Source organism: Virgibacillus alimentarius (assembly GCF_017874635.1).
Lineage (GTDB): Bacteria > Bacillota > Bacilli > Bacillales > Amphibacillaceae > Virgibacillus_B > Virgibacillus_B alimentarius.
The window spans coordinates 1-49928 of record NZ_JAGIKX010000023.1; the positions used below are offsets into that span (position 1 = coordinate 1).

The following is a 49928-nucleotide window of genomic DNA, read 5'->3' on the forward strand; positions in this document are numbered from 1 at the left end:
GGAGCCGGAGAAAATCAACCGGAGCCGGAGAAAATCAACCGGAGCCGGAGAAAATCAACCGGAGCCGGAGAAAATCAACCGGAGCCGGAGAAAATACTTAAATGAAAAGACGGCCAATGACGGCCGTCTTTTTATTACGCTTTTTGTTTCATTTGTTCTTCTCTTTCAATAATGTCCAGTCTGCGTTGAATTTCTTCTTCAGCTAAGTCATGTTCTTTTATATACAGGCTGCGTGGGCTTGTGCGGCATTCATGCGTACAACCGCGCATATATTTATGTTCGTTTTCTTCCGAACAGAGAATTTGTTTGTTGCAATCTGGATCTGCACAGTTCACGTAACGTTCACATGGTTTGCCGTCAAAATAATCAACCCCGACAGTAACATGTTCTTTTCTGTTTATTGGTACGGAAATGCGCTCATCAAAAACATAACATCTGCCATCCCATAGTTCACCTTGAACCTCAGGATCCTTTCCGTATGTTATAATACCACCGTGAAGTTGCGAAACATCCTCGAAGCCTTCTCTTAATAACCAGCCGGAAAATTTCTCACAACGAATACCACCTGTACAATATGCTAGGATACGTTTGCCTTCAAGAAGATGACTATTTTCTTGTACCCATCCCGGTAATTCACGGAATGTTTCAATGTCAGGCCGGATCGCACCGCGAAAGTGCCCAAGGTCATATTCATAATCATTTCTAGCATCAAGAATGACAGTATCTTCTTCCTGCATCGCTTGTAGAAATTCCTTTGGCTCTAAATAATTTCCTGTTGTTCTCTTCGGATTTATATCATCTTCTAAGCGAAGTGTGACTAATTCTTTACGAGGGCGTACATGCATTTTCTTAAAAGCGTGCCCGTCATGCGGATCAACCTTAAAAGCCATATTAGCAAATTGTGGATCATTATGCATCGTTTCCATATATTTGTTGGTTTGTTCAACTGTTCCAGAAACCGTCCCGTTGATTCCTTCGTGGGCAACTAAAATGCGGCCCTTTAGTTCTAAGTCATTACAAAATTGAAGATGTTCTTTGGCAAATGCCTCAGGATCTTCAATTCGGACATAGTTATAATACAATAAAACCTGATAATTTTTATTGCCTTCCATTTGTGAATACCACCTATCATTTATATTTGCAAGATACAAATGTTTGGGGTTTTTTATTAATTTATATTCTTGCACAAAAGTTATTATAACAGTGTTTTGCCTAATTTAAAAGTAAAATAATTTTCCGACTACCTTTAATGAAACTTACTAAAATAATTAACGCTTTAGAGAAAATATGTTTTAGTCGGTGATTTCATTTCATGAATAACTCAATTTGAATAAAACAATTATCTTTAAAATATCTTCTAATCATTTTTGTTCTAAGTAAATTATTATTTTACCAAAGAATCTATTGTTTATTAGACTTCTAATTATATTTCACATTTGTTCACCGGAATAAGATCCAAGTTCCTAATCTGGTACCTAAAAAAGTTCATAACTGGTACTTTTTATTATATCAGATAATTGTCATACTTATTACTATATTCGAATAAGGGGCATGACGCTGAAGTATAATAGGGAACTAAACTAGAAGAAAGTTGGCTATTGTCATTCTGTCGAAAAAACTCACAGATTGTAAGCGATTTCTGCGATTTTATACGATGATATCAAACTGGTGTTGGACAAAGAAGGTAATGATGTGTATTGTCAAATATTACTGTAAGCAGACGTTAAATGGTGTTATCTACAGAACTCAAAGGTAGATGTTGCTGAATCAGAAAAATAGAAATCACGTAGATAAGTCACAAGGAGTGAAGTATTTATATGAATAAGAATTTCTCGAAATCAATGTCGATGACAGACGTTTTATTTTTAGCCATGGGGGCTATGCTTGGTTGGGGATGGGTTGTTCTATCAGGTGAATGGGTAGTAACAGCTGGCTTCTTGGGCAGTGTGATAGCCTTTATTATTGGCGGTTTGCTGGTTGTTTTTATTGGTTTAACATATGCTGAACTGGCTTCAGCTATACCGGAAACAGGCGGCGGTTTGGTTTTTGTTTTAAGAGCGTTTGGAAAGAAAAGTTCCTTTGTTGCTGCCTGGGCTGTTTTATTCGGATATGTTTCTGTAATCACTTTTGAGGCGGTTGCTTTGCCAACAGTTATAGATTATGTTGTTCCAGTTAAACATCAAATGTATTTATGGACATTAGGAGGATGGGATGTTTATCTAACATGGGTGCTAATTGGATCGGTTGGTGCAATTTTATTAACTGCGTTGAATTATTTCGGAATTAAGCCGGCCACTATTTTTCAGTCCATTTTCACTGTCGCTATTGTGCTTGTGGGACTTCTTTTAGTGTTTGGGGCAGTTAAAAATGGAAGTACATCAAATATCCAACCCCTTTTTAAAGGCGGAGTGGGTGGCACAATGTCTGTTTTAATTATGATCCCATTTTTGTTTGTTGGTTTTGATGTTATTCCTCAGGTTGCTTCAGAAATAAAAGCACCACAAAAAATCATAGGAAAAATTTTGATTGCTTCTATTATTACTTCAGTTATTTTTTACTTATTAATCGTTTTTGGAGTTACAGTTGGATTAACAGAGTCACAACTTGCTATTACAGAGCTGGCAACTGCTGATGCAATGGTGAATCTATTTGGAAGCGAGTGGTTTGGTACGATCTTAGTGATCGGCGGAGTAGCAGGGATTATTACAAGTTGGAATGCATTTATTATTGGTGGAAGTCGAATTTTGTATGCTATGGCTATTCGTGGGATGATTCCAAAATGGTTTAGTCATATCCATCCAAAATATAAAACACCGTCGAATGCTATCGTATTTTTAGGGTTACTCGCTTTTATTGCTCCTTTTTTAGGTAGACCGGCACTTGTATGGATTGTCAACGCTGGCGGAGTAGGGATTGTGGTCGGTTATTTAATTGTCTCTCTTTCTTTTATGCAACTAAGAAAAATGGAACCAGAGTTAGTACGTCCATATAAAGTGAAATACTGGAGAGTAACAGGGGTGCTCGCAATCATATTAAGTATAGCTTTTATTAGCTTTTATTTACCAGGGATGCCTTCTTCTTTGAGTTGGCCTAGTGAGTGGTTGATATTAGGAGTTTGGTGTCTTATTGGATTTGCTTTATATATCACGCAATCCAAAAAAACTACAGTTAAAAGCACTGATAGAAAGATACAAACTAGCTAAAGTTATAGACAAGAGAGTCGTTGATATAATGGCTCTCTGTTTATGCTTAGAGTATTTTTCAAGACAGAACAACAAAAATATAGAAATACTGTTAACGTTTTTTAAAATGTTGGGCTATCTTCTCTGGAAAATCAATAAATGGGTTGCGATTGCCTTGAATTCTTGAATAGCTTGATTACGGTGCTTCTCATATAAATCTGGTGGGAACTGTTGGTGCCATGCTAATAACAATTCTGTATCGATTTCTTCTCTGTATGATTTTTCAATTTCATCTGGATATCTTATCAAAAAATATTGTGATAATAGTTATTTTTACCGTGAACAGCCTTTTTGTTTGAAAAGAGAAATGATAATGTGCTGTCCTACGGTAATGATTTTCTGGCAAATGCCTGGCGAAGATATATTTTCTTCATTTGGTCCATCATTACCAGCAGCTGCACATACAATAATTCCTTCTGCCCACGCTTGATTAACTGCTTGCACCATCGGACCCTCATCCTCTGATGCTGCGCTTCCTAATGATAAGGATAAAATATGAATGTCGTATTTACATTTGTTTTCAATGCACCAATCCACACCAGCAGTAATATCAGACAAAGAACCAGAACCCATTTGGTTTAGCACATTCCCATGGTGAGGAACAGGTTTTAATTTTACTAGTAGAGGGGGGACTAGAACGGTATTGAAGTAATTATTTCCTTTTTCATTATTTTGAAGAGAGAGGAAATAGAAGAACATCAAAGAGGTATAGCGACTTTAAGGTTCGGTTAGAAGATAGATTTAGAAATGAAAAGAATCAGTAAACATAATTAGAGGGTGGACGCTAGGTGCGCTCACCCTCACCATATTATGCAGCATCTATATCTGTTTTGATATTTTCTTCTTTATTCATTCTGGCTTTCTTGAAGAACAATACAGTCAGGATAACAGTTAAAATGAACCCTATAATAAACGATACATTTAAGTTTAAATTAAATCCTATTTTCTCACTCAGAATATAGACAAATACCATATAGGTAATAAAGAAAGCAGGTACAAATGCAACAAGGTAATTTTTCCCTTTAATGATCAGGTACATCGTTGCTATCCATAATGCAATAGCAGCTGTTGTCTGGTTGGCCCAAGAAAAATATCTCCACAGAATATTAAAGTCAATTTGAGTAAGCAAAGCAGATAAACCAAACAAAGGAATAGCAATCAACAAACGTTTGCCTAATTTTTTTTGACCAATATTTACATAATCAGCAATAATGGATCGGGCAGCACGGAATGCTGTGTCACCCGACGTGATCGGGAGTACGATAGCTCCAAGCACCGCAACTGTTCCGCCAACTGCACCCAGAAGGGTCATTGATACCTCATTTACAACGGCAGAAGGGGTACCTGTGTTAATCAATTCATTTAATGTTTGTCCATCAAGAAGACTCATTGCTGCAGCAGCCCATATCATTGCTATAATTCCTTCTGCAATCATCATTCCGTAAAATACATAGCGTCCTTGTGACTCTTTTTCCACTGTCCTGGATATGATTGGTGATTGCGTTGCATGAAATCCAGATAGGGCTCCACATGTTATTGTAAAGAACAAGATTGGGAAAATAGGTACGTTATCTGGATGCATATTTGTAAAATGCAATTCCGGGATTTTGTAATCCGAGAATATTAAGGCAACACCCACACCCAACGTTCCAAGTAAAAGAATCGCTCCGAAATAAGGATAAAATCTACCAATGATTTTATCGATTGGAAGAATGGTGGACATAAGGTAATAAACAAATATTATCGTAATGATTACTCCTAAAGTAAGTTTGCCATCCAATAAAATTTCTAATAAAGATGCTGGAGTCGTGACAAATACAGTACCTACTAAAAGAAGAAGCAAAAGAGAAAATATGTTGACAATATGTTTTGAAAAATTGCCTAGAAATTTACCTGCCAACGCCGGAATATGTGCTCCTTTATTCCGAATGGATATCATGCCAGTTAAATAGTCATGTACTGCACCGGCAAAAATAGACCCCAGAACGATCCACAAAAATGCTACAGGACCGAATAACGCGCCCATAATCGGTCCAAATATAGGACCAGTTCCAGCTATATTTAGTAATTGTATCAAAGCATTTCTATGCCTGTTCATTGGAACATAATCTACTCCATCATTATTCGCATAGGCAGGAGTTTTGCGTGAACTGTCTGGATCAAATTGTCTTTCTATATATTTTCCATACGTAAAATAGCCAGTAATCAGTAGTATGATTGAAACAATAAAGGTTATCACTCATCTTCCCCCCTGTACTTTATTTAAACGTTACCATTTCGCATCTGAAGGGTAACTATATCTAAAAAATATGAAATCGTTTACATTATAACAAATTTGATATAATATGACAATGTAATGTCAGAATAAATCAAAATTATTAATTAAATAGCGTTAATGGAACTTATTAGGAAAAAAGTTTTATTTTCTCATAGGGATTATGCCTGGGGGATGGAGGGGTTTTTGGTTCTTTTATTATTATCTTAAAGGACAAAAAAATAGAAGAAATCCTTACTCATAAATGGGACTTCTTCTTATATATTAATTATCCAAGGTGTAAGGAAGAATTCTCTTGTATTTGCGTATCTTCGATAACCCTTTTCTTTCCTGATTCGATACCGACAATTAATATTACTACGGAGATGCCGATTAGCATTAGAAGAGGGACTTGCCAGCCACTCGTGATATCATGCAAAGCTCCAAATAGAACTGGACCTGCAGCGGCTAAAAGATAACCGAATGATTGTGCCATCCCCGACATTTCAGAAGCTTGCTGACCATTGGTTGTGCGAAGTGTAAAAAACATCATAGATAAACTAAACGCACTTCCTGCACCCATTCCTATGAGGATAGCTGATGGGATCATTAGTGATTGAACACTTGATAATAATCCGCCAATACCAGCGATAAATAAAATTGCAGTTATTCCGGCTAACAATTTCTGGTTTTTCATTTTCTCTGCAACAACAGGAATAATAAACGTCAATGGAATAAGAGCAAATTGCATAAGAAATAGCATCCAGCCAGCCGTACTTGAACTATATCCATGGGATTGCAGAATCTCAGGCATCCATGTAATTAAGGTATAAAATATCAATGATTGTAGTCCCATAAACAATGTAATATTCCATGCTAATGGAGAACGCCATATGCTTTTTCCTTTTTGGGATGGGCTATCCTCTTTTGCCTTTGGTGATTTCTGTTCTCTAAACAATTGCGGCATCCAAACAAGCAAGGCAATCATAGCAGGGATACCCCAAAATGCAAGCGCCCCTTGCCATCCCATGTTTCCGATAGTGGAAATAGGAACACTTAAGCCGGATGCTAAAGCACCAAACAGATTCATGAAAACTGCATATATTCCTGTCATTACTCCAACTTTAAAAGGGAAGTTCATTTTTATGAATCCAGGTAATAACACGTTTCCAAATGCAATGGCTAAGCCAATGAGAATGGTTCCGGCAAACAACGATACAGAACCGAAAAATGATCGTACAATGATTCCTATGGCTAATAGTAATAAAGAAATAAATATTGTACGTTCCATCCCAAACCGATTTGCTATTTTCGGAGCAAATGGGGAAAGGAATGCAAACGCAAGTAAAGGTAGCGTAGTAATGCTGCCAGCTAATGCATTACTAATTTCTAAATCGTCACGTATGAATGAAATTAAGGAGCCAACGGATGTTAAAGGTGCTCTTAGGTTCGCACCAATTAAAATAATTCCGATTAATAAGATCCAAGTTGGGCCATGCCCGCGATTTTTTTCTAAAGTTGAAATATTTTTTTCCAAAATGATGCCTCCGTATCTATGATTTCTATTTCAAAAGATTATAATAAAATAGTGGTTCAGTCTTGAATATGGCTAACTACCTACTTAATCTTTTTTTAAATTCATTAATATATTCGTTGACATACTTTGTTGCGTCTTCTACATTTTTTTGACAAATTGCTTCTAACAGTTCGCTATGTATCTCTTTTTCATAGTCAAATTCAGAATCCATGACCATTACATCCTGTATGGAGAAGTATAAAGGATCTGTCATGTGTTCATATAAATCCTGGAGCAGTTGATTATTTGCAGCTTTTACTAATGATTTGTGGAATTTAATATCTGCTGAAATGAATTCCTCTAGTTCACCTTTGTCAGCCGCATTTCGGCATTGTTTAATGCATGTTTTTAGTATATCTATATCTTCTTCACCTCTGCGTTTTGCAGCAAGCTGAGCTGCTTCCCTTTCCAACGCTAGTCGGACTTCTAAAGTTTCTACCAAATTGGATTTTGCGATATGACGATGCATAGTAGCCTCTAAAGCACTTGAAGAGCGCACAATCGTGCCGCTTCCTTGCTTTGTTTCTAATAATCCTGCATGAACTAAAGCATGTATTGCTTCCCTTAATGTATTTCGGCTAACTTCAAATTTCTCCATCAATTCCATTTCCGGTGGAAGTTTACTTCCAACGGTCCAATGACCGCTTTCAATAAGATTCTCTATTTGGGAAATAACTTGTTCTACTAAGGACATGCGATTTGCTTTTTTTAACATTTTCTACGCCCCTTAAAAGTTGTAGGATGATTGGTTTATAGGATATATTAACATGATTGGAATCGAATGTAAATCAAGTAGCATGATTGCCTCACTGTAGAAATGATTTATGATTTTTAAAAATAGGGTAAAGAGATGTTGAATGGATAAAATAACAATGTCATCAATATGTTTAAGGAAGGAGAAAGGAAATGCTTGATGCAAAAACAATAGAAGTCGTTAAGGAAACTGCTCCTATATTAAAAGAGCACAGTCAAGAAATTGGAGAAAGATTTTATGAGTTGTTATTCTCTCGTGTACCTGAGTTATATAACATGTTTAACCAAACAAACCAAAAGCGCGGCATTCAGCAAGGTGCATTAGCATATGGCGTTTATTTAGCGGGAGCTAATATTGATAATTTAAAGGCGGTTCAGTCAATGGTGAAGAGGGTTACGGAAAAACACCGTGCCTTAGGCGTTCAGCCTAGCCAATATCCAATTGTGGGGGAAGCTTTGATTGATGCTGTGAAAGATGTATTAGGTAATGCGGCAACCAATAATATTATTGAAGCGTGGGAAAAGGCTTATCAAGCTATTGCAGATATTTTTATTAAAATTGAAAGTAAACTTTATCAACAAACGGAACAACAACCAGGTGGTTGGATCGGGAACCGTTCTTTCTATGTGGATAAAAAAGTAAAAGAGAGTGAAGTCATTACCTCTTTTTATTTAAAGCCTAAAGATGGTAAAACTCTTCCTGCTTACAAAGCGGGGCAATATCTAACCATACAAGCAGATATTGACGGTGAAAAATATTCGCATATCCGACATTACAGCTTGTCAGATGCTCCTAATAAGGAGTATTATCGTATCAGTGTGAAACGTGAAGATGCAAAGGAAGGTGTACCAGCTGGAATCGTATCAAACTATCTCCATAATGATGTTTCAGAAGGGGATACTTTACCCATTACAGCTCCAGCTGGTGATTTCACCTATTCATCAGACAAGCAGCCGATTGTTCTGCTAAGTGGAGGAGTGGGTATAACTCCAATGATGAGCATGCTCAATACATTGATAAAGACACATGCAGAACGTGAAATCACATTTATTCACGCAGCTCAAAATAGTAAGGTTCATGCGATGAAGGAACATGTGAAGAAGTTGGCGGAGGAACTTCCGAATGTAACATCATATGTATGTTACTCGCATCCTACAGATCGTGATCGAGCCGAAAAATTTTATGACAAAGAAGGCTTTGTTGATTTAGACTGGCTAAAAGAGGTGTTATCAGATAACCAAAAAGATTTTTATTATTGTGGGCCTCTTCCCTTTTTGAAAGCAATAGACAGTGCGCTTCAGGAATGGGATGTCCCAAAAGAAAATCGTAATTATGAATTATTTAGTCCGATGAGTACGATAGAGGAGGCTTAAATTTTAAACACTTCGTTAACAGTGAAAATCAAAAAGGTTTTGTGAAAGGTGTACCAGCATATTTCTATTGTTTTAAAAGGTAAATATAATTTTTTGCTAAATTTGTATAGAAATACTTGCATTCTTCGCTCAAAACAAGTAAAGTAATAAATAGCAAAAGGAAATTGAAGTTTCACTAATACTTTACGATCTCTTTATCAAAGTGGTGTAAAGGTATTTGATTCAATTATACTTTGCACGATATTTGTATAAGGAGGTCATTTTAATGACTGGTAAAGTAAAATGGTTTAACGCAGAAAAAGGATTCGGTTTCATCGAGCGTGAAGACGGAGACGATGTATTCGTACACTTCTCAGCTATCCAAGCAGAAGGTTTCAAAACACTTGAAGAAGGTCAAGAAGTTGAATTTGAAATCGTTGAAGGTAACCGTGGACCACAAGCAGCTAACGTTGTTGCTCAATAATATAAAATGAAAAAAAGGCTTATCTCATGCGAGATAAGCCTTTTTTACGTTATAATGACTCAAAGATACAGAATCTGGGGGGATTACATGAAAAGCACTTTTGATTGGCAAAAAGAATCCCAAACACAATGGGATAATCAAGCAATATCCTGGAGTGAAAGAAGCAGCAGCTTGTGGAAGAGCGGAAACCGGAAGGACATTATAGCTTTCATTGAAAAGCATTTTGAAAAAGGAAGTAAAATGTATGATATTGGTTGTGGGGATGGGTACGCCTCTTATCAATTACATCATGCTGGTTTTGACGTAACTGGAATAGATATCTCTCGTAAAATGATTGCTCTTGCAAAAGAAAAATATGCTCAAGAAAAAATACCTTTTTTGCAGGGTGATCTGATTGAGTTACCATTAGAAAATAATAGTTGTGATGGATTGATGGCAATCAATGCACTTGAATGGATTGAAGTACCTGCTAAGGGGATATCAGAACTGGAGCGTGTGGTTAAAAAAGGAGGTTTCATGTGTATCGCTGTTTTAGGACCTACTGCTGGCCCAAGAGCCAAGAGTTTTCCGCGTCTTCATGGGCATAAAGCAGTTTGTAATACAATGATGCCATGGGAATTCCAACAACTTGTAGCAGAATATAATTTGGAATATGTAGATGGCTTCGGTGTTTACAAAAAAGGTGTCGAAATGAAACAAATTCAACATTTGCCATTAGAATTAAAGCAAGCACTATCCTTTATGTGGGTGTTTATGCTTAGAAAAGCGGGTGATGCATCGTGAATAACCATAAGGAGATGGAGGATAAAGTAATTGAAAGCTACAAAAATGATGAAAAGATGATGATTTTAGTTTATGCCCAGTGGTGTATTAATAATGATTTTGACCCAAAAGAAATGTATAAGAAGGCTTATCCTGATCAAATGAAAAATCATGCATTAAGGGAAGCATTGGAAATGACTGTTGCCAAGCAGGAATCCGAGTATATCCCGGATGCCACTGTGCTGAATGTTCTTCAGCTTTTTGGAAATGATGATTTAGCTTTTATTGTTCAGGAAGCAATCGAAAAACGCGGAAAATAGACTTTATATTCCGCGTTTTCCTCAGGTTTATTTTTGTTCAAATAACTTGATTAAAGCTTGTGTACCACTGTCTGCTTCACCATTCTCTGCAAGCTCCTGATAAAGCTCCAGAGATAGAGCAAGTCCGGGGGTGAATAGTTCCATTTCACGTGCAGATTCAAGGGCGATTGTCATATCTTTAATGAAGTGTTTTACAAAAAATCCAGGAGCAAAATCTCCTTTAATCATGCGTGGCGCTAAGTTTGATAAGGACCAGCTTCCTGCAGCTCCCGTTGTAATACTGTCCAGTACCCTAACAGGATCTAAACCAGCTTTCTTCGCGTATATAATTGCTTCAGTTACACCAATCATATTTGTTGCAATGGTAATTTGATTGCATAATTTAGTATGCTGCCCTGCACCAGCCGGACCTTGTAAAATAATATTTTCACCAAGAATTTCAAATAAGGGAGCAAGATAATCAAAATCTTTTTGCTCACCTCCGATCATGATGGCTAATTTGCCATTTTTAGCTCCAACATCTCCACCGGAGACAGGCGCATCTAATGCATAAAGTTTATTTTCCTTCGCTTTTTGAAAAATATCTTGAGCCAAAGCAGGCTTTGAAGTGGTCATGTCAACAACATAGGTACCAGCTTTAGCATTAGCAAGAATGCCAGCAGCTCCGAAATAAACTTCTTCCACGTCAGTCGGATATCCGACCATGGTAATGATCACATCTGCAGAATAACTAATATCAGCGACACTTTCTTTCCATACAGCGCCTTGATCCAATAAATCCTTTGCTTTCCCTTTTGTTCGTGTATGTACTGTAATAGGATATCCAGCGTTTAGTAAGTTAGACGCCATACTTTTTCCCATAACTCCTGTACCAATAAAGCCAATTGTATTATCTTTTGATAACATTTTCCTCATCCCTCCATCCTTATTTTTCAATGCTAGTAAAACACAATAATAAGAACGTTTCTCTCCTTTATCAGTATAACAATAATTATTTTAAAGAACCAAGGAAAATTATAAAAATTCAAATTAGATATAAAAATCAAATTTCCATAATTGTGATCGTATTCCATGTATTCCCAGAATCATCTTGAAGCTTTTACACATAGTATAAATAGTAATCATTTTTATGAGAATGGAGGCTTTCGCTGTGATAACACAAGAACAAAAAAAACAATGTAAAGATCAGCTTATGAAACGTCAAGCAGAGCTCATCCGCCAAGTGCAAGATCACTTTGGAATGGCATATGAATTTTCACAGGAATCCATTGGCGAGCTTTCCAATTATGATAACCATCCTGCGGATCATGGGACAGAATTGTATGAGAGGGGAAAGGATCTAGCTTTAAATGAACATGCAGAAACAGAATTGGAGGAAATTAATGAAGCACTTCACGCCATTGATGAAGGAACGTATGGTATTTGTAGTAAGTGTGGAGCAGATATTCCTTTTGAACGTTTAAAAGCGGTACCAACTACAGAATTTTGTATCGAACATGCGGAACAGGTTGGATTTGAGCGATCCCGTCCAGTCGAGGAAAAGGTGTTTAGTCCGAACATCAATCCAAATGAAGGAACAGAAGAAGAACAAGTAGGTTATGACGCTGAGGATGCTTGGCAAGAAGTGAGTCGTTATGGTACTTCCGAAACTGCCTCAGATTTTTATGGCGATCGAGATAATTATGATGAAATGTATCCAAATAGTGATGAACGCGTTGGATCCGCTGAAGATGTAGAGGAATTTCTATCTGCTGATATAGATGGGAAATATAATGGCAAGACACCAAATCATGAAAAATATGAAGAAGATTTATAAAAAGATTGCCTCATCATCTGCTGAGGCAATCTACTCTTACTCTTCACGTTTTGCTAAGTTTAAATTTGCGGTTTGAGGTTCGCCATCACGGTAAAACTCTAATTTAACAGTATCACCTATTTCTGTTTGAGAATACATATATTTTCTTAGCTCTAAAATAGATGTGACTGCATGATCATTGATTTTTGTAATGATATCGAATTGCTTTAACCCTGCTTCTTCAGCTGGTGAATCTGTTTGAACATCCGCTACAACCATACCTCCTTCAATGTCTTCGGGTAATTGAATTTCACTTCTATATTGCGGTGGCACTTGATTTAATGAAGCTGTACTAATTCCAATAACAGGACGAGCAACCTTTCCTTTTGATTCCAGTTGTTCCATGATAGATAAGGCGGAATCGATAGGAATCGAAAACCCTATTCCTTCAACAGTTTGCTTAGCTATTTTCATGGAGTTAATTCCAATTACCTCTCCATCTTCATTTACTAAAGCTCCTCCACTATTTCCAGGGTTAATCGCAGCATCGGTTTGAATTACTTCCGTTATCCAGTCAGGCTGCCTATCTCCATTTGTATCAAGACGAACGGAACGGTTTAATCCACTTATAATTCCTTTTGTAAGAGAGTTTGCAAATTCCATGCCTAGTGGATTTCCAATGGCAACAACTGTTTCTCCAGCTTTTAAGTCCTTGGATGTACCGAGCTTAGCTACAGTATCTATTTTTTCTCCGTCAATTTGCAAAACAGCTAAGTCCGTTAATTCATCGGACCCTAAAACCTTTGCCTTGATCCGTTCGTCATCATTCAAAGCAACTTCTACTTCTTTTGCATTTTCTACGACGTGATGATTTGTTACAATGTATGCTTTTCCGTTTTCTTTCTTATAAATAATCCCAGACCCAGTCCCTGCTTCTTGATTCGGTGTCCATATATCTTGTCGTTGAAGATTAATCACACCTACTACTGCATCCGAAACTTGTTCAAGATTACTGGAAACATTTGCATCTTCCGAACTTAATGTTTTTGTGACTTCAGCAGTTTCCTTATCCGAATGCGAACTTGTTTCAGGTGTATTTGTATCCTTATTCGAACTAATTGGAGAGCTAATATTGGTTGAAAATAATAAAACTACGATAACAGCAGAAATGATTCCACCCACAATTCCCCCAAATAAGGTGTTTTTCCAAGCTCCTTTTTGTTTCTTCGAGACGGGTGATAATGGACTTTTTCCTTCTGATTGAAGGTTTTGGTTGTTTATATCAGAGTAATTTTGTTCCGTTTGATTGTTATCATTATGATCCATATTTTATCTCCCTTCATTTCTAATCTTTATTTATGTTACTATTTCATCTGAGTATAGCATTGGTAAAATTGTGGAAAAAATGTGTAAAAATTCATTTTCATGTTCAGGATGAATAACTTATGTAAAAATAGATGTAACCTAACCATAACGAATAGGAGGACGCTAATGAGTAACCATATAGGTATAGTCGAAGATGATCCAAATATCCAAAATATTGTAGCTGCCTACTTGAAAAAAGATGGATTTACGGTAACAGTTCTTGGTTCTGCAGAGCAAGCTTGGGATCTATGGGAAGGCAACCCTCCTGATATGTGGGTATTAGACATCATGCTCCCTGGGATGGATGGATATGAGTTCTGTAAAAAGATACGCAGAGAAAGTGAAGTGCCAATTATTATTATTTCTGCTAAAGATGAGGAAATCGACAAGATACTTGGTCTTGAATTAGGTGGAGATGACTATTTGACAAAGCCATTCAGCCCGCGGGAATTAGTAGCACGCGTGAAACGTTTATTCAAGCGGACACATTATAAGGCTGATCATGACGATTCACTAACCCAAAAGGTAAAAGCAGAGAACTTATTAATTTATAAAGATGATCGCCGACTATTTTGGAGGGGGGAGGAAAGAGATGTAACTACAAAAGAGTTTGATATGCTTCTATTGTTTGCTGAAAATCCTAATCGAGCTTTTTCACGAGAAGAACTTTTAATTAGAGTGTGGGGAAATGACTATTTTGGAAGTGACCGAGCAGTAGATGACTTGATAAAGCGGATTCGAAAAAAACTGGTGGATATCCCTCTAGAAACAGTATGGGGTTTTGGATATCGTTTGAGAAATGAAGGTTCATAGGCATGAAACTGCAATTTCAGCTTAATGCTGCTTTTACTGCATTATTAATTGTTATCATGACAGTAACCGGTTTTGTAATTTATTCTTTAATCTTAGAGTTATTAATACAAGACGAACACCGGCAATTAGAACAAAAAGGAGAATTACTCGTAAATATCCTAAATAAGGAATATCGTTCGGATCCAAGTATTCAAGAAATAAGTGCATTTTTACGAGAACAAGATTTGCAGATGTTCATGTATGATCATCATAATCAACATGTGCTATTTTCAACTATGCCTAGTGAAGTGATTCAAGGTTTTCTTTCAAATAATCATATAGAGAATAGTGATGAGTTATGGGAATACGGAAAAAACAAATATGTATCATCAAAAATATTATTTTATCCGCCAAATAGTGGTCTAGAACTAATCTTATTAACACCACTTAAGGATTTACAGGCTGTACAGCAAAATTTCTTCGTAAGGTTGCTGATTGTTTTCTTAATTGGAGCCATGGCAGCTGTCATCCTGAGCTACTTTTTAACGAATAAATTAGTTACGCCGCTTACTCGGTTGAAAAGACAATTAAAAAAAATAGAAAAGCGACAGTTTGATGATATTGAAAGAATAAAAGCCTCAGGAGAAATAAAAGAAGTAGAGCAAAGTGTTTTTGAGATGGCCAGTGAACTGCAAAGATATATGAGATCTCAGCAAACCTTTTTTCAAAATGCCAGTCATGAACTAAAAACACCATTAATGACAATACAGGGTTATGCTGAAGGGATTCGGGATGGCATTTTTGATAAGGAGGACAGGGAAAGAGGCCTAGAGATTATGGTTTCTGAAGTGAATAGATTGAAAAAAATTATTAATGAAATGATCTTACTGGCTAAATTAGATAGCGAACAAACCATTTACCAAAAAAATGAAATAAGTGCCAAGAACCTCATTAATCAAGTAATGGATCGTACGCTTCCACTTGTGAATGAACGGGAAATAACACTGCACCACGATGTGGATGATACGATCACATTTGTTGGAGACGAAGAAAAGCTGCTTAGAGCATTATTAAATCTAACGATTAATGGGATCCGCCATGCAAATACACAAGTTTATATTACCGTAAAAACCGAAAATAAAAGAAAAGTGATTATGATTGAAGATGATGGTAAAGGTATTTCTGAGGATGTACTGCCACATCTATTTCACCGATTTGTAAAAGGTAAAGGTGGAGAAACTGGTTTAGGACTGGCAATTGCACGTGCTATTGTTGAACAGTCTGGCGGAAGTATAACAGTAGGTGATTCAAGCCTAGGTGGAGCTAAATTTATAGTTACATTTTTTATGTAAAGTTACACTATGATTTTTATTTCATCTTTTTTTATGATATAATAGTTCAGTTGAAAAACAGTCGGTTTTTAAGAGGAGCGTACGTTTATGCAATTAAGAGAAGATATTCGCAATATTGCTATTATAGCCCATGTTGATCATGGAAAAACAACACTTGTGGACCAGCTATTAAAATATTCTGGTACATTCCATAAACATGAGCAGGTAGATGACCGTGCAATGGACTCAGGTGATATTGAAAAAGAACGTGGAATCACGATTTTGGCAAAAAATACAGCAATTAACTATAAAGATACATCTATAAATATTTTAGATACGCCTGGTCATGCTGACTTTGGTGGAGAAGTAGAACGAATTATGAAAATGGTTGATGGTGTTCTTTTGGTAGTTGATGCATATGAAGGTACAATGCCGCAGACACGCTTTGTATTAAAAAAGGCATTAGATCAAGACTTAACGCCAATTGTTGTGTTAAATAAAATAGATCGGCCAAATGCTCGGCCGGAAGAAGTTGTTGATGAAGTGCTTGACCTCTTTATCGAATTAGGCGCAAACGATGAGCAAATTGAATTTCCGGTTATTTATGCATCAGCGCTAAATGGTACTTCTGGGGAAGAACCGGATGAGCAGGAAGAAACAATGGATCCAATTTTTAAAACGATTTTGGAATACATTCCGGCACCAGCAGATACGAAAGAAGAGCCGCTTCAATTTCAAGTTACTTTGCTTGATTATAATGAATATGTAGGACGGGTAGGTATTGGCCGCATATTTCGCGGTAGTTTAAGAGTCGGACAGCAAGTCGTAGTTCTAAAGAAAGATGGTACAAAGAAGGCATTTCGGGTTAGTAAATTATTCGGCTTCAAAGGTTTAAAACGGGTGGATATCAAAGAAGCTCAAGCTGGAGATATCGTTGCAGTTGCAGGAATGGAAGATATTAATGTAGGAGAAACGATTTGCCCGCAGGACCATCCGGAAGCTTTGCCAATGTTGCGGATAGATGAACCAACATTACAAATGACTTTTGTTGTAAATAATAGCCCGTTTGCAGGAAAAGAAGGAAAGTATATTACATCTAGAAAAATAGAAGAGCGGTTAATGACACAATTGGAGACGGACGTAAGTTTGCGTGTCGATCCAACTGAATCACCAGATGCCTGGATTGTCTCGGGCAGGGGAGAATTGCACTTATCCATTCTGATAGAAAATATGCGCAGAGAGGGCTTTGAATTACAATTATCTAAACCACAAGTTATTATCAAAGAGATTGATGGTGTGAAATGTGAGCCATTTGAACGTGTGCAAGTCGATGTTCCTGAAGAATATACAGGTCCCGTTATGGAATCATTAGGTGCACGAAAAGGTGAAATGCTCGATATGGTAAACCATGGAAATGGACAAGTCCGTATCGAATTTAAAGTACCTTCACGCGGGCTTATCGGTTACACAACAGAATTTATGTCACAAACACATGGCTACGGTATAATCAATCATACATTTGAAGACTATCAACCTGTAGTCAAAGGAAATATAGGTGGAAGAATTCAGGGAGTTCTTGTTGGTTTAGAAAATGGAAAAGCCTCAACTTATGGCATCATGCAGCTGGAAGATCGAGGGGTAATCTTTGTCGAACCAGGGACTGAGATCTATGCAGGTATGATTGTTGGAGAACACAATCGCGAAAATGACTTAACGGTTAATATTACTCGTGAGAAACATTTAACAAATATTCGCTCAGCAACAAAGGATCAAACAGCAACGATTAAAAAGACGCGAGAAATGACTTTGGAAGAGGCGCTGGAATATTTGAATGAAGATGAGTACTGTGAAGTAACACCTGAATCCATTCGTTTACGGAAAAAAATCTTAAACAAAAGTGAACGTGAAAAGGCAGCTAAACGAAATAAATAAAGCAAATAAGCCGGCTAGCTCAAAGCTATGTGCTCGCCGGCTTATTTAAATACTAGTTGGCATGTAGAGTGTGACTATATAAAAATCTAAATTACTTTAAAACAGGGTGTTTACGTTTTGCATGTTTACGAAATCCTCCAGCAATATCAGCTTGTTTAAATGCTCTTCCGTAGTGTACCTCTTGTGCATCTGTTAACTGCAGATTCTTTGTTGGTTGATATTGCGTTTGTTTCATTATGGTTGATATCCTTTCTTAATAGGGAATTTTTGATACATAAATATGTACCCTGTATAAAAATTTACAAAACATTTAAGGAGTATCCTGGCTATGATCTCATGCTTCAATGGTTTCAAGGGCAGTAGTTACTAATGATAGGTACAATCGAGGATCAGGAGAGTGACTAGAAGATAGCTTATGGCGGTGAAATTGTAGAAGCACTTCCCAAGTAACTCGTGGTGTTTCGTTAACAGAAATATGAAACAGATCCATTGGTGAAGTATATATACCATTTCCAATAGGAAAGAGGTATCCAGTTAACAATTCTCCGTTTTTTAGAGGTTCGAAAAGATGGTTCCAGACTGCAACTGTATATTGTTTCGATCCAACAATGTTAATAAGAGTTCCATTTCGCTGGTTCTCTTCTACTGATTTTGTTATATAAAAACCAGGTGAAATAAATTTCCAGTTGGATACAGTATCATGGAAAACAGCACATCTGTCTTTCCATTTGAATTGATTTAACTTTATATACCGTTCTAAAATGGTAGTTCTATCTTTATGAAAAGGTTCATGAAGAATCATCCACCAGACAAGTTGAGGAGAAATACGTTTTATCAAACGTTTTGGTACTTCAATTTCCTTCCCGATTTCATTTATTTTATTTCTTAACGTATTACGAAAATGGACCCATGAGTAGTCATATAATTCTTGGAGAACCCTATATAAATCAATTTGGAGTTTGTCGTAAAGATAAGCAATCGTATTGTTATTTATCTTTCTTTCATCTTCCATAATTATACGCTTTCCCATAAAGTAAATATCCCTCCTGTTACAGTTTTTTCCATACTACCATGTTGCATAAATTACTGCTCAAATTAAATTTGCCTTTGTTAAAAAAATGATTGTTTATATTGCTATTATGATTTACCCTATTTCAAAATTAATGATGTAAATTAGATTTATGCAGTAACATAATACAATTTTATGTGTGAGATGATTTGAATCTGCCTGATGGCGAAGTAGTTACAAGCAATTATCAGATTCATCATTCTACAATGAAGATTTTTAAACATTAAAATGTAATTTTAAACATAATTAAACTATGATATAGTGAAGGAGTTGTAAATAGGAAGCGATTACATACAGTAGTGAGAAAATAGAACAATAAACTTGTATGAAATCATGCATTGAGAAATGCAGTATGTTCAATAAACGAGTACATATTCAAAAGGATATAAAATGCAAGAAAGAAGATGACAACATATTCAAATACACCAAGAGGAGAGAGCATAATGGAAATTGTCAAAGGAACTGTACTCTTATTTATTGTGTTGGGATGTTTTACCCTTTTTAGCTATAAAGCACCAAAAGGCATGAAAGCGATGAGTGCGTTAGCAAGTGCTGCTATAGCTACTTTTTTAGTGGAAGCTTTTCAGCGGTACGTAGGGGGCGATCTATTACATATTGAATTTTTAGGAGAAGTTGGTGACGCGGCAGGTAGTATGGGTGGTGTTGCAGCTGCATCTCTTGTAGCACTCGCGATGGGAGTCTCACCTGTTTATGCATTGATGTTAGGTGTTTCATGCGCAGGTCTAGGACTTTTACCAGGTTTTATTGCTGGTTATCTCATGTCATTCGTAGTAAAGAAAATAGAAACGAAAATACCAGATGGACTAGATTTGATTGTTACCATTATTGTTGCAGCCCCACTTGTCCGTTTATTAGCGGTATATGCTGATCCGCTTGTTGACGCAACACTGCTAAATATTGGAGGAATTATTACACAAACTACGGATACAAATCCAATTGTTATGGGAATCATTTTAGGTGGTGTCATCACGGTTGTGGCTACAGCACCTTTAAGTTCAATGGCTTTGACCGCCATGTTGGGATTAACTGGTGTACCTATGGCAATTGGAGCTCTAGCAGTATTTGGATCATCTTTTATGAACTTTGTTTTTTTCCATCGGATGAAATTCGGCGACCGAAAAACAACCATCTCAGTTGCAATTGAGCCATTATCACAAGTGGACATTATTTCGGCAAATCCGATACCTGTATATGTAACAAATTTCCTAGGTGGAGCAACATCAGGTATTTTTATTGCATTGTCTGGTTTAGTGAACGGAGCAACCGGAACAGCCACTCCCATCGCAGGATTTGCAGTAATGTATGGGTTTAATGATCCGCTAAAGGTAACTATTATAGCACTACTTTGTGCTTCATTTAGTGCGTTATGGGGATTTATTGGTTCATATCTATTTAAAAACTATAAAATTCGCCGGGTGGACCAGATTCGAGATATGGCTCAAACATCTGCTTAACCGTCACAAAATGGTTTTTAAAAAATGACAATAAACTTTTGTATTACTTTACTAAAAAGTAGGTGTATGAAGTTTGGTTTTCGTATTCGGTATGATTAATCGGTATAATTACCTGTACCATTTTGGTTCTTTTGTTTGTAGCGAATCTTTTAGGAGAGTAGAATATAAACAAAGAATTTAAATTAAATAGGAGTGGTCATCAATGGAAGAGATTAACTCAGAAGATCAATTTAATGAAGTCATCCAAAGTGAAAAACCTATCATCATTAAGTTTTTTGCCGATTGGTGTCCGGATTGTAAACGACTGGATATGTTTATTAATGGGGTTATCGAAGAGTTTAATAATTATGACTGGTACGAAATAAATAGCGATCAAGTGAAAGGTATAGCAGAAAAACATGAAGTAATGGGGATACCTAGTTTGTTGGTTTTTCAAAACGGTGAAAAAAAAGCACATCTGCATAGTGCATATACAAAAACCCCGGAATCAATAACTGAGTTTTTGCATCAGCAATTGGGTTAATAACAAGAAGCTGTTTCCCATATGATTTTGACACTTTAGGAAAACAGCTTCTTTTTATTTTAAGTTCATATTTCATTAACTTAGTGGGGTAGATCAAGCTAAATCAAATCGTAATTTTCTATCATTATCAAAAAATATTTTACTATTAAGTAAATGCAATTGATTTTTATCCAGTTTTCTAGGTTTTAACTGATAAATACGTGCAAATTCTTCTTTTGTTATTCCGCCATATTTAATTTTTGTTATACTTTTTGCATTGGATAGATTTGTCTCAGAAAATACAATATTAGGGTCCTCCCATTCGATTAGGAAAGGAAGAACTTCATCTTTGTAATTATATTCAGGTAAAAGCATTCTCCATTTTAAAATAGTGCCATCTGGTTTCACTCGCTCAGCAGCATAAGGGCCTTTATAAGGAATGTTATGCTTTTTAAAGTGAGTAATGTATTTATCTAGTTGTTTTGTACGAAGTGCAAATTGAAAGGCGCCGTATTTACTTTCTTCTAAAACATGAACAAGATGTTGAATAAGCGGGTTTTCAGCTTCTTTTGCCGTCTTAAAATCATAAATATTTATGAATTCCAAATAGCTGGTATTAGAAAAGAATGACAAGTAATTATAAGTACCCCATTCTTCATGTTCTCCGCCCTTGACTACCTTGTTAGCAAACTTACTACTGTACTGAGAAATACTTTCATCCATATCAGGAGTGGCTATAACAATATGATCAAGTTGTAGCATTTTTGAACCTCCTTTAGTTTCGTTTGCTTTTAAATATAATATCTACCTATTATCTACTAAAAATAATATTTCTTGCAAGATTTTTGTTTGTTCCGATTGTTTTTCATATTTAATTACAATTTCGAAATAATTTGCTATAGTACAAGAAAAAGTATATTAGTGAAGGTGAAATTACATGAGTCAACCGAACATTTTAATTGTAGAGGATGAACAAAAATTAAGCAGAGTCTTGCAATTAGAACTTCAATATGAAAATTATACAACATCGATTGCGAATAATGGTAAAGATGCGCTTCAACTGATGGAAGAAAAGGAATGGGACTTGGTTTTACTTGATATCATGCTGCCAGAATTAAGTGGTTTGGAAGTCTTAAGGAAAGTAAGAAGGACAGATAAAACTACCCCTATCATTTTATTGACCGCAAGAGATGAAGTGCATGATAAAGTAAGTGGATTGGATTTGGGTGCTAATGATTATATAACAAAACCGTTTCAAATTGAAGAACTTCTTGCCCGTATCAGAGTGCATTTGCGTCAACGGATGACAATGAATGGACCTACTGATGAAATAATTACTGTAGGCGATTTATCGGTTGATATTCACAAGCACGAAGTAAATCGTTCAAATAAAAATATTGAACTTACCCCGCGTGAATTTGATTTACTTGTTTGTTTGCTGAAAAACAAGAATATTGTCTTAACCCGGGAAAAGCTAATTGAGCAAGTTTGGGGATATGATTTTTATGGTGATACAAACGTTGTAGATGTATATATCCGCTATCTGCGTCAAAAAATTGATAAAGGTTTTGACACACCTTATATTCAAACGGTACGTGGAGTTGGATATACGATAAAGGACTGAGCGAAATGAAACTGCGAACGAAGATTCAATTGTTTTCCAGTCTTTTTATGTTATTAATGATGTTACTTATTAATACCTCCATTTACTTTTTATTTTATAAAATATCTGCCGACAGCGAATTGGATCAATTAGAAACACAAACTACCACAATTATAGAAACATTGCAATCAAATCCGGACGTTGCGAAGAGTCAATTATTAAAAGCCTATTTACCGACGGATGGAATGATAAGAATTATTCAAAAAGATGGCACTCCATTGGATACACTAACGAAGAAAGATGAGTACACAAGTTTACCAAAAGCGTACTCGACGAAAGAAAAGCGTGAAATTATAAAAAGAGATGATAGCACAAATGTTGTGGTAATGACAAAACCTATTATATGGAATGATGGGGAAATTGTTACACTTCAAGTCTCAAAACATCTAATGGCATTGAAAGAGACAATGCGAACCTTATTCATTGTTTTAGCTGTAGCTACAATTTTAATGCTTATTCCAACCGTCGTTGCAGGAAATGTTTTAAGTCGCTTTTTGCTTTATCCGATTCAAGAACTTATTCAGACAATGAAGGCAAATATGAAACAGGAGAAATGGACTAAAATTGATGTTTTAAATCGCAGCCAAGATGAGTTATACCAAATGGAAAAAACATTTAACGATATGATTGATCATTTAAAAGATAATTTTCAAAAGCAGGAACAATTTGTATCAAATGCTTCACATGAGTTAAAGACGCCTATCTCCATCTTGAAAAGCTATGCACAGTTATTGGAAAGACAAGGGAAAAATCGACCTGAAGTGTTCGACGAAGCAGTACAGGCAATTGACTCTGAAGCGGATCGTATGCAATTATTAGTAGAGCAAATGTTGCTATTAGCAAAAAATCAGGAGGAATCGAAACGAACAGATATAAATATTGTTCAGCTTTGTGAAACCGTAAGAAAAACATTTTCCGGAGCATATACACGTAATATTACATTAACTTCATCAGAACGCACGATTATTGTTAGTGGCAACGAGGAGCAATTGAAACAGGTCATTTATATTTTGGTCGATAATGCTTTAAAGTATAGTGAAAAGGACGTAAGATTAGACGTTTCGAAAAAAGATCATTATGCGATTTTAAAGGTTACCGATTTTGGAAATGGCATGGAGCAAGAGGAACAAGCTCGAATTTTTGATCGATTTTATCGTGTTGATAAAGCTAGAAGCAGGGAAACTGGTGGTACAGGGCTTGGCCTTCCTATAGCTAAATCGATTGTTCGCTCACACAATGGTGAAATTTCTGTTGATAGTGAAATAAAAAAGGGTACGACATTCATCGTAACTCTTCCATTAATGTATAAATAAGTTTCTCATTTTTCTCATCAAATTCTAATCTTTTTCACAAGGATATTTCATTTTTGTAGCGTATGATGAAATTAGAATATAAAAGGGAGGAATTAGAAATGAAAAAGAAACTAGGGATAGTGCTTGGTTGTGTAGTCGCAGCTGGTTTTTTAGGATTAGGAGTTTTTCATACAAGTGCGTCACCATCTGAGCCATCATTGACGATAAATGAAGTTAGAGATATAGTAAAAAAACAATATCCAGGAAAAATTACCGAACTAGAGCAGGAAACAGAGTTTAACCGAGCTATATATGAAGTGGAAATAGCAAACGATAAAAAAGAGTATGATTTAAAGGTTGACGGAAATAGCGGAGAAATTTTAGATATAAAAGAAAAGCCATCTAAAAATTCTTCGACCTCAGCCAAAGATAAAAAAGAAACTGAAAATAAGAGAAATAAAAGCAATGATTCAAAAGAAAATAATGAATTAAATAATAATAATGAATCAAAGAAAAGTACTCATTCGAATGAACAACTGAATATTTCAGAAAAAGAAACAGCTATTTCTGGAAAAGAGGCGAAGAAAATAGCGTTAGATGCATTTGAGGGGACTGTTAGTGACTTCGATTTAGATGAAGATGATGGACGATTAATTTATGAAATTGAAATTGAAAACGGCGAAAAAGAAGCAGAAATTGAAGTTGATGCATATACCGGAGAAGTTATCGTTATTGATTATGATTAAAAAAAGTAAAAAGGGACTGGAATTCGCATATATTTAAGTCGAAAATAGAAGTTTAACTGTTTGTTTTCAGGGTAAACAGTAGGGAGATCAAGATTAGAATTCGTGCTGGGCTTCTTATTGAATGAGCAGAAGACGCTGAAAATAAACGTTTTGATTTACTTAGGGGAAATAGCAAAGTGTAAGTTATAAAGTAATCAAATCTTAGGAGCAATCTGTTGTGCTAGAAAGAAATACTGGCACTGCGGATTGCTTTTAATTATGCACAATACTGTAATGAAAATGTAATATTATTTAAATATTTACGTTTGATTGCCGTTAATTAGGGAATTAAAAATAAACGAAAAAGGAGTGACAAAATAATTGACACCTAGGAGGGAACATAAATGAACAATAAAAATGTGACCATTTACGTTAGTGATGGTTGTAATAAATGCAACGATTTATTGGCGCAACTGGATGAATGGAATGTATTTTACCAAATAAAGAATATTTCTAAGCAACGTGAGCATTTATACGAGCTCCAGAAATTAGGTATCTATGGAACACCTGCAACATTTATTGAAGGGGAATATAGAGCTATTTTAGGATTTCAAAAAAATAAAATAAGACAAGCTCTGAGTATAAAACAAAGCGGTTTTACGATAGAAGATTAACTTGAAAATAACACACCACCTTAGTTACATGCATAAAATAATATAGTTAAGAAAGAAAAAGGGGTGTGTACGTTGTATAATAGGAATTCATATCAATCCCTTTATTATCGACAGCAACCAGATTATCATGAAAATCCTTATTATTATAGCCCTGTCCCACCACAGCCCCCACCAGAGTACTATTACAGTATGAACATGCCGGCACATGGGCCAGGGTCGTTTCAAAAAACGCCTTTTGAACATTTTGCAAAACCACACCAACCAATCAATTGGTATCAAAATCAACACCAATTTGATGCAGGCCCAAATAATATGGGCACAGCGAATAGCCTTATAGCTTATTTTCAAGACGAAAACGGGCAAGTAGATTTTGATAAAATGTTTTCAACAGTTGGGCAACTGGCAAATACAGTCCAGCAAGTATCCCCACTTATCAAGCAATTTGGATCTTTGATCAAGAGTTTTAAATAAATAGCCGTTGATATGAAGAAGCTGAACAAATAAGTAAACATCAGCTTCTTTATTTATTCCAAAAATCGTACTGTTGGGGAGAAATTTAAAATGTGTGTTATTTTAAATTATAGCTTATGTTAAAAAAGGGAATAAGATAGGATACATACATATTTTTAGAAGGAGAATCCTTATGGTTGGGTGTTTAATTATACATGGTTTTACAGGAGGCCCTTATGAACTAGGCCCATTAACAGAGTATTTAAAAGAGCATACGAACTGGGATATAAAAGTCCCCGTATTACCAGGACACGGACGAATACTTGCGTTGAAAAACGTGTCCTATAAAAAGTGGATTAAAAAAGCTGAAGACGTGATGAAACAGCTAAAAAAGAAATATGATGAGATTTATGTAATCGGTTTTTCAATGGGGGGAATGATTGCTGCTTATCTGGCTGCTAAATACAATATAGACAAACTTGTTTTATTAGCCACATCCGGAAAATATTTATCTTTAGGACAAATCAGTCGTGACATTGGACTGGTAATTGCAGATGGTTGTAGAGGTAGACTTGGGGAAAACAAATTATATATTCATTACAAAAAGAAAATAGGGATGGTTCCATTTAGGGCAAATATCGAGTTTTTAAAATTAGTTCGATACACGAAGCCTTACTTGAAAAAGGTTGAGGCTCCGGTACTAATCGCTCAAGGCCAACAGGATGGGATGGTTCCAGCAAGAACCGCCTATTACTTGGATAAAGAAATTAATTCCGTACATAAAGAAGTTATTTTTTTCGACCGATCCAAGCATCTTATTTGCTTAGGAGATGATAAAGATACCTTGAACACAATGATTTTTAACTTCCTTGAAAAACCAAAAAGTAATATATAACAGGGGCTTGCTACTATATGAGCGGCCCCTTTTTGATTAGATATAATGATTTATCTTTTTCGTGCTATCGTAACTTTGGATTTACGAGAAGTGCTCACGACAAATAAAAATAATCCGAATATCACAATTGTGCCGCCTAACCACTGTGACCATGTTACTTGCTCGCCTAAAATAAAGTATGCAAGGATGGTAGCGCCGATAGGCTCAAAAACAATCCCCATTGATATTGTGGAAGTACTTAACCACCTTAAGGCCCAATTAAATAAAGAATGGCCTAAGAAAGTGGGCAATACTGCCAGGGCAAGAAAAATCCACCAATGGTTAGCAGGATACCCGAAAAAAGGATTTTGCAAGATGAAGTTATAGAGAATCAGTGTAATAGAGCTTATACCATATACGACAAACGTGTAGGGCATCAGCGATAATCTCCTTCTAACTTTTTGCCCTAATAAAAAGTAAGCAGTGACAGTTATAGCACCAAGCAACGCTAAAATATCGCCAAAAAATGCAGCGCCGCTTATTTGAAAGTCACCCCAGCTAATTATGATGCTGCCGAGCAAAGCAATGATCATACTAATAATAGCACCTGGGGAGAAGCGTTCTTTAAAAAAAATGTAGGTACCTAAAAAGGCGAAAATCGGCTGTAGCGTTACAAGCACGACGGAACTTGCCACAGAAGTATAATTTAAGGATTCAAACCAAAGAATAAAGTGGAAGGCTAAAAATATGCCAGCAAGGGCAGAAAAAAACCAATCTTTTTTGGAAATGAGCCGAAACTCATGTCTGTTATTTTTTATTATAAACGGCGCCATAATTATTACTGCAAACAATAAACGGTAGTTAGCAATAATTGCTGCCGGAGCACCATCAGCTAACTTTACGAGAACAGCTGATGTGGATACGGCTATAACGCCAATTACAACCGCTATATAAGGATTAAACGGAGGTAACCGCATAATACCCCTCCCTAGGAGTCATATCATTTTTGCCAATACAAACCATTTTATCATGGTATGACAAAAAAATCATTTTTGCAGTAGTAGAAATTACCATCGTATTTGTGTTATGATAAGATAGCTTTAATTCATGAGTTTTCCAGTCGAGGCCTCATCCATCATCGATCATGGAAGAAGCCTTTTTTATACTTTAAATAATAGAAAGTATAGGTCATAATTTTTCAAGAAAAAATGTGAAACATTATTCCGTTAAATATAGATATTGCTTGAGTTCTAGTATTAAGTATGCCTGTAAAATTATACGGCTCTTATAATTATTTCAACTCTAAAGTATAAATTGAAGGTTTCGAAAAGCCATAAAACTGGTCAGAAAAAGTGATAAATTTCAAGAAAAAAGGAGTAGACAAACAAGGTGACAACATTTAAAGAGCTTGGTATATCAAATCCCATTATGAAAGCATTAGAGAAAATGGGATTTGAGGAAGCGACGCCAATTCAAAAAGAAACGATTCCGCTTGCAATGCAAGGGAATGATGTGATCGGACAAGCGCAAACTGGAACAGGGAAAACTGCAGCGTTTGGGATCCCAATGATAGAAAAAATTGATCCGAAGCAAAGAAGGATTCAGGGGTTAGTAGTTGCTCCAACACGGGAACTTGCCATTCAAGTTTCAGAAGAGGTTCACCGGTTAGGTAAATTTAAAGGAATCCGCACATTACCCGTATACGGTGGACAGCATATGGAAAGACAAATTCGTTCCCTAAAAGAGGGACCTCAAATTGTAGTAGCAACACCAGGAAGATTACTTGACCATATGCGCAGAAAAACAATACGGACAGAACGAGTTCAAATAGCTGTCTTAGATGAAGCTGATGAAATGCTTAACATGGGCTTCATTGATGATATCCGCAATATTTTAAAAGGTATTCCTGAGGATAGGCAAACACTGTTATTCTCCGCAACAATGCCAAAGGAAATTCGTGATATTGCATCAAAATTGATGAAAGATCCAAAGGAAATTAAAGTAAAAGCAAAGGAAATGACAGTTGAGAATATTGATCAATACTTTATGGAAGTTCCAGAAAAGTATAAATTTGATACATTAACAAACCACTTGGATGTTAATGCGCCTGAGTTAGCTATTGTTTTCAGTAGAACGAAAAAACGTGTAGATGAAATAACCGAAGGATTACAGGCTAGAGGGTTTAAAGCAGAAGGTATTCATGGTGACTTAACACAAGGAAAACGGATGTCAGTACTAAATAAATTCAAGCACGGCCGTGTAGAAGTATTAGTTGCGACGGATGTTGCAGCTCGGGGTCTGGATATTTCCGGTGTTACGCATGTTTATAATTTTGATATTCCACAGGATCCAGAAAGTTATGTACATCGAATTGGACGCACAGGCAGAGCTGGTCGTACAGGAGAAGCCATCTCCTTTATAACTCCAAGAGAAATGGCACACTTGAAGTTAATTGAAAAAGTAACCAAAAGTAAAATGAAACGTATTATGCCTCCTACCAATCAGGATGCACAACGTGGACAACAGCGAATTGCTGTAGATAAACTTCTAAAAACAATCGAACAGAAGGATTTAAAGCAATATCATGAGACAGCCAACGAATTATTACAGAACCATGATTCAATTACGGTAATTGCTGCAGCGCTCAAAATGTTGACAAAGGAGCGTAAGAATACACCAGTCCGTATTTCTTCGGTAGCACCAATCAGTGTGAAAAAGGCTCAAAGAAGTAAAGATAATAAACGACGTCCGAATAATAAAAAAAGGTATCATGGAAAAAGAAATCAAGGCGGACGAAATCAAGGTGGCGGTCGTAACCGCAAGGGAAATTTCCAAAAACGAAGAAAACATGATTAACTAGTAGTAGAAAAGAGGCTAACTATTGACTTTATATAGTTAGCCTCTTAATTTTTTCTTTTTACAGGCAACATGGAAGATGAGTAGGTCATTATCATACATTGGAAAATTAATTGTACATCGTATAAAATCAGGACTGTGAAGATTTTTCCAGTATTAATCACAACGAATGATTGAGAAGACGCATTATATCCTAAAGATGGAGGAAGAATTATGAGAAAGCCCCCGATAAATAGAATTGCTACCAGTGCAATAAAGGCTTGGAGAATCACTGCTATAATATATGTAAGCATCCTTTGGCTTTTAGCGATCGCAGTTACGGTGTTATTTATTATTCTTGACGTACCAATTTGGTTCGTTTTTATCATAATTGCTATTTGCCTGCTAAGTACTTATGTATTTGTTTTCATATTCCCAAAGCTCCGGTGGAGTCGATGGCGTTATGAATTGTTTGAACAAGAGATCTATATTCAACATGGCATTTTAATTATGTCCAGAACACTGGTGCCGATGATACGCGTACAACACGTGGATACAAAACAAGGTCCTATTCTTAAAAAATTTCAATTGGCTAGTGTAACAATTTCAACAGCAGCTACAACACATGAAATACCTGCATTACGGATGGAGGACGCTTCTAATCTTCGAGATCAAATATCGGCGCTGGCAAGGGTGGATGAAGATGATGTCTAGCCAACGATTACACCCAATCACAATTGTCTTTACTGCAATAAAAACTATAAAGGACGCAATTATTCCAATAATTGCAATGTTTTTTGCATCATTTCAAAGAATTGCATCAACGTATATTTATCTCGGTGTAGCTATTTTTCTTATTCTATTGATTACATTTAGCATTTTATCGTGGTACCGCTTTTCTTATCGAGTCGAGAATGAAGAACTCAGGATCGAATATGGTATATTCATTCGTAACAAAAGATACATTTCTAAAAACCGGATACAATCGATTGATTTGACAGCTGGTGTCGTGCACCGTCTGTTCCGTTTAGTACAAGTTCAAATTGAAACGGCTGGAGGTGGAACTGATGCAGAGGCCTCCTTAAAAGCAGTTAAACGGGTTGATGGTGAACGGTTAAGAGAAGCACTTAAAATAACAGAAATACAGGTCCCCGTTCAAGCAGGGGAATCTATTAATCCTTCTAGACACGTAATGTTAAAAAACTTATTTATTGCCGGTTCAACGTCAGGAAGTGTCGGGGTAATTCTAGCCCTGTTTGCTTTTTCTTTTGCAAAAATAGAACAGTTTATACCAGATCGCATTTTTGAAAGTACAATTGAATGGCTCATTGGCTTAAGTATTCTCTTTCTTTTTGGATTAAGTCTTGTTATCTTACTTTTCTTATGGTTGCTTGGTATTGCGGGAACAATAATTAAATACGGGAATTTTACGATAAAGAAAAATAACGATGAACTCTTTATCACACGAGGGCTGCTTGAGAAAAAACAAATAACAATTCCGTTAAAAAGGATTCAGGCAGTAGGTATAGAAGAAAATTTGATTAGGCAACCACTTGGCTATGTTTCCATATTCGCAGAAATAGCGGGTGGCTCAATGGAAAAAGGAGAGGACTTTTCGACAATCTTATTTCCAATTATGAAAGCAAGTGAAGTGGATGAGTTTTTGCAGCAATTTCTTCCTGCTTATCGAGCGGAGTCTAATAAAGTTGCTCCACTGCCAAAACGTGCCGCGAAATTTTATTTGCTGCGTGTTTCCTCTTTATTTATTTTTGGTGTAATTGGAATGGCTTATTTCCTACCATCCTTTGTTTGGGTGGCCGTCGTCCTACTAGCTTTAAGTCTTTTATTAGGTTTTCTGCGTTATAGAGATGGCGGTTATCGATTAGAAGGAAAATGTTTAACTATACGATATCGTGGGATTAGTAGAAGAACAGTAAGTATGTATCAGAAACGGATACAGTCATTGGAGAAGAAGCAGCATAAGATTCAAAAGATACAAAAATTAGCTACCATGAAACTATCCATCATAGGTACGGGGGGATCAGGAAGACATTATGCATTAGAACATATGGATAACGAACAGGCGAATCGATTAGCTGGTTGGTATTCATTTCGTAATGAGAAGCCGAAAGACAAAAAATAAGGAGGATGAGGTGGCAGGCTCACCCTCCTTACCTAGAGTCTTAAATAAATATAGTGCTGTGGTCGTTGTGGGGACCAAAAACATAAAAGTTCGGACAGCACCGGTCATCAGAATTAGGTATATTCAACTCGGATTACTTTTGAACACCGTTATTTTATGGATTTAATCTGCTCCAAAGTCCAAGTATTACAAGGATGATTAAAACCCCCCATAAAATACGAGATTTTATTCGCTTTGGTATGCGTTTTTTCTTCCAGCGATCCGGATTAAACTGGATGGAATCGTCATTTTGAACACGCCGGTTTTGCCAAATAGAAAAGGGTTGCGCATTGTTTAGTAAAAGGGAAGCAAGACCAAAACCGCCAATAAATCCAAAAAGATGTGCATAAACATTGATACCAGGACGTAAAACGGTCATGATCCCACCAATAATTGAAATGATGATGACGATTTGTGCACTTCCTGGATCGATGAGATGTTTACGGAGTACAACCATAAAAATATACATTCCAAGCAGTCCATAGACTGCTCCGGAAGCTCCAACATGTACATAGAATGCTGTAGGGGCAATCAGATAGGTAGCAAGATTTCCTATTAGACCCGCCCCCACATAAGCAATAATGAACTTTATTTTACCAATCATTTGTTCCAGAGCTGGCCCAAATAAGACCAATGCGAATGAATTAAATAATGCATGCATGAGACCGCCATGGAGAAACACTGATGTGAGTAAACGCCAGTATTCACCGTTATGGATCGAGATATTATGGCCAGCACCCCACTGAAATAATTGATTACCTAATGGTAGTTGTAAAAAGTCAATCATAACCCACAGGGAAAGATTAATGATTACTAATCCAGAAACTATCGGATAGTAGTGGACAAATTCTTTTATACTTCTCTCTGTACGAATAAACATCCTTTTCCTCCCTCTAATTATTTTAGACAGAAATGAATGCGGGTAATATGATTATAATAGTTGACATTTATTAGTATGAACATTATTAGGTTACTAAAAACTAACCCAAAAAGAAAGGTAGACGCCCAATGATCAAAGGTATTGGACTCGATATAATTGAAATGCAGCGTATTAAAAAAAGTATGGCTAGACAGGAGCGATTTGTCAATCGGATTTTAACTGAAAATGAAAAAAAGATTTTTAATAAGCTCCTAAATAAGCGCAGGAAGATAGAGTTTCTAGCAGGAAGATTTGCTGCAAAAGAAGCATTTGCAAAGGCAGCTGGATGTGGTATTGGTAAATTAAGTTTTCAACATATTGAAGTGTTACATAGAAAAAATAATGCTCCGTTGCTAAGAGTAAAAGGATATGAAGCAGATCATATTTTTATCTCCATTACGCACAGCAAAGATTATGCTGCTGCTCAGGTAATCATCGAAGAACATAATTAATAAAGCTGCTAGTGGTTTAGGAATGTTAAATATTTTTCACAGCAGGAACTTAAGCGTTTGAATGAAGTTTGCCTGCATAATTAACAAGGTTGTCTCATATTATTTTAGTGCGGGTAGGAGGGAACAATTTGTATATTGTCACCGCTAAAGAAATGTACGATATTGATCATTACACAATAGAAAAAGTTGGAATTGATGGGAAGTTATTAATGGAAAATGCGGGAAGGGAGATAGCCAGAAAAGTTGAAGCAAAAGTAAATGAAGCAACAGACAAAATGATCGTTTTTGCAGGTGCTGGTAACAACGGCGGAGATGGATTTGTAATTGCAAGGACATTGCTGAATCGACAGTATGACGTCTCTATTATGCAAGTTGTACCGAATGAAAAAATAACCGGAGATGCGTTCTTCCATAAGCAGTTATTTGTTAATTGCGGAGGATCGGTATCTTTAATAGCGGGAGAGAAAGAGATAGCTAATCTTGTAAGAAATGCAGATATTATTGTTGATGCAATGGTAGGGATAGGGGTTAAAGGAATATTAAGAGAGCCTATTGCTACAATTGCTTCTATTATAAATAAGGAAGCAAAGGCCATAATATCTGTCGACATCCCGTCAGGGCTTCCAGCTGATGAGGGAATAAGCGATTTCAAATCTGTCCAAGCTGATTACACCATTGTTATTGGTGCACCAAAAATAAGCTTATTTTTACAGCATACTGCGCCCTTTTATGGAAAATGGGACCTTATTTCTATCGGTTTCCCATTATTCGCCTTTCAAAAATATGCACATAGATACGTGGTAAAAACAGAGCATTTTCAAAAAACATTGCCAAAACGAAGTCCATATTCCCATAAAGGAAGCTTTGGAAGAGGTTTAGTTGTAGGAGGTAGTCAGGAGATGCCTGGCTCACTCGTAATGGCCGTGAAGGCTGCTTTGAAGTCAGGGGCAGGCCTAGTCACGGCCGGTACAATAAAAAGTGTCATTGAGACGATTGCTTCGGAATGTATTGAAGCAACTTATCTGCCATTATCAGAAATGAATGGTTATTTGGATAATGATAGTCAGATTTTACTTGATAAATATGATGCAATAGCGATTGGTATTGGAATGGGACGAATGGATGAAACTGGCATACTAGTACGAAAAATTGCTAAGGAAGCAAATTGTCCCGTCGTAATTGATGCGGATGGCTTATACCATATTAAAGACTGTCTTACTATGCTCGAGAAAAGGACACCCCCTACGATCGTGACGCCACATCCAGGCGAAATGGCAATGCTTTTAAATATTCCAGTTCCAGAGCTTCTAAAAGCTCCGTTTACATACACCTTAGACTTTGCTAAGAAGTACCGTGTGTATGTCGTGCTTAAAGGAACGTATACGATTATAACTGCACCAAATGGAAAACAAGCCGTAAGTTTAGCGGGTAATCCTGGATTAGCAAAGGGCGGAAGCGGAGATGTACTGACCGGTATTATATTAGCTATGACGATGCAAGATCAATCGATTTTTCAAGGAATCTGTAATGCTTGTTTTATTCATGGAACTGCTGCTGATATGCTAGTTGAAGAAATGCATTCCTATTACGATCTAATGGCATCTGATGTTATTGAAGGTATTTCAAAAGTGTATCGTACATTTTCTTAAAGCTTAAAAGGTGATAATGTTCCCACGGTCCCAGATTCAAGATATAAAAGCGTGAAGTTAAAATGAATCGAAATTATTTTAATGGAATTCGCTTTTAAATTGGAAATGAGACAAGGGAGATATGTCCATGAAGAAAAAAATAGGTATCTGGATAGCAGTTGTATTCGGTCTTATTCTACTATCGGCTTGTGGCGAAAAGTCCCAAGAGGATGTAGTGGAGAAATTAGATGAAAAGCTTGAAGAAATGGACGGATATAAAGCAAAAGCCGATATGAAAATGAAGACAGGCAAAGAGGATCAGGATTACAAGTTGGATATTTGGCATAAGAAAAAGGATTTTTACAAGGTAGCTCTAAATAGCCAGGCTGATGAGAAGGGCAGTCAGGTTATTTTAAAAAATGAAGATGGAGTTTTTGTTTTGACACCTGCTTTAGATAAAAGTTTTAAATTCCAAACAGATTGGCCGGAAAATAGCAGCCAGCCTTATCTATTTCAGTCGTTGGTAAAAGATGTAAAGGAAGATCCTGAAGCTGAGTTTGAAGCAAATGATACGCATTATATTTTCAAAACAAAGACAAATTACCAAAGCAATAACAACTTACCATTTCAAGAAATCCATTTTAATAAAAAAACGTATACTCCTGATTTAGTAAAAGTTCTGGATAAAGATAAGCAGGCTTTGGTCGAAGTGAAATTTTCTGAATTTGACACGAAACCTAGCTTTAAAAAAGATGACTTTGAGATGAAAAAAGATGAGTCAAGCAACAATACCGATGAGGCAGTTTCAAAAACAAAAGGAGAAACTGATCAACCACTATCTGTTGTTTTTCCAGAAAATATATCTGGCGCTGAACTAGAAGAAAAGAAAGAAGTAAATTTAGAAAATGGGGAACGTGTAATTCTATCTTATAGTGGAGAAAAGGATTTCACTTTAATTCAAGAAAAAATGGATACTGCCCCAACAATTGCATCCCCTCAAGAAGTTAAAGGAGATATTGTAAACTTGGGGCAGAGTATCGGAGCACTCTCTGAAAACACACTTGAATGGACCCATAATGGTGTAGATTATTATCTAGCTAGTGAGGATTTAACGAAAGAGGAACTAATTGAAGTGGCTCAATCCGTTCAAGGAAAAGAAGTGAAGTAAATTGACAACAAGTAGGCAGACTCATAAAGAGAAGGGGTCTGCTTTTTATTGCATTTCCTTATAAAATTAATTGACAGCTTCAGGGGAAAAGGAAATAATATAACAAGAGAATCTAAGAAATATTCAAAATCCCATCAATCATATAGAGCGTATGCAAGTGAGTGAAAGGAGTTATCTGATTGTGGTACAAAATTTTTTCAGAGAAACATGGGCAGAGATCGACTTGGATGCAATCGGATATAATATTGAACAAATGCAGCAAAGTTTACCGGATAAGAGCAATATTATTGCGGTGGTAAAAGCTAATGCATATGGACATGGGGCGGTTCAAATTGCAAAAAAGGCCCTACAATGCGGTGCGAAGGCATTAGCAGTAGCGTTGATGGAAGAAGCAACGGAATTGCGTGATGCTGGTATTGCTGCACCAATATTAGTATTTGGAAGAGTTTCACCTAAAGCCGCTCTTTTAGCAGCGGAAAATGATATTACCGTGACAACTTTTCAAAAAGAGTGGATTCAAGAAGTAAGTAATTATACATTTTCTAAAAAATTAAAGGTTAATATAGAAATAGACACGGGGATGGCAAGAGTAGGTCTTCGTAGAGAGGAAGAGTTAATACAGCTGCTAGAAACAATAAGAGAAAATCCTAACATTCAGCTTACAGGGGTATATACTCACTTTGCAACAGCTGATGAAGAAAACTTAAATTATTTTCATGAACAACAGGAACGTTTTGAACGCCTATTAAACATATTTAATCGTCTTTGGAAAAGACCTGTCTCCATTCATATAGGGAACAGCGCCGCTTCCATTCGTTTTCCAAATAAAATGTACCATTATATAAGATATGGTATCGCAATGTATGGCATGTATCCTTCTAAAACCGTAAAACAAGAGAAATCCATATCGTTAAAGCAAGCATTTTCCCTCAGGAGTCAGTTAATTCATGTGAAACAGATTGAGGCAGGGGAATCCATTAGCTACGGGGCGACCTATAAAGCAAAAAGGAACGAATGGATAGGTACGATACCAATTGGTTATGGAGATGGCTGGATTCGCAAATTACAAGGTGCAGAAGTGTTGGTTGGAGGAAAAAGGATGCCAATTGTTGGACGTGTTTGCATGGACCAAACAATGATTCTTTTAGATAAGAAATACCCTATAGGTACCCCAGTAACTTTAATCGGAGAGCAAAATGGCGCTTCCATCAAGATGGATGAGATCGCTGATTATTTAGGAACGATTAATTATGAGATACCTTGTATGATAAATCAGCGGGTCCCACGAGTTTATATAAATGAATAAAAAATTTATACTTATACTTGTGGTTAAGATGGTAAAGGTATTTACTGGTAAGTAATAAAGAATTAAATAATGAATATGTTAAAAATAGGGCAAAATGGAATATATATTTATAATTGGAAATAATATATACCACAGTATAAAAAGTTAAATGTGAACAAGAGTATGATTCTCAAAAAATTATTACAAGCCTTTGCAAAGCACCGTATTCAATGATATTATTGTTTATGAATTTCATAAATGGTCGTTCAACAGTTTGCGGAGGTGTATGGTTTGTCAGAAAGCTTACAAGAAGTTTTAGTAAGATTACCTAAAAACCTGTTAAATGAGGTGGATGGATTAATGAAGCATGAAAATAGCAATTTAAGTGACTTCATATGTCAGGCAACGAGGAACTATTTAGAATACAAAAAAGATGAGCACATTCGACAGTTTCATAAAACCATGCAAAAAGGTTATGAAGAAATGGCAGGTATAAATCTAACAATTGCTTCGGAAGCTTTTCAGGCTGAAGAGGAGGCTGAAACCACTTTAGAGCGCTCAGTGATCGGGGTGTAGCGATTTGATCGTTCAAAGAGGCGAAGTGTATTTCGCCGACTTATCCCCTGTAGTTGGGTCAGAACAGGGGGGCATACGCCCTGTATTGATCCTGCAAAATGATATTGGTAATAGGTTTAGCCCAACTGTGATCGTAGCAGCAATCACAGCCCAAATTCAAAAGGCTAAACTACCAACTCATGTCGAAATCAATGCAAAAAAATATGGTTTCGACCGTAATTCTGTTATATTGCTGGAGCAAATTAGAACATTAGATAAACAGCGATTAACAGATAAAATTACAAAAGTAGACAATGAAATGATGAAAAAAATAGATCGAGCAGTAGAAATAAGCCTCGGTCTTAAGGATATGTATGACCATTAGTAAGCCCCTTTGTTAAACAAATAACGCTGGGGTTTTTTTAGTGTTCAAAAATTTAACCTTCTTCTCTGGTTGAGTATGTTACAATAATTAAAAAAGAAAAAATAGTAAAGATTTGCATAATATAGGTCAATGTGCCAAAATACAACAAATTCAAACAATTATTTGGAGGAAGCAGATGGATAGTCAATTTAAAAAAATAGTTCTAGAAAATAGTGATACAATTGTTCGAATGTGGGTGGAGGAAGTTAACGCCTTAAAAGATGCAAATTATACATCTAGTATTTCCGAAGAGTTATTTGACAGCACGAATCGTGAATTCGTAAACGTGATTTTTACAAGGATTAAAAATGTAGAGCCTGCAGAAACGCTAGAAGACTTTGCTGAAAAACTAATTAATTTAGGTTGGCCGCTAAGTTATATTACCGACGGGCTTCAAGTATTCAGACGAGTAACGGTGGATTTCATTCTTAGTCAATCGGAAAAGGTAGATTCAAATCATATTTCTTTAGTTCTGCAAAGTGTAGATAAATGGGTCGAACCATTGATTCGTCAATTAGTAAACGAATATTCCGGCAACTGGGAGAATGTCGTTTCATTGCAGCGATTAGCTTTACAAGAATTATCTGCTCCGCTTATACCAGTAATGGAGAATATAACAATTATGCCGTTAATTGGCACGATCGATACGGAACGTGCAAAATTTATTATGGAAAACTTGCTTGAAGGTGTGATTCGTCATAATTCAGAGGTTGTTTTAATGGATATTACCGGAGTTCCTGTTGTAGATACCATGGTTGCCCATCATATTATTCAGGCGGCTGAAGCCGTTCGATTAATTGGAGCAAAATGCATCCTCGTTGGAATCCGTCCAGAAATTGCCCAAACAATTGTGAATCTAGGAATTGATCTTAGTCAATTCCCGACAAAAAGCTCATTGCGTAAAGGTTTTACAACCGCTTTAGAAATTACAAATCGAAAAATAGTCGACCTTGATACCAAAGTGGATAATCTCGAAAACATGATCAATTCATTACACAGGGAGTGAAAGTATGCGTATACCTATTCTCAAACTGTATAATTATCTATTAATTTCAATCCAAACCGAAATAGATGATCAAACAGCGATACAATTTCAAGAGGATTTGCTGGATAAAATTCATAAAAGTGGAACATCAGGAGTTGTTAATGATTTAACCTCTGTTGAAATCATTGACTCATTCATTGCTAAGGTTTTAGGTGATGTTGTTACAATGTCAGATTTAATGGGGGCGAAAGTAGTTTTAACTGGAATTCAACCTGCAGTTGCAATGACCTTGGTCGATCTGGGGATACATTTAACTGGTGTGGCAACAGCACTAGATTTAGAGCAAGGTTTAATTAAACTACATCAGGAATTGGGGGAATAGTTAATGGGAACCCAATCCTGTATAAACATTCAAAAAGAGTGGGATATTGTTGGTGCACGTCAACTTGGTCGGGATATTGCGAAGAAGATTGGATTCGGTACGGTAGACCAAGCCCGTATAGCAACAGCAGTCTCCGAGTTAGCTCGTAATATATATTTATATGCCGATAGCGGCAAAGTTTGCTTTGAAGCGATTGAGACTATAGACAAAAAGGGCATAAGCATGATTGCTATTGATAGTGGGCCAGGAATAAGTGATATAAGTCTGGTTATGCAGGACGGCTATTCCACGTCAAGAGGACTGGGAGCAGGTCTTCCGGGTGTAAAACGTCTCATGGATGAATTTGATCTAATATCTGAAAAAGAACAGGGTACAGAAGTAAAAACAATTAAATGGTTACGGTAAAAATATACTAGCCGTAGATAAAAGGGGGTATATTCGTGGGTAATGTGATTGATTTAGATGCAAAGAATTATAAAAGCTTATTGAAAAATTATATTGAGACACAAGATGAAAAATTTTTGTATCGAGCAGAGCAAATAAGCAAATCATTTCTTAAGAATAATATTTTACCAGAGGAAATAGTTAATTTGCATATGCAAGCATTGGACGAATTATACCCAAGTTTATCAGGGGAATTTCAACGTTCCATGAACTTTTTATTGGAGACAATGATTTCTTATGGTTTGGCACACCAAGAGTTTCAAACATTAAGAGAGGAGCAATTAGCATTAAAATCCCAAATAGCTGTTGCAGCTAGTATGCAAGATACATTATTGGCAACCTCAAAACCCAATATTGAAGGATTGGATATTGGTGTAATAAGTGTGCCTGCAAATCAAATGAACGGAGATTATCATCATTTTATTGAAAGCAACGATGGTTCAATTGGCATTGCTTTAGCGGATGTAATTGGAAAAGGTGTACCCGCAGCATTGTGTATGTCGATGATTAAGTATTCCATGGACAGTTTTCCAGAAAACGCGATGCAGCCGAAGTCAATCCTGGAGAATTTAAATCGAGTAGTGGAACGGAATGTAGATCCAAGTATGTTTATTACGATGTTCTACGCACAATATCAGCCAAAAGATAACAAGCTCCACTATGCTTCAGCAGGGCATGAACCTGGATTTTATTACAATGCTAAACGAGACAAATTTGAAGAAATTGAAGCAAAAGGGTTAGTATTGGGTGTCTCATTAGATGCTAAATATCATCAATATAATTTATATATAAATAAAGACGACATGATCATTTTACTAACAGATGGAGTTACTGAGTGCAGACAAGGTGAACGTTTTATTGAAAGAGAAGAAGTCCTTAACGTTATTCGGGATCATGCTCATTTGTCAGCGCAGGAAATGGTTGATCGCGTATACAAATATTTTCAACGCCTGCAAAATTTTCAATTAAGAGATGATTTTACGTTAATAATCTTGCGAAAAGATGTTTAATTCGCCATTCAAACGGGTAAAAAATTTTAACGCACTCATGAATCAGAAATCCATTTATTTTGTTATAAATGATTGTTAGCTAGCCTCAAATAGTCAAAATGCATTGTTTAGGAGGATGTTCATGAATTTGGATATTAATGTTACGAATTTAAATGATAAATCAACTTGTGCTGTTGCTGGAGAAATTGATATATATACAGCTCCAAAGTTGAAGGAAGCAATTCTTCCATTAACAAAACAAAAAGGACAGTTAGTGGAAGTAGATTTAGAAAATGTCAGTTATATGGATAGTACCGGATTAGGAGTCTTTATTAGCGCATTAAAATCTACAAAAGAAAATGATAGTCAATTGAAACTAGTAAACTTACAAGATCGTGTACTACGTTTGTTTAACATAACAGGACTGAATGAGATTATGGACTTAAATTCAACTATTCATGGGGGGAAGTGAGCGATGGAGCCATTTGATTTTATCGAGATGAAGTTTCCTGCAAAAGCAGATTATGTAAGTGTTGCCCGATTAAGTACAGCTGGGATTGCTAATAGAATAGGATTTTCATATGAAGATATTGAGGATTTAAAGATAGCGATATCAGAGGCTATAACAAATACTGTCACACATGCTTATGATGGAGCAGAACAAGGGGAAGTCACTATTGGCTTTGGTATTTATGAGGATCGATTAGAAGTAATGGTTGCAGATCACGGCGGAAGCTTTAACTTGAAAGAAATTAAAGGTGGAATTGGACCATATAAAAACACAGAACCAATTGAAAACTTACGCGAAGGTGGGTTTGGTCTCTTTTTAATTAATGCGTTAATGGATAAAGTAGAGATTAATAGCAATCATGGCGTAATTGTATTAATGACTAAATATTTAGGTGAAACTGAGGTGGGGTTTAATGACCAAATCTCAACCACGCAATAAAGGACAAGACGAGGTTTACGATTGGATTAACTATTTACAGAAAGACCCAAGAGATGAAGAAATCCAAGAAAGGATAGTTCTGTTTTATAAGGAGCTTGTAGAATCACTCGCAAGGAAATATTCAAAAAACAGCAGCATTCAAGAAGATCTTGTACAAGTTGGGATGATCGGTTTATTAGCGGCAGTTAGGAGATTCGACTCTACATTTGGTAAATCTTTTGAGTCGTTTGCTATTCCAACTATTATTGGAGAAATTAAGCGATTTATTCGAGATAAAACGTGGAGTGTTCATGTTCCGCGCCGTATTAAAGAAATGGGGCCTAAAATTAAAAAAGCTGTGAATGAGCTTACGAATGAAAACCAGCAATCGCCTACAATATGCGAAATAGCAAACTACTTAAGAGTATCAGAAGAGGAAGTTCTAGAAACGATGGAAATGGGGAGAAGCTATAAGGCACTTTCTGTAGATCGGAAAATTGAAGCCGATTCTGATGGCAGTACAGTTGCTATTTTAGATCTTGTGGGAAATAAGGAAGATGGTTATGATAACATTGATGATAAAATGTTGCTAGAAAAGATTCTTCCTGTTTTATCTGATCGGGAACAACAAATATTAAAAGCTACGTATTTTGATAATATGAGTCAGAAGGAAACAGGAAAGCTGTTAGGCATTTCTCAAATGCATGTGTCTCGGTTACAACGCCGTGCTTTAAGGAAGCTTCGTGAAACTATCCAATCTGAGAGCGCGGAGGTTTTTGATTGAATATGACAGACAGAACGGTACAAGTTTCTATTTATCAAAAAGCAAAAAAGAATAATTACTATTGTGGAGATAGCTTTTTTTATGCAGAATCAGAAAATGAATTTATTTGTGCCCTAGCAGATGGTTTAGGTAGCGGAGAATTTGCGAAAGAATCATCAGAGATTGTTATTGATATTATTAGAAATAATATTCACACCACTGTGGAACAATTAATTATGAAGAGTAATAAAAAATTAATGGGCAAACGGGGAGTCGTTTTAGGCATTTTGAAAATTAATTTCAAAGAACAAAGCTATTCCTTTTCATCCATTGGCAATATAGGTATTATGACAGTCAGAAAGGGTCAGAAAAGAAAGCGTAATATCCCAAATTCCGGTTATTTGGCGGGATATCATAGACCATTTAAAGTAGTACAGGAAAAACTGGAAGCGAATATGAATTTTATTATGTTCTCAGATGGTGTATTGGATAAAGATTTAGCACGAAATTATTTTTTTTACTCAGATGTTCAGGAAATCACAAAAGCTTTTGCAGCAAATGATGGTGGGACAAGGGAGGACGATACAACATTAATAGCATTAAAGTATAATGGGCGCTAAAAGGGCTGTACACTGTGTCAGTCTTTTTTTTATTCTTTTATCAAATAGGAAAAAGGAAATTTTTTTGATAAAATAGCTTTACACGTAAGTGATGGTTCAAAACGATTTTGGACATGTACTAAAGGAGGAACAACTAAATTGGAAGCGAATATTAACCAATGGGTTGCCAAAGAATCCAAAGTAAATACGAATATTGTAGAAAAAGTGATAACACTAATTAATGAGGGAAATACAGTCCCATTCATTGCTCGTTATCGTAAAGAGATGACTGGGGGATTAGACGAAGTACAAATTAAACTTATTCAGGATAAATGGCAGTATGCTGTAAATCTTGCCGAACGCAAAGAAGAAGTTATTCGCTTGATTAGCGAACAAGGCAAATTGTCAGAAGAACTGGAACATGAAATTAAAGCTGCAACCCAATTACAACGCGTAGAGGATTTATATCGTCCATACAAACAAAAACGACGCACAAGAGCAACCATCGCAAAAGAAAAAGGGCTGGAACCATTAGCAGAGCAGATTTGGTTACAAGATATTTCCGATATCTCACTTGAAGCTGAGAAATACTTAAATGAAGATAATAAATTACATAAAATTGATGATGTTTTAGCAGGTGTAAATGATATTATTGCAGAATGGATTTCAGATGATCCAGGGTTTCGCGATTTTATAAGGGAAGAAACATTCAAAAGAGGAATGATTCATACAGAGGCAAAAGATAAAGAAAAAGACGAAAAAAGTGTTTATGAAATGTATTATGACTATAACGAAGCGGTTCGTTCCATGGTTTCTCATCGTATTTTAGCAATAAACCGCGGAGAAAAAGAGGAAGTTTTAAAAGTTGTTATTGAACCACCTCTAAATCGTATTATAGAATATTTACAGAATAAGATAATTGATAATCATGCAAATGGAAAATGCGTTGAAATCTTGCAAGGTGCAATCGAAGACGGATACAAGCGTCTTATTCAACCATCCATCGAACGTGAATTACGTAATCTTTTAACAGAAAAAGCAGAAACACATGCGATAGACATTTTTTCCAAGAACCTGAAAAACTTATTGCTTCAGCCGCCACTAAAAGGGAAAACAGTGTTGGGAGTGGACCCAGCTTTTCGTACTGGGTGCAAGCTAGCTATTGTAGATGAAACAGGGAAAATGCATGGAGTTAGTGTGATGTATCCAAATGCCCCTAAAAATGACAAGGTTGGAGCAGAAAAAGTGGTTATGGAGTTTATCAACACCTATCAAATTGAATTAATCGCTATCGGCAATGGGACAGCATCACGGGAAACAGAGCAATTTATATCTGAAGTGATAACTAAAAATCAATTAAGTATTCCTTATATCATTGTTAATGAAGCAGGAGCCAGTGTTTATTCTGCATCTAAATTGGCACGTGAAGAGTTCCCTGACCTGCAAGTTGAAGAAAGAAGTGCAGCCTCTATTGCTCGCCGAGTACAAGATCCCCTTGCAGAACTGGTGAAAATTGATCCTAAATCAATCGGCGTTGGTCAATACCAACATGATGTAAGCCAGAAAGCATTAAATGAATCATTATCATTTGTTGTAGAAACTGCAGTGAATCAGGTTGGTGTCAATGTAAACACAGCTTCTTCATCACTTCTGGAACATGTTGCTGGCTTGAGTAAAACTGTTGCTAACAACATTGTAAATGAGCGAAATGACTCAGGTAAATTTGTTAACAGAAAGCAACTTAAAAAGATTCCGAGACTGGGTGCTAAAACGTATGAACAGGGAATAGGATTTTTACGTATTTTGGATGGAGAAAACCCATTAGACCGAACACCTATTCATCCTGAAAGTTATAAACATACAGAAAATCTTTTAAAAATGCTTGGCTGTGAATTGGGCGATATTGGGACAGACAAACTTCGCAAGCAACTGAATGAAATAGATAAACAAGAGATAGCTGAAAAATTGGAGATAGGTTTACCAACTTTAGTCGATATCATGCGTGCACTAAGTCGTCCGGAACGTGATCCCCGCGATGATCTCCCTGCTCCTTTATTAAAACAAAATGTAATAAATATGGAAGATTTAAAACCAGGTATGGAGTTGCAGGGTACCGTTAGAAATGTTGTAGACTTTGGCGTATTTATTGATATAGGAGTAAAACAAGATGGTTTGGTGCATATTTCTAAAATGGCAGACAAATTTGTAAAACACCCTATGGATATTGTTTCAGTAGGTGATGTTGTCACGGTATGGGTGGAGAATGTTGATGTAAATAAAGGAAGAATTTCCTTGTCTATGGTTGAACATAAGGACAGCAAAAAGAATGCCCAATAGAAAAAGACTGTCAACAAAAGTATAAAAGAAACTGTACCTAAACACGAAATATTTAGGTACAGTTCAGCTTTTTGGGGCAGTCTTTTTTATTTAGAAGTCTCAGCTTCACTTGCAGCTTCTACTTCACTCATTGTAATGCCAAGTGCTTTTGCTACACCTTCCCCATATGCAGGGTCAGCTTTGTAGCAATGTTCAATGTGGCGAATTTTAATATGTTTCTCAACGCCTTCCATCTCACGAGCAGTATTTCCAAACAACCGTTCTTTTTCTTCATCATTCATAAGATTGAATAGACGGCCCGGCTGCTCGAAATAGTTGTCATCATCTTCTCTAAAGTTCCAGCGGTCGCCATCACCATGGATGGGAAGCGCCGGCTCTTTATGTTCGGCTTGTTCTTGCCATTCACCATAACTGTTTGGTCCATAGCCAATTCTGCTTCCATGGTTATTATCAACTCTCATAGCTCCATCACGATGATAACTGTGGAATGGACATTTTGGCTGGTTTACTGGAATTTGGTGATGATTCACACCAAGACGATAACGCTGAGCGTCTCCATAAGAAAACAATCTACCCTGCAGCATTTTATCCGGTGAGAAACTGATTCCAGGGACGACATTCGCAGGTGTAAAGGCAGCTTGCTCTACTTCTGCAAAATAGTTTTCAGGATTTCGGTTTAATTCCATTTCCCCAACTTCAATAAGTGGAAAATCCTTTTTATACCAAACCTTTGTAAGATCAAATGGGTTATATGGCATGTTATTCGCTTGCTCTTCTGTCATTACCTGAATGTACATTTTCCACTTAGGGAAATTACCTTTTCCTATGTTCTCATATAGATCATTCTGGTGACTCTCTCTATCTTTTCCGATCAGTTCCTCTGCTTCCTGGTCGGTTAGATTTTCAATCCCTTGCTGTGAGCGCATGTGGAACTTGATCCATACACGTTCGTTGTCATCATTAATCATACTAAATGTATGGCTTCCAAAACCGTGCATGGTCCGATATGATTTCGGAATTCCACGATCACTCATAACAACTGTTACTTGATGCAAAGCTTCAGGAAGTGATGTCCAAAAATCCCATTTATTATTTGCACTTCTCATATTTGTTCGAGGATCACGTTTTACTGCGTGGTTAAGATCTGGGAAAATAAGTGGGTCCCTATGGAAGAATACAGGAGTATTATTGCCGACAAGATCCCAATTTCCTTCCTCTGTATAAAAACGTAATGCGAAGCCACGTATATCTCGTTCTGCATCTGCTGCTCCGCGCTCCCCTGCTACAGTCGAAAATCGAGCAAACATGTCCGTTTTTTTTCCGACTTCTGAAAATATTTTCGCTTTTGTATATTTTGTTATGTCGTTTGTTACTGTAAATGTACCATAAGCACCTGACCCCTTAGCGTGCATTCTACGTTCAGGAATAACTTCTCTGTCAAAGTGAGCTAATTTTTCAAGGAACCAAACATCTTCCAGCAACATTGGCCCTCTAGCACCCGCGGTCTTTGAATTTTGATAGTCACTAACTGGAGCACCAGCCGCAGTAGTTAACCTGTTTGTATTTTTTTTATTTTCACTCATTGGCGAAAACTCCTCCCCTTCATTTGATTATCAAATTCTATATCTAATTATAATGCAAACATTATAAAAGTCAATATTTAATTATAATTATTTTAAATAAACCATTAAAGTATGTATGTAAACGAATAAGCGGTATTTTCTATTAACTACTAATTGAATATATGCTAGAATAATTAATAATATTAATGAGAAAAAACAGGAAAAACGATAAATGAATATACGAGGGAGAAGGATCTTTAAATGGACCTGCTAAATGATGAAAAATCTTTATGGTATTTTGTTAATGAGATATCAAAAAAGCACTTTCAAAAACCTTTTCAACATGATGTAAAGTTCAATAACCGGCTTAGGACAACTGGCGGTCGCTATATTCCTGCTCAAAAAAAGATCGAATTGAATCCGAAATATGTAATTGAATTGGATGTGAATGAGTTCATCGGCATTATTAAACATGAACTATGTCATTATCATTTACATATAGAAGGGAAGGGGTATAGGCATGGTGATAAAGAATTTAAAGACCTATTAAAGCGTACACGTTCACCGAGACACTGCCGTCCATTGCCATCTAATATAAATAATTATAACCATCGATATAGATGTGAACGTTGCAACGGTATATATAAGAGGATTCGGCGAGTAGATGTAAAAAAATATAGATGCGGGAAATGTAATGGGAAGTTAACAATTATGAAATATTGAATGAAGTTTTTTTAAAGACTAAAAGGTTATTTATAGAATTAAATTGAATGTAACTCAAACTAATATTAATCATTTAATGATATATTGTTTGCTTATAAGCAAAATAAACATTACAACATAATTATGTTAAAGTTAATCTTTAATAGAATTTACTGCTCAGTTATTAATAAAATTTATTTTTGGGTTTTTATTGACGAAATTTGCTATACGTGTTAAATTAAATAGGTCCTTGTGAGGCAAACGCCTCTAAAGAAAAATAAAATCAAAAAGATGTTGACAATGATATGGAATTGTTGTAATATATAAAACGTTGCAATTATATATGACGTTTTTCAGCAACATTAAACACAAGTGGATATTATTAAAGGTTTATTGATATCATTCCACAGTAGCTCAGCGGTAGAGCTATCGGCTGTTAACCGATCGGTCGTAGGTTCGAATCCTACCTGTGGAGCCAGTTGGAGAAGTACTCAAGTGGCTGAAGAGGCGCCCCTGCTAAGGGTGTAGGTCGTGAAAACGGCGCGAGGGTTCAAATCCCTCCTTCTCCGCCATTAACATCTGGCCCGTTGGTCAAGCGGTTAAGACACCGCCCTTTCACGGCGGTAACACGGGTTCGAATCCCGTACGGGTCATTCCTTCATATTTTAAACTATATACAATTCCTTTAAATTTAATAGGGTCCGGTAGTTCAGTTGGTTAGAATGCCTGCCTGTCACGCAGGAGGTCGCGGGTTCGAGTCCCGTCCGGACCGCCACTTTGTTGGGCTGTAGCCAAGCGGTAAGGCATCGGGTTTTGATCCCGTGTAGCCTAGGTTCGAATCCTAGCAGCCCAGCCATTTTTATTTGGGTGATAACTTTGAATAGTTTATATATATTGGGGATGCAATAATTCACGAGCCATTAGCTCAGTCGGTAGAGCAACGAGTAAAGCTCCCGCCGGATCAGCTGCGAGTAACCCCGAAGCACCTAACCTTCTTGAATAAGCTAGAAGATGCAGGGGTCACCAAGATAAACGCTCATACAAATTAGGATAACTACAATGCAGGAGCCATTAGCTCAGTCGGTAGAGCATCTGACTTTTAATCAGAGGGTCGGAGGTTCGAATCCTCCATGGCTCACCATAAGTTTTGAGAAATAACTACAATAATCTAATTTGAAGAACATGATTCAAATGGATGGAAAATAAATCGCTTTTACTTTGATATGCGGTCGTGGCGGAATGGCAGACGCGCTAGGTTGAGGGCCTAGTGGAGGTAACTCCTTGGAGGTTCAAGTCCTCTCGACCGCACTCAATGAAATGAAGTGTGCGGTATGCAGTATTGTGTTCTCTAAGCGCCCGTAGCTCAATTGGATAGAGTGTCTGACTACGGATCAGAAGGTTAGGGGTTCGACTCCTCTCGGGCGCGCCATTTATAACGGGAAGTAGCTCAGCTTGGTAGAGCACATGGTTTGGGACCATGGGGTCGCAGGTTCAAATCCTGTCTTCCCGACCACCGAAAATATATTTAACTTTATTATATAACCGTTAATCGTCTTTATGTGCGGGTGTAGTTTAGTGGTAAAACCTCAGCCTTCCAAGCTGATGATGTGGGTTCGATTCCCATCACCCGCTCCATTCAATCCACGGGCCTGTAGCTCAGTTGGTCAGAGCGCACGCCTGATAAGCGTGAGGTCGGTGGTTCGAGTCCGCCCAGGCCCATTTACCCCGGTAGGAGGGGCGCACTATCTCTGGATGGTCAACACAAAAATCATTTAAAAAAGTTGTTGACTTCAATGAGATAACATGATATATTAATAAAGTCGCCATTTTGAACGGCGAAGCACAATTTGCTCTTTGAAAACTGAACAAAACAACCAGTATGTCAAGAATATAGATGATAGCTTGTGGTTGTGGATGCAGATCAACTGATCTAAATTCATGAATACAATCTGATTATCTACATGCAAGAAGTAAAGCTAAGACATTTGTAGAATTGATTGGTGTCAATTTTACACAAACTTTTATGGAGAGTTTGATCTTGGCTCAGGACGAACGCTGGCGGCGTGCCTAATACATGCAAGTCGAGCGCGGGAAGCAAATCGATCC

The 49928-nt window shown here is 36.6% G+C and carries 49 protein-coding genes, 11 tRNA genes, 1 rRNA gene and 1 pseudogene; 48 read left to right on the forward strand and 14 right to left on the reverse strand.

Going from position 1 to position 49928, the window contains the following annotated elements; translation table 11 throughout:
* Positions 1–134 precede the first annotated feature (134 nt).
* A complete protein-coding gene (gene trhO, locus J2Z81_RS11115; RefSeq protein WP_226371361.1) occupies positions 135–1112 on the reverse strand; it encodes an oxygen-dependent tRNA uridine(34) hydroxylase TrhO in 978 nt (325 codons plus the stop codon).
* Positions 1113–1817: 705 nt separating this feature from the next.
* On the opposite strand from trhO, the gene J2Z81_RS11120 reads away from it, so the two are divergent.
* Entirely contained in the window at positions 1818–3203 is a 1386-nt protein-coding gene (locus J2Z81_RS11120) for an APC family permease (protein WP_226371362.1), read from the forward strand.
* Positions 3204–3294: 91 nt separating this feature from the next.
* Here J2Z81_RS11120 and J2Z81_RS11125 read toward each other — a convergent pair.
* From J2Z81_RS11125 to J2Z81_RS11145, 5 genes and pseudogenes are all read right to left on the reverse strand, one after another.
* Positions 3295–3497: pseudogene (locus tag J2Z81_RS11125) on the reverse strand (endonuclease); the annotation flags it as partial.
* Positions 3498–3515: 18 nt separating this feature from the next.
* Positions 3516–3941: a S8 family serine peptidase gene (locus J2Z81_RS11130; protein ID WP_084179236.1), complete on the reverse strand. Its 426-nt coding sequence runs from the start codon at positions 3939–3941 to the stop codon at positions 3516–3518.
* Between the two features lie 109 nt (positions 3942–4050).
* Complete coding sequence (locus J2Z81_RS11135) at positions 4051–5481, reverse strand: carbon starvation CstA family protein (protein WP_029269596.1); 1431 nt, start codon at positions 5479–5481, stop codon at positions 4051–4053.
* A 304-nt stretch (positions 5482–5785) separates the two neighbouring features.
* Positions 5786–7033: a CynX/NimT family MFS transporter gene (locus J2Z81_RS11140; RefSeq protein WP_038221204.1), complete on the reverse strand. Its 1248-nt coding sequence runs from the start codon at positions 7031–7033 to the stop codon at positions 5786–5788.
* A 76-nt stretch (positions 7034–7109) separates the two neighbouring features.
* Positions 7110–7787, reverse strand: a complete 678-nt coding sequence (locus tag J2Z81_RS11145; protein ID WP_029269593.1) for a FadR/GntR family transcriptional regulator — start codon at positions 7785–7787, stop codon at positions 7110–7112.
* Positions 7788–7978: 191 nt separating this feature from the next.
* Between J2Z81_RS11145 and hmpA the strand changes: the two genes are divergently transcribed.
* From hmpA to J2Z81_RS11165, 4 genes are all read left to right on the forward strand, one after another.
* Entirely contained in the window at positions 7979–9199 is a 1221-nt protein-coding gene (gene hmpA / locus J2Z81_RS11150) for an NO-inducible flavohemoprotein (RefSeq protein WP_226371363.1), read from the forward strand.
* Between the two features lie 265 nt (positions 9200–9464).
* The gene (cspD, locus tag J2Z81_RS11155; protein WP_029269589.1) at positions 9465–9662 is read left to right on the forward strand and encodes a cold-shock protein CspD; all 198 of its coding nucleotides are present in this window, start codon (positions 9465–9467) and stop codon (positions 9660–9662) included.
* 87 nt (positions 9663–9749) lie between these two features.
* The gene (locus tag J2Z81_RS11160) at positions 9750–10445 is read left to right on the forward strand and encodes a class I SAM-dependent methyltransferase (protein ID WP_226371364.1); all 696 of its coding nucleotides are present in this window, start codon (positions 9750–9752) and stop codon (positions 10443–10445) included.
* 14 nt (positions 10446–10459) lie between these two features.
* Entirely contained in the window at positions 10460–10744 is a 285-nt protein-coding gene (locus J2Z81_RS11165; protein ID WP_029269585.1) for a hypothetical protein, read from the forward strand.
* Between the two features lie 27 nt (positions 10745–10771).
* On the opposite strand, the gene J2Z81_RS11170 is transcribed toward J2Z81_RS11165, so the two are convergent.
* Positions 10772–11650, reverse strand: coding sequence for an NAD(P)-dependent oxidoreductase (locus J2Z81_RS11170; protein WP_226371365.1), 879 nt, complete (start codon positions 11648–11650; stop codon positions 10772–10774).
* 244 nt (positions 11651–11894) lie between these two features.
* On the opposite strand from J2Z81_RS11170, the gene J2Z81_RS11175 reads away from it, so the two are divergent.
* Positions 11895–12560: a TraR/DksA C4-type zinc finger protein gene (locus J2Z81_RS11175; RefSeq protein WP_226371366.1), complete on the forward strand. Its 666-nt coding sequence runs from the start codon at positions 11895–11897 to the stop codon at positions 12558–12560.
* Between the two features lie 36 nt (positions 12561–12596).
* On the opposite strand, the gene J2Z81_RS11180 is transcribed toward J2Z81_RS11175, so the two are convergent.
* A complete protein-coding gene (locus tag J2Z81_RS11180) occupies positions 12597–13865 on the reverse strand; it encodes a S1C family serine protease (protein WP_226371367.1) in 1269 nt (422 codons plus the stop codon).
* A 165-nt stretch (positions 13866–14030) separates the two neighbouring features.
* Between J2Z81_RS11180 and J2Z81_RS11185 the strand changes: the two genes are divergently transcribed.
* The 3 genes from J2Z81_RS11185 (at position 14031) to typA (ending at position 17959) form a co-directional block, all read left to right on the forward strand.
* Positions 14031–14717, forward strand: a complete 687-nt coding sequence (locus J2Z81_RS11185; RefSeq protein ID WP_226371368.1) for a response regulator transcription factor — start codon at positions 14031–14033, stop codon at positions 14715–14717.
* Positions 14718–14719: 2 nt separating this feature from the next.
* Positions 14720–16048 (forward strand): sensor histidine kinase, encoded by a 1329-nt coding sequence (locus tag J2Z81_RS11190; RefSeq protein WP_029269578.1) that lies wholly within the window; start codon positions 14720–14722, stop codon positions 16046–16048.
* 87 nt (positions 16049–16135) lie between these two features.
* On the forward strand, positions 16136–17959 hold the full coding sequence (gene typA, locus J2Z81_RS11195; protein WP_226371369.1) for a translational GTPase TypA: 1824 nt from the start codon (positions 16136–16138) through the stop codon (positions 17957–17959).
* A 91-nt stretch (positions 17960–18050) separates the two neighbouring features.
* Here typA and J2Z81_RS11200 read toward each other — a convergent pair whose 3' ends face one another.
* Both J2Z81_RS11200 and J2Z81_RS11205 read right to left on the reverse strand, forming a co-directional pair.
* Positions 18051–18194: a YfhE family protein gene (locus tag J2Z81_RS11200; RefSeq protein WP_156947725.1), complete on the reverse strand. Its 144-nt coding sequence runs from the start codon at positions 18192–18194 to the stop codon at positions 18051–18053.
* A gap of 99 nt (positions 18195–18293) precedes the next feature.
* A complete protein-coding gene (locus tag J2Z81_RS11205) occupies positions 18294–18989 on the reverse strand; it encodes a hypothetical protein (RefSeq protein ID WP_029269574.1) in 696 nt (231 codons plus the stop codon).
* Positions 18990–19471: 482 nt separating this feature from the next.
* Here J2Z81_RS11205 and J2Z81_RS11210 point away from each other — a divergent pair, with 482 nt between their 5' ends.
* Entirely contained in the window at positions 19472–20503 is a 1032-nt protein-coding gene (locus J2Z81_RS11210) for a PTS sugar transporter subunit IIC (protein WP_029269573.1), read from the forward strand.
* A gap of 202 nt (positions 20504–20705) precedes the next feature.
* Complete coding sequence (locus J2Z81_RS11215) at positions 20706–21026, forward strand: thioredoxin family protein (RefSeq protein ID WP_226371370.1); 321 nt, start codon at positions 20706–20708, stop codon at positions 21024–21026.
* A gap of 93 nt (positions 21027–21119) precedes the next feature.
* On the opposite strand, the gene J2Z81_RS11220 is transcribed toward J2Z81_RS11215, so the two are convergent.
* The gene (locus tag J2Z81_RS11220) at positions 21120–21767 is read right to left on the reverse strand and encodes a VOC family protein (protein WP_226371371.1); all 648 of its coding nucleotides are present in this window, start codon (positions 21765–21767) and stop codon (positions 21120–21122) included.
* Positions 21768–21942: 175 nt separating this feature from the next.
* Between J2Z81_RS11220 and J2Z81_RS11225 the strand changes: the two genes are divergently transcribed.
* The 6 genes from J2Z81_RS11225 (at position 21943) to J2Z81_RS11250 (ending at position 26704) form a co-directional block, all read left to right on the forward strand.
* Positions 21943–22629, forward strand: a complete 687-nt coding sequence (locus J2Z81_RS11225) for a response regulator transcription factor (protein WP_226371372.1) — start codon at positions 21943–21945, stop codon at positions 22627–22629.
* Positions 22630–22634: 5 nt separating this feature from the next.
* On the forward strand, positions 22635–23981 hold the full coding sequence (locus tag J2Z81_RS11230; RefSeq protein ID WP_226371373.1) for a sensor histidine kinase: 1347 nt from the start codon (positions 22635–22637) through the stop codon (positions 23979–23981).
* A gap of 98 nt (positions 23982–24079) precedes the next feature.
* Positions 24080–24706, forward strand: coding sequence for a PepSY domain-containing protein (locus tag J2Z81_RS11235; protein ID WP_029271344.1), 627 nt, complete (start codon positions 24080–24082; stop codon positions 24704–24706).
* A 383-nt stretch (positions 24707–25089) separates the two neighbouring features.
* Entirely contained in the window at positions 25090–25359 is a 270-nt protein-coding gene (locus J2Z81_RS11240; RefSeq protein WP_226371374.1) for a glutaredoxin family protein, read from the forward strand.
* Between the two features lie 72 nt (positions 25360–25431).
* Entirely contained in the window at positions 25432–25830 is a 399-nt protein-coding gene (locus J2Z81_RS11245) for a YppG family protein (protein ID WP_226371375.1), read from the forward strand.
* 172 nt (positions 25831–26002) lie between these two features.
* A complete protein-coding gene (locus J2Z81_RS11250; RefSeq protein WP_029267234.1) occupies positions 26003–26704 on the forward strand; it encodes an alpha/beta hydrolase in 702 nt (233 codons plus the stop codon).
* A gap of 50 nt (positions 26705–26754) precedes the next feature.
* On the opposite strand, the gene J2Z81_RS11255 is transcribed toward J2Z81_RS11250, so the two are convergent.
* Positions 26755–27660, reverse strand: a complete 906-nt coding sequence (locus J2Z81_RS11255) for a DMT family transporter (protein WP_029267235.1) — start codon at positions 27658–27660, stop codon at positions 26755–26757.
* A gap of 412 nt (positions 27661–28072) precedes the next feature.
* Between J2Z81_RS11255 and J2Z81_RS11260 the strand changes: the two genes are divergently transcribed.
* The 3 genes from J2Z81_RS11260 to J2Z81_RS11270 all read left to right on the forward strand — a co-directional run bounded on the left by J2Z81_RS11260 (position 28073) and on the right by J2Z81_RS11270 (position 31661).
* A complete protein-coding gene (locus tag J2Z81_RS11260) occupies positions 28073–29539 on the forward strand; it encodes a DEAD/DEAH box helicase (RefSeq protein WP_319023838.1) in 1467 nt (488 codons plus the stop codon).
* A gap of 213 nt (positions 29540–29752) precedes the next feature.
* Complete coding sequence (locus J2Z81_RS11265; protein ID WP_029267237.1) at positions 29753–30232, forward strand: PH domain-containing protein; 480 nt, start codon at positions 29753–29755, stop codon at positions 30230–30232.
* Positions 30225–31661: a PH domain-containing protein gene (locus J2Z81_RS11270; RefSeq protein ID WP_226374302.1), complete on the forward strand. Its 1437-nt coding sequence runs from the start codon at positions 30225–30227 to the stop codon at positions 31659–31661. Before J2Z81_RS11265 ends, J2Z81_RS11270 begins: the two co-directional genes overlap by 8 nt.
* A 154-nt stretch (positions 31662–31815) precedes the next feature.
* Here the strand turns inward: J2Z81_RS11270 and J2Z81_RS11275 are convergent, their stop codons facing one another.
* Positions 31816–32580, reverse strand: coding sequence for a rhomboid family intramembrane serine protease (locus tag J2Z81_RS11275; protein ID WP_226371376.1), 765 nt, complete (start codon positions 32578–32580; stop codon positions 31816–31818).
* A 128-nt stretch (positions 32581–32708) separates the two neighbouring features.
* On the opposite strand from J2Z81_RS11275, the gene acpS reads away from it, so the two are divergent.
* The 15 genes from acpS to J2Z81_RS11350 all read left to right on the forward strand — a co-directional run bounded on the left by acpS (position 32709) and on the right by J2Z81_RS11350 (position 45558).
* Complete coding sequence (acpS, locus tag J2Z81_RS11280; protein ID WP_029267240.1) at positions 32709–33071, forward strand: holo-ACP synthase; 363 nt, start codon at positions 32709–32711, stop codon at positions 33069–33071.
* Between the two features lie 128 nt (positions 33072–33199).
* Complete coding sequence (locus tag J2Z81_RS11285) at positions 33200–34720, forward strand: NAD(P)H-hydrate dehydratase (protein WP_226371377.1); 1521 nt, start codon at positions 33200–33202, stop codon at positions 34718–34720.
* Positions 34721–34847: 127 nt separating this feature from the next.
* The gene (locus J2Z81_RS11290; protein WP_226371378.1) at positions 34848–35867 is read left to right on the forward strand and encodes a LolA family protein; all 1020 of its coding nucleotides are present in this window, start codon (positions 34848–34850) and stop codon (positions 35865–35867) included.
* Between the two features lie 181 nt (positions 35868–36048).
* Positions 36049–37173: an alanine racemase gene (alr, locus tag J2Z81_RS11295; RefSeq protein ID WP_029267245.1), complete on the forward strand. Its 1125-nt coding sequence runs from the start codon at positions 36049–36051 to the stop codon at positions 37171–37173.
* 270 nt (positions 37174–37443) lie between these two features.
* Positions 37444–37728 carry a CopG family ribbon-helix-helix protein gene (locus J2Z81_RS11300; protein ID WP_029267247.1) on the forward strand — a complete coding sequence of 95 codons (285 nt, stop codon included), beginning with the start codon at positions 37444–37446 and terminating at the stop codon, positions 37726–37728.
* 4 nt (positions 37729–37732) lie between these two features.
* On the forward strand, positions 37733–38092 hold the full coding sequence (locus J2Z81_RS11305; RefSeq protein WP_029267249.1) for a type II toxin-antitoxin system PemK/MazF family toxin: 360 nt from the start codon (positions 37733–37735) through the stop codon (positions 38090–38092).
* Positions 38093–38267: 175 nt separating this feature from the next.
* A complete protein-coding gene (locus J2Z81_RS11310; RefSeq protein WP_029267251.1) occupies positions 38268–39137 on the forward strand; it encodes an RsbT co-antagonist protein RsbRA in 870 nt (289 codons plus the stop codon).
* 4 nt (positions 39138–39141) lie between these two features.
* A complete protein-coding gene (locus tag J2Z81_RS11315; RefSeq protein ID WP_226371379.1) occupies positions 39142–39498 on the forward strand; it encodes an STAS domain-containing protein in 357 nt (118 codons plus the stop codon).
* Positions 39499–39501: 3 nt separating this feature from the next.
* Entirely contained in the window at positions 39502–39903 is a 402-nt protein-coding gene (locus J2Z81_RS11320) for an anti-sigma regulatory factor (RefSeq protein WP_029267254.1), read from the forward strand.
* 35 nt (positions 39904–39938) lie between these two features.
* On the forward strand, positions 39939–40952 hold the full coding sequence (locus tag J2Z81_RS11325; protein ID WP_226371380.1) for a PP2C family protein-serine/threonine phosphatase: 1014 nt from the start codon (positions 39939–39941) through the stop codon (positions 40950–40952).
* A gap of 121 nt (positions 40953–41073) precedes the next feature.
* On the forward strand, positions 41074–41403 hold the full coding sequence (locus J2Z81_RS11330; RefSeq protein ID WP_029267258.1) for an STAS domain-containing protein: 330 nt from the start codon (positions 41074–41076) through the stop codon (positions 41401–41403).
* 3 nt (positions 41404–41406) lie between these two features.
* Positions 41407–41880: an anti-sigma B factor RsbW gene (rsbW, locus tag J2Z81_RS11335; RefSeq protein ID WP_029267260.1), complete on the forward strand. Its 474-nt coding sequence runs from the start codon at positions 41407–41409 to the stop codon at positions 41878–41880.
* Positions 41855–42643, forward strand: coding sequence for an RNA polymerase sigma factor SigB (gene sigB, locus J2Z81_RS11340; protein WP_029267262.1), 789 nt, complete (start codon positions 41855–41857; stop codon positions 42641–42643). Before rsbW ends, sigB begins: the two co-directional genes overlap by 26 nt.
* Positions 42644–42645: 2 nt before the next feature.
* Positions 42646–43242 carry a protein phosphatase 2C domain-containing protein gene (locus tag J2Z81_RS11345; protein ID WP_029267264.1) on the forward strand — a complete coding sequence of 199 codons (597 nt, stop codon included), beginning with the start codon at positions 42646–42648 and terminating at the stop codon, positions 43240–43242.
* A 138-nt stretch (positions 43243–43380) separates the two neighbouring features.
* Positions 43381–45558, forward strand: coding sequence for a Tex family protein (locus J2Z81_RS11350; RefSeq protein ID WP_226371381.1), 2178 nt, complete (start codon positions 43381–43383; stop codon positions 45556–45558).
* 86 nt (positions 45559–45644) lie between these two features.
* Here the strand turns inward: J2Z81_RS11350 and J2Z81_RS11355 are convergent, their stop codons facing one another.
* Positions 45645–47141, reverse strand: coding sequence for a catalase (locus J2Z81_RS11355; protein WP_029267268.1), 1497 nt, complete (start codon positions 47139–47141; stop codon positions 45645–45647).
* A gap of 240 nt (positions 47142–47381) precedes the next feature.
* Between J2Z81_RS11355 and J2Z81_RS11360 the strand changes: the two genes are divergently transcribed.
* The 13 genes from J2Z81_RS11360 to J2Z81_RS11420 all read left to right on the forward strand — a co-directional run.
* Positions 47382–47843, forward strand: a complete 462-nt coding sequence (locus J2Z81_RS11360) for a SprT family protein (RefSeq protein ID WP_029267270.1) — start codon at positions 47382–47384, stop codon at positions 47841–47843.
* 382 nt (positions 47844–48225) lie between these two features.
* Positions 48226–48300: transfer RNA gene (locus tag J2Z81_RS11365), tRNA-Asn, on the forward strand.
* A gap of 3 nt (positions 48301–48303) precedes the next feature.
* Positions 48304–48394 (forward strand) — tRNA-Ser (locus tag J2Z81_RS11370).
* Positions 48395–48403: 9 nt separating this feature from the next.
* Positions 48404–48475, forward strand: a tRNA-Glu gene (locus tag J2Z81_RS11375).
* A gap of 45 nt (positions 48476–48520) precedes the next feature.
* Positions 48521–48597 (forward strand) — tRNA-Asp (locus J2Z81_RS11380).
* Positions 48598–48603: 6 nt separating this feature from the next.
* A tRNA-Gln gene (locus J2Z81_RS11385) sits at positions 48604–48678 on the forward strand.
* Positions 48679–48887: 209 nt separating this feature from the next.
* Positions 48888–48963, forward strand: a tRNA-Lys gene (locus J2Z81_RS11390).
* 84 nt (positions 48964–49047) lie between these two features.
* Positions 49048–49130: transfer RNA gene (locus J2Z81_RS11395), tRNA-Leu, on the forward strand.
* A gap of 44 nt (positions 49131–49174) precedes the next feature.
* A tRNA-Arg gene (locus J2Z81_RS11400) sits at positions 49175–49251 on the forward strand.
* Between the two features lie 7 nt (positions 49252–49258).
* Positions 49259–49335, forward strand: a tRNA-Pro gene (locus J2Z81_RS11405).
* 48 nt (positions 49336–49383) lie between these two features.
* Positions 49384–49457: transfer RNA gene (locus J2Z81_RS11410), tRNA-Gly, on the forward strand.
* A gap of 10 nt (positions 49458–49467) precedes the next feature.
* Positions 49468–49541: transfer RNA gene (locus J2Z81_RS11415), tRNA-Ile, on the forward strand.
* Between the two features lie 301 nt (positions 49542–49842).
* Positions 49843–49928 (forward strand): 16S ribosomal RNA (locus J2Z81_RS11420); the annotation flags it as partial.

What these genes read in the sequence shown, in the direction of transcription:
- J2Z81_RS11205 (WP_029269574.1), bottom strand. Translation starts at nt 18,989, where the DNA reads ATGGGAAAGCGTATAATTATGGAAGATGAAAGAAAGATAAATAACAAT.
- J2Z81_RS11215 (WP_226371370.1), top strand. Translation starts at nt 20,706, where the DNA reads ATGGAAGAGATTAACTCAGAAGATCAATTTAATGAAGTCATCCAAAGT.
- sigB (WP_029267262.1), top strand. Translation starts at nt 41,855, where the DNA reads ATGACCAAATCTCAACCACGCAATAAAGGACAAGACGAGGTTTACGAT.
- J2Z81_RS11290 (WP_226371378.1), top strand. Translation starts at nt 34,848, where the DNA reads ATGAAGAAAAAAATAGGTATCTGGATAGCAGTTGTATTCGGTCTTATT.
- J2Z81_RS11355 (WP_029267268.1), bottom strand. Translation starts at nt 47,141, where the DNA reads ATGAGTGAAAATAAAAAAAATACAAACAGGTTAACTACTGCGGCTGGT.
- J2Z81_RS11130 (WP_084179236.1), bottom strand. Translation starts at nt 3,941, where the DNA reads ATGTTCTTCTATTTCCTCTCTCTTCAAAATAATGAAAAAGGAAATAAT.
- J2Z81_RS11160 (WP_226371364.1), top strand. Translation starts at nt 9,750, where the DNA reads ATGAAAAGCACTTTTGATTGGCAAAAAGAATCCCAAACACAATGGGAT.
- J2Z81_RS11230 (WP_226371373.1), top strand. Translation starts at nt 22,635, where the DNA reads ATGAAACTGCGAACGAAGATTCAATTGTTTTCCAGTCTTTTTATGTTA.
- J2Z81_RS11210 (WP_029269573.1), top strand. Translation starts at nt 19,472, where the DNA reads ATGGAAATTGTCAAAGGAACTGTACTCTTATTTATTGTGTTGGGATGT.
- J2Z81_RS11265 (WP_029267237.1), top strand. Translation starts at nt 29,753, where the DNA reads ATGAGAAAGCCCCCGATAAATAGAATTGCTACCAGTGCAATAAAGGCT.
- J2Z81_RS11315 (WP_226371379.1), top strand. Translation starts at nt 39,142, where the DNA reads ATGCGTATACCTATTCTCAAACTGTATAATTATCTATTAATTTCAATC.
- J2Z81_RS11180 (WP_226371367.1), bottom strand. Translation starts at nt 13,865, where the DNA reads ATGGATCATAATGATAACAATCAAACGGAACAAAATTACTCTGATATA.
- J2Z81_RS11250 (WP_029267234.1), top strand. Translation starts at nt 26,003, where the DNA reads ATGGTTGGGTGTTTAATTATACATGGTTTTACAGGAGGCCCTTATGAA.
- J2Z81_RS11190 (WP_029269578.1), top strand. Translation starts at nt 14,720, where the DNA reads ATGAAACTGCAATTTCAGCTTAATGCTGCTTTTACTGCATTATTAATT.
- J2Z81_RS11320 (WP_029267254.1), top strand. Translation starts at nt 39,502, where the DNA reads ATGGGAACCCAATCCTGTATAAACATTCAAAAAGAGTGGGATATTGTT.
- J2Z81_RS11330 (WP_029267258.1), top strand. Translation starts at nt 41,074, where the DNA reads ATGAATTTGGATATTAATGTTACGAATTTAAATGATAAATCAACTTGT.
- J2Z81_RS11185 (WP_226371368.1), top strand. Translation starts at nt 14,031, where the DNA reads ATGAGTAACCATATAGGTATAGTCGAAGATGATCCAAATATCCAAAAT.
- J2Z81_RS11225 (WP_226371372.1), top strand. Translation starts at nt 21,943, where the DNA reads ATGAGTCAACCGAACATTTTAATTGTAGAGGATGAACAAAAATTAAGC.
- J2Z81_RS11220 (WP_226371371.1), bottom strand. Translation starts at nt 21,767, where the DNA reads ATGCTACAACTTGATCATATTGTTATAGCCACTCCTGATATGGATGAA.
- acpS (WP_029267240.1), top strand. Translation starts at nt 32,709, where the DNA reads ATGATCAAAGGTATTGGACTCGATATAATTGAAATGCAGCGTATTAAA.
- J2Z81_RS11345 (WP_029267264.1), top strand. Translation starts at nt 42,646, where the DNA reads ATGACAGACAGAACGGTACAAGTTTCTATTTATCAAAAAGCAAAAAAG.
- J2Z81_RS11165 (WP_029269585.1), top strand. Translation starts at nt 10,460, where the DNA reads ATGGAGGATAAAGTAATTGAAAGCTACAAAAATGATGAAAAGATGATG.
- J2Z81_RS11170 (WP_226371365.1), bottom strand. Translation starts at nt 11,650, where the DNA reads ATGTTATCAAAAGATAATACAATTGGCTTTATTGGTACAGGAGTTATG.
- J2Z81_RS11200 (WP_156947725.1), bottom strand. Translation starts at nt 18,194, where the DNA reads ATGAAACAAACGCAATATCAACCAACAAAGAATCTGCAGTTAACAGAT.
- J2Z81_RS11275 (WP_226371376.1), bottom strand. Translation starts at nt 32,580, where the DNA reads ATGTTTATTCGTACAGAGAGAAGTATAAAAGAATTTGTCCACTACTAT.
- J2Z81_RS11235 (WP_029271344.1), top strand. Translation starts at nt 24,080, where the DNA reads ATGAAAAAGAAACTAGGGATAGTGCTTGGTTGTGTAGTCGCAGCTGGT.
- J2Z81_RS11240 (WP_226371374.1), top strand. Translation starts at nt 25,090, where the DNA reads ATGAACAATAAAAATGTGACCATTTACGTTAGTGATGGTTGTAATAAA.
- J2Z81_RS11255 (WP_029267235.1), bottom strand. Translation starts at nt 27,660, where the DNA reads ATGCGGTTACCTCCGTTTAATCCTTATATAGCGGTTGTAATTGGCGTT.
- J2Z81_RS11360 (WP_029267270.1), top strand. Translation starts at nt 47,382, where the DNA reads ATGGACCTGCTAAATGATGAAAAATCTTTATGGTATTTTGTTAATGAG.
- typA (WP_226371369.1), top strand. Translation starts at nt 16,136, where the DNA reads ATGCAATTAAGAGAAGATATTCGCAATATTGCTATTATAGCCCATGTT.
- trhO (WP_226371361.1), bottom strand. Translation starts at nt 1,112, where the DNA reads ATGGAAGGCAATAAAAATTATCAGGTTTTATTGTATTATAACTATGTC.
- rsbW (WP_029267260.1), top strand. Translation starts at nt 41,407, where the DNA reads ATGGAGCCATTTGATTTTATCGAGATGAAGTTTCCTGCAAAAGCAGAT.
- J2Z81_RS11270 (WP_226374302.1), top strand. Translation starts at nt 30,225, where the DNA reads ATGTCTAGCCAACGATTACACCCAATCACAATTGTCTTTACTGCAATA.
- cspD (WP_029269589.1), top strand. Translation starts at nt 9,465, where the DNA reads ATGACTGGTAAAGTAAAATGGTTTAACGCAGAAAAAGGATTCGGTTTC.
- J2Z81_RS11145 (WP_029269593.1), bottom strand. Translation starts at nt 7,787, where the DNA reads ATGTTAAAAAAAGCAAATCGCATGTCCTTAGTAGAACAAGTTATTTCC.
- J2Z81_RS11310 (WP_029267251.1), top strand. Translation starts at nt 38,268, where the DNA reads ATGGATAGTCAATTTAAAAAAATAGTTCTAGAAAATAGTGATACAATT.
- J2Z81_RS11120 (WP_226371362.1), top strand. Translation starts at nt 1,818, where the DNA reads ATGAATAAGAATTTCTCGAAATCAATGTCGATGACAGACGTTTTATTT.
- hmpA (WP_226371363.1), top strand. Translation starts at nt 7,979, where the DNA reads ATGCTTGATGCAAAAACAATAGAAGTCGTTAAGGAAACTGCTCCTATA.